Below are 57,671 nucleotides of genomic sequence, written 5' to 3'. Positions count from 1 at the left end.
CGATGTACGCCTCCCGGATGTTCCACTCCTGCGGCACCGTCCAGTCGAGCACCCGGGTGCCGGTCGGCACCTCGTGCGTCTGCAGCGGGAGGTGCTCGCCGACGATCTCCAGGGTGGCGCGCACGCCGTCGCCGGTGATGCTCCGGCAGAGCGGGTAGAGCCGCTCCACCAGGGCGTACATCTCGTCGCCGGCGGTCATCGGCGCCTCCGCAGGGTCTCGTCGACGGCTCCGGCCTCGGACGCGGCACGCAGCACCGCCAGCCGGGTGAAACGGTGCTCGAAGTCCTCCCGGGTCAGGCCGTGCTCCCGGTAGGCGTCGGCGAGTTCGAGCGCGCCCTGCTTCACCGTCCACGCGCACTCGAAGCCGGGCACCGCGGCGCGGAACCGGGAGAAGTCCACCCGGTAGGACCGCGGGTCGGCACCGGTCTCGCCGGTGATGACCACGCGCGAGCCGGGCACCGCGGCGGCGACCTCCTCGGCGATCTCGGCGACCGTGACGTTGTTGGTCTCGCTGCCGATGTTGAAGGCCCGGTCGTGCACCGCCTCCCGCGGTGCGGTCAGCGCAGCAGTGAAGGCCCGTGCGATGTCGGCGGCGTGCACGAGCGGGCGCCAGGGCGTGCCGTCGGAGAGCACCCGCACCTCGCCGGACAGCAGCGCGTGGCCCACCAGGTTGTTCAGCACGATGTCGGCGCGCAGCCGGGGCGAGTAGCCGAAGGCGGTGGCGTTGCGCATGTACACCGGGCTGAAGTCGCCGTCGGCCAGCGCGTGCAGGTCGTCCTCCACCCGCACCTTGGACTCGGCGTAGGGGGTCACCGGGCGCAGCGGGGCGTCCTCGGCCACCAGTTCGCCGCCGCCGGCCGCGCCGTAGACCGAGCAGGTCGAGGCGTACAGGAAGCGCCGCACCCCGGCCTCGCGGGCCAGCCGGGCCAGCCGCACCGAAGCGTGGTGGTTGATGTCGTAGGTCAGCTCCGGCGCCAGCGCGCCCAGCGGGTCGTTGGACAGTGCGGCCAGGTGGATGACCGCGTCGGCCCCGGCCACGTGTGCGGCCGTGATGTCGCGCAGGTCGACCTCTCCCCCGGCCCCCGGCGGGTCGTCGGGTGCCGGCCCCAGCACGCAGTCGGCGAACAGGGCGGCGTCGAGGCCGACGACTTCGTGCCCGGCGTCGGCGAGGACCGGGGCCATCACGGTGCCCAGGTAGCCCTGGTGTCCGGTCAGCAGCACGCGCATGGTTCAGTCCCCCAGGTCGAGAGTGAGTTTGGTGACGGCGAACGCCTCCGCGTAGCGCGTGTGGCATTCGACGCCGCGGATCCGCGCGAGGCCCAGGAAGACTTCGTGGTCGTACCAGGGCCGGTGCCGCTGCGATGGGTAGTGCTCCTGCAGCAGCCGCACCTTCTCTTCGGCGTGTTCCGGCGACAGCGGCTGGTAGGCCGCCGGACGGCCGAGGTCGCCGTCCCACTTGACGATCTCGTAGCCGAGCACGAGGTGGTCGCGGAACGCGGTGGTCATCAGCTTCGCCAGGCAGCGGTGGTCCTGGTGCGCGTCGTCGGTGCGGGGTGCCAGCACGAGGTCCGGGTCGGTCTCCGCACGCAGTTCCTCGACCGCGGCCTTGGCCTCGTCCCAGTGTGACGGCAGCCGGCCGTCGGGCAGCTTGAGCACCGTCAGCCGCAGTTCGGCGCCCGGGCAGAAGGCGGCGAGCGCGGCCCGTTCCTCCTGTTCCCGCTCGCCGCCACCGCCGGAGAGCACCAGTGCGTCGACGCGGAGGCCCGGCCGCGCCCGGCACATCGCCAGCAGCGTGCCGCCCGCTCCGATGGCGATGTCGTCGCAGTGCGCGCCCACCGCGGCGACCCGCTCCAGGCACCCGGCGCCGAGCCGGATCACGCGCCGACTCCGGCGCCGTACCCGCTGCCGGGCGCGGCTGCGGCCGCTCCGGCACCGTCCCGTTCCCACACGGCCCACGGGCGGTCGCCCCGGGCGTAGGCGGCGTCGAGCGCGGCCCGCTCCTTGACGGTGTCGGTCGGCTTCCAGAACCCGCGGTGCCGGTGCGCCACCAGCCGGCCCTGCTTGGCCAGTCGGGCGCATCCGTCGGCGACCAGGTCGCCGTTCTCCGGTATGTGGTCGAAGATCTCCCGGCGGAGCACGAAGTAGCCGCCGTTCTCCCACAACGGCAGGTCGCTCACCGCGGTGATGCCCCCGACCAGCCCGTCCTCGCCCAGGTCCACGCAGTGGAAGGAGGACTGCGGCGGCACCACCATCATCGACGCACCGGCGTCGCGCCGGCTGAAGCGCTCGATCATCTGCGGCAGCGGGGCGTCGGTGAGCACGTCGGCGTAGTTGGCCAGGAACATCTCGTCGCCGTCCAGGTGCTCGCGCACCCGGCGAAGCCGCTCCCCGATCGGCGATTCGATGCCGGTCTGCGCGAACGTGATCGTCCAGTCGGCGATGTCGGTGGACAGCAGCTCGGTCCGCCCGTTGCGCAGCACGAAGTCGTTGGAGGTGGTCTCCTCGTAGGTGAGGAAGAAGTTCTTGATGTGGTGCGCCCCGTATCCGAGGCACAGGATGAACTCCGTGTGCCCGTAGTGCGCGTAGTAGCGCATGACGTGCCAGATCAGCGGCCGCGGCCCGACCATCGCCATCGGTTTGGGGATGTCGTCGGAGGCTCCGCTGCGCATCCGCAGTCCGTAGCCGCCGCAGAACAGTACGACCTTCATGATGTGACCTCGACGATGCTCAGTTCCGGGATGGGAAAGACCAGTCGGCCGCCCCAGGCGTGCACGTAGGACAGCTGCTCGACCAGTTCGGTGCGCAGGTTCCAGGGGAGGACCAGCACGTAGTCCGGCCGGTCGGTGCCGATCTGCTCGGGCGGCAGGATGGGAATCCGGGTGCCCGGGGTGAACCTGCCGTGCTTGTAGGGGTTGCGGTCGACCGTGTACGGGAGCAGGTCGGGCCGGATGCCGCAGTGGTTGAGCAGGGTGTTGCCCTTGCCGGGGGCGCCGTAGCCGACGACCGTCTCACCACGCTCGGCCGCCTCGATCAGGAACCGCAGCAGGTCCCGGCGCACCTTCGCCACTCGCGCGGAGAATTCGGTGTAGCCGGTCAGCTCGTGCAGTCCGGCGGCCTTCTCCCGGTCCAGCACCTCGGCGACCCGCGGCGTCGGCTCCCCTGCTGCGCCGGTCGGCCGGGCCCACAGCCGGATGGAGCCACCGTGGGTGGGCAGCAGTTCGACGTCCACGAGCGCCAGTCCGCCGGTGGCCAGTGCCCGGGCCGCGGAAGCGACCGTGTAGTACTGGAAGTGCTCGTGGTAGATCGTGTCGTACTGGTTCTGCTCGATCAGGGTCAGCAGGTGCTGCACCTCGATCGAGACCCAGCCGTCGTCCGCGACCAAGGCGCGCAGCCCCCGCGTGAACCCGACCACGTCGGGGATGTGCGCGTACACGTTGTTCGCCACGACCAGGTCCGCCGCTCCGTGCTCGGCGCGGACGGCCGAACCGGTGGCCGCGTCCAGGAACTCCGTGCGGGTCGGGACGCCCGCGTCCCGTGCCGCGACGCCGACGTTCACCGACGGTTCGATGCCCAGGCAGCGGATCCCCCGGTCGACCAGGTGCCGCAGCAGATACCCGTCGTTGCTCGCGACCTCGACCACGAAGGCGTCCTTCTCCGCGGAGTCGAGGGCGAGCTTGCGCACGGCGTCGGCGACGAACGTGCGTGCGTGCTCCACCCAGGAAGTCGAGAAGGAGGAGAAGTACGCGTACTGCGTGAACGTGTCCTCCGGCGTGATCAGCGGCGGGATCTGCGCGAGCCGGCACTCGGTGCACACCCGCAGGTGCAGCGGGTAGGTCGGCTCCGGCTGGTCGAGTTGGTCCGCGGCCAGGAAGCTCTCGCACGGTGGCGTCGCACCGAGGTCGACCACACTCGCCAGCGCTTCCGCGCCGCAGAGCCGGCATCGTGTCATCTGCATCTGCTGTCCCCATCCCCCCTGCGCGCCGAGCCGTCCCCGGCGCGATCCGGTGCTGACCGACCCGCGATCGCGGTGCGGTACTCCTCCACCAGGCGCTCCAGCCCGACAGCCGGGCTGAAGTCCTGCTCGTATCGCTGCCGGGCCGCTCGGCCCAGCTCCCGGTTGCGGGCCGGCCGGTCCGCGATCCGGCGGATGCAGGAGGCGAGCGAGGCCGCGTCTCCCGGCCGGTGCAGCAGGCCGCTCACCCCGTCCTCGACGAGTTCGACGAAGGCGCCGTGCCCGGCGGCGACCGCCGGTACCCCCGCCGCCATGGCCTCCACGACCACCAGGCCGAACGCCTCCAGCCAGGTCGAGGGGGCCACCACTGCGACCGACCCCGCGACCACCTGCCGGCACTGCTCCGGGTCGTACAGGCCCACGTACCGCACGTCGTGGCGGCCCGCCGCCCAGGCGCTCACCTCGCCCTCCAGCGGTCCGGTTCCGGCGACCACCAGAGGCACGCCCACACCGCCCGCCGCGGCGATCCGGTCCCATGCGGCCATGAGCAGCCGGACACCCTTGGCCTCCGCGAGCCGGCCGAGATACAGCAGATGCTCGCCGGGGCCCGCTCGGCAGCCGCCCGGATCGGGCACGAAGTTGTGCTTCACCGCCAGCCGCCCGGGGGGCATGCCGGCCCGCACCAGGACATCGCGCTGCGCCGCGGAGATGCACAGGAACCGCTCGACGCCGGACCACCAGCGCCGCCGGTTGACCGTCAGACTGACCGCGAGGGGCACCGTCGCCAGCCGGGAGCCGCGATAGCAGCCGTGCCGGACGGCGGGCAGCGGTGCCGCGCCCACGCACTCGGTGCACGGCCGCCCGTCGCGCTGCAGCGTGCCGGGCGGGCAGACCTGGGTGTAGTTGTGCAGGGTGGCGACGGCGGGCACACCGGCGTCGGCGCAGGCGGCCAGCACCGCGGGCGACAGCAGCGGGAAGACGTTGTGGACGTGCACCACGTCCGGCCGCTCGGCGCGGAGCCGGGCGGTGAGCTCGGCGCGGACCCGCGGGTTCCACGGGACCAGCAGCGGCAGCGCGGCCTTGCCCGGCAGGGAGCGGGCGGCGATGTCGTCGCTGCGCCGCTCGAAGACCCCGACCCGGTGTCCGGCCGCGCGCAGCAGCCCGACCTCCTGGTCGACGACTTTGTTCTCCCCGCTCGGCTGCGCCGAGGCGTAGCGGTTGTGCACCACGAGTACGTGCATGCTCAGGTCACCTCCCGGTTCGGACTCAGGGCGTGCGGCCCACCGCGGCTTCCGGAGCCGCCGGGCGGCGAGAGGGCCGGGGCCTCGGCGGGTGCGGCCAGCAGCGAGGCGGCGACGGCCAGATGCAGCAGATAGGGCGAGGCGTCGCCCAGCCCGGCCTCGGTGTAGGAGGCGATGGCGCAGTAGCTGATCAGGAAGATCGCGCAGGCCCGGGAGAGCGACGGGGGCCGCAGCAGCGCGCCGCCGCCCAGCACCACGAAGAGCGCCGCCACGAGGGCGATACCGGTCAGGCCCTGCTCCTGGTAGACGGCCAGCCAGCTGTTGTCGATCGGCAGCCCGCCGAACGACTTGTCGCCCAGGCCGGCGCCGAACAACTGCTCGACGGCCGTGCGGGGTGCCGCCAGCAGGGCGTCCCAGACCTTGGCCCGGCCGGTGAGGCTGGTGAAGTTCTCCTGGCTCTGCCCGCGCAGGAACCATGCCCGCAGCGCGGGGCCGAATCCCACCGCGGCCAACGCGGCGCACAGCACGGTCCACACGAAGAACCTGCGCGCCGCGGCGCTGGTCAGGACGAGCGAGCCGATCGCCAGCGCCAGCCCGGCGAACAGGCCGAGGGTGGCCGTCCGGGTGTGGGTCAGCGCGAGGAGAACGGCTGACGGCACGATGACAGCCGCCGCGCTGCCCTTGTCGGTCCGGTGGCCCAGCAGGAGCAGCACGGTGAGCCCGATGAGCACGGCGGCGTACTGCCCGATCTGCGGCGGGGTCAGCGGCCACAGTGCGCCGACCAGCCGCCCGCCGTAGAGGTCGGGCAGGGCGGCGCCCGGCGAGAGGAGAGCACCTGCGGCCACCGACCCGAGCACCGCCAGATACATCCGGATGTGGTGTCTGACGAACGTCGAACTGCCGTCCCACCAGCGGCTGAGCAGCCACAGGGTGCTGACGAAGAGGGCCAGCCGGGTGCAGCGGAACAGCGCGCCGAGTCCGGATTCCGGATTCGCGCTGGAGATCACGCTCGGCACCAGCAGGAGGGTGAGCAGGAGCAGATAGCCGCCGGGCCGGATGCGCAGCCGGGGATTGAGCACGAGTGCCAGCGCGAACGCGGCCACCAGCGCGCCCATGGTGACCAGTTGGATGAGGGAGCGGGGCAGCGGGATGATGGTCTTCGCCCCGGCGGAGCCGAGCGTGTTGAGGATCAGCAGTCCCCAGACGACTCCGACGGTCCTCGGTGTGCGCTGTCCCATCTCACCCACCGCCCAGGGGCCGGAAGGTGCTGCCCGTGTCCTGCCGGTAGGGCGCGGCCTGCCACTGGCCCGGGTCGAGGACCCGGCTCGGGTCGTGGGCGACGAAGCTCCACGGTCCCAGGTAGACGTTGTCGTGCCAGCGGTTGTGCTGTTTGCGGGTGATCGCCTCGGCCACCCGGTCGCCCTGGTAGGGCGACCAGTCCGGATAGGTGCCGTAGTTGGCCAGCAGAGCCATGCGGTCGCACTTGACCGTGCACTCGACGACGGAGGTGTCCAGCACGAAGCGGTTGTGGTGGATGTCCACGCGCTGGGTCTTCCACCGGCAGTCGCTGTAGAGCGGCGGGCCGGCGATATCCGGACGCGTGCAGCGGTCGGTGTCCTTCACCAGCAGCGTGCAGGAGCCGGTGGAGGTGTTGGCCGGGCTGTTGCAGAACCGGTCGGCGTTCTCCCACAGGGTGATCCCGGACCAGTTGTTCTCCAGCACGTTGCGGTAGATCTCCATCCTGTCCGTGCGGGCCGGGATCCGCGGTTCGCCGCCGGCTTCGGACAGGTAGACGGTCGCGAACGGGAAGCTGTCCCCGCGGTCGGCGTATCTGCGGCCCTCGACCCAGTTGTTGCGCCGGATGGTGTTCTTGCGGATGACCGCGTTGTAGCTGGCCTCGTAGATCAGCGCGGCGCCGTCGTTGGCCTCCAGGACGTTGTCCTCGATGCGGAAGTCGTTGTTGTTGGTGTCCGCCCACAGTCCGGCTCCGCGGTTGTCGTGCACCCAGTTGCCGCGGACGTCGGCGCCGTCGACGGCCCAGAACTTGACACCGCCGGTGCAGCCGCAGCCGGGCCGCCGCCGCTCCCAGTCGTCCCGGTTGTTGTCCGCGATCTCGTTGTCCTCGACCACCAGGCCGCTGATACCGCCGGACGCCTTGTAGGCGTTCATCCCGTACTGCCCGTTGCCGCGCAGGCAACTGGCGCGGACCCGCTGGCGGGCACCGGCCATCAGTCCGGCGCCCGAGTTGTACTGGATCCTGGCGTGCTCGATCGCCCATCCGTCGGCCGAATCGTGGTTGACCACGCCCTCGTCGTGCGGCGCGACGAAGCCCTGCACGGTCAGGTGCCGGATGGTGACGTCGCGGGCGCTGCCGCCGAACGCGTACTGGTTGGTCTTCCGGCCGTCGAGCACCGCGCCCGGCGCACCGAGGTAGCTGTTCCCCTTCTTGGGGACGACCTGGGCGTGGCGGTCCCGCTCGAGTCGGTGCTCGCCCGGCCGGAGCCAGAAGACGGTGTTCGGTGGGTTGCTCCGGGTCTTCGCGGCCAGGTCGCCGACCACCGCGGGGTCGACCTGAACCGCGTCCGCGGGCGGCTTGGCCGGACCGTCCGCGGGCTCGGCGCACACCCTGGCCGCCGGCCGGGCCGCGGGCGGGGGCGGCGCGGCGCCGGGCTGTGCCGGGGCGCCGGGTGTGCCCACACAGCCGGTCGCCGCCACCAGGGCCAGTACCGGCACCGCCACCGGTAACGCCCGGTGCCGCCGTTCGATCCCCACGCGTCCCCCTAACCGCGGAACCTGAGTACGGTGACGAATCCCTCGGTGCTGTCGGTGAACCCGCTGCCGACCAGTGTCGTGGCGGGTTCCTTGCGCCCGAACCCGGCGGAGTACCAGCCCAGTGGCGGGTCGGTCTCGCCACGGTGGGCCCGCCAGGTCAGCCGCTCGGGCAGTTCGAGCACGGCGGAGCGGTCCTCGCCGTCCCGCAGCCAGCTGAGCACGGCCCGGTTCTCGACGAGTTCCGCGGTGATCGCCGGGCCGAGATGGAACGCCAGGCGCGCGGCCCGGCGTGGTCCGCGTACCTCGTCGACCATCCGCAGCTCCCGGTCCGCGGAGGTCAGCTCCACCCGGCGGCGGTGCACGGAGTGCCGGTAGCCGTCGTGCTCGGCGCACCAGCGGGCCGCGCCCTCCGCGGACGGGTCCGCGAACAGGACGCGGCTGCGGGCGTGCCGGGTCCACAGGAACGGCCCGCCGGAGGCGGACTGGTCGGTGCCGTCCAGTTGCAGGGTGTTGTGGCCCAGGGTGGATCGGAAGTACTGCCGCCACCCGGGCTGCCCGTGGTAGCAGTACGTTCCCGGGTCGGCGAGTATGTCCACCCCGTCGTGCCGGACCTCCACGGACAGCGCGTCCGCGTGGGCGTGCGCGGCGATGGACAGGAAGCCGTGCGGACCGCCGTCGCAGCGGCACCAGATCTCCCCCGGGCCGCGCAGGATGGTCATGCCCGCGTCGGCGAAGTGAGCCGGGCGGACGGCGGGCCGGGGCATGGCTGGTTCGGTGGGCCGGAGGAGCGCGGCCAGCAGCGGGGTGCGCACATCGGTCCCGGTAACCGCCGGCCACCAGGCGAGCCCGCCGAAGACGGCGTCCCCGGTGGCCAGCAGCGAGGCCCAGCGGTCGGTGCCCGCGCCGTCCAGGACCAGCCCGTGCCCGTCGTCCGCGTCCCCCTGGCGCGGCGGCCGCAGGCGGCTGTCCAGTACGGCCGCCAGCGCGTCGGTCATCCGCAGCAGCACCGGCCGGATCGAGGCGGGGGCGGGGACACCGGCGGCGTCCGCCTCGGCCAGCGCGGCCAGGCCGAGCTCCAGGACGAGTCCGTGGTACTCGGTGGCCGACTCACGGTTCAGGCCGGAGGCGAAGGTGTTGCTGCGCAACTGCCGCTCCAGTGTCCGCAGCGCCTCGGCCCGCCACCGTGCGGAGGAGGGGAACCACCCGAACGCGCAGGCCGCCGCGGACTGTCCGGCGGCCTCGGCGATGATGTGGTTGTTCGCCGACGATCCGCGGCTGGGGAAGGCGGCCAGCCAGCGCTGGTGGTGCCAGATCTGGGCCAGCGCCACCGGGTTGTCCTCGAACAGCTCCCCCGCGCCCGGCCAGCCCTCCAGCAGCCGACGGATCCACACCCAGGAGAGCAGCCGGATCCCCAGCTCGATGCCGCTGACCCAGTGCACACCGCACAGCGGCGGGTTGGCCCGCCACCACGACCACAGATGAGCGGCAGTCCGCTGGGCGTAGCGCTCGTCGCCGGTGAGCGCGTAGGCGGCGGCGAGCACGGTGAGGTACTGGTGCCGGGAGAGTTCCCAGATCTGCTTGATGTCCCCGACCGCGTCCTCGTCCCGGTAGGGCACGTCGAAGGCGTAGCCGCGCGGCGCACGGCGCCCGGTCTTCGGGTCGTACCACCAGTCCGGGTCGGCCAGGTCGGCGCGCTCCACGCCGAAGTGGGCGGCGTGCCCCTCCAGCAGCCGGTCCGCCTCGGCGACGAGCCGTTTCGCGGCTTCCGGGGGCACCGCGGCGAGTGCTCCGGCGGGCAGTACGGAGGTGAACCGGGCGCCGGTCACCCGCGGACAGTCCGGCCGCAGGGACCGCCAGCGCCGCCTGCGCACCGCGTCGCCCGCACGGCCGACAGCCTCCCCGGCACCCATGCGGGAGAGCCGCCGCAGGTACCAGCCCGCGCTCATCGTCATCGCGGCGCCGCCAGGGTCACCGGTGCGCCGCCGACCAGCGCGGTGCGCACGGCGAGGGTGGCCGCCGTGGTGGCGGCGAGCGACTCCAGCGGCACCGGCATCGGCCCGCCGGTGCGCACCGCGCTGAGGAAAGCGGCCAGCTCGGTGCGCTGCCCCTTGTCCCGGGTCCTGGACAGCCGCGGCGAGGCCCACCGCTCGGGGCCGTGTACCGAGGCCCGTACGAAGTCGTCGAGCCGCAGCACCTTGCCGTCCGCGACGAGGTCCAGCGTCTCCTTGGGGAAGCCGGGCGATCCGGAGGTGACGTAGCCGAGAGTGGCGGTCGACCCGTCCGGGTAGCGCAGCACGACCTGGAGGTCCTCGTTGTCGGGTGTGGCGACCGCGTACACCGCGACCGGATCGCCTCCGAGCAGCCAGCTCACCGTGTCGATGAAGTGCCCGCCCTCCCCGGTGAACCGGGAGCCCTCCGTTCCCTGCCGGAGGTACCAGCTGCCGTGCTCCAGCCGGCCGGCGTTGACCAGGTAGCGGACGCTCGCCGGACCGGTCCGGGCGCCGAACCGCTTCCTGGCCTGACGCAGCAGCGGCGCGAACCGGCGGTTGAAGCCCACCTGCAGCCGGTCGTTGCCGGACTCCTCCACCGCCGCCAGCACACCGGCCAGCTCGTCCTCGGTGAGGGCCAGCGGCTTCTCCACGAAGACCGCCTTCCCGGCCAGCAGCGCCTTGCGGGTCAGTTCGGCGTGCGAACTGTGCCGGGTGACCACGAACACCGCGTCGACGGCCGGATCGCCGAGCACGCCGTCGAGATCGGTGGTCGCCTCGGCGAAGCCGAACTTCCGCTTCGCGTTGGCGGCCGAGAGCGCCGTCGTGGTCACGACCGTCGACAGCGCGACACCGTCCCGCTGGGCCAGGTGCGGCAGCAGCATCGACGACGCGTAGTTGCCCGCACCGACGAACGCCAGCCGCACCGGTGCGGCGGCCGCCCGGGCGGGGACGGACGCCGCGGCGCCGCGGCGCCGCACCGCCGGTACGGCCACCTCGGGTGCCGCCGGGTCCGCCGGCCGTCCGGCGGGTCCCGGGTACCGGAACAGCACGGCCACGGCCTTCAGGTCGCCGTCCGCCAGGCGCCGGTAGGTCTCGACGGCGTCGTCGAAGTCGGCGACCTGGGAGACGAGGGGCTCCGCGTCGACGGCGCCGCGGGCCAGGAGGTCGAGGAAGCATGCCAGGTTGCGGCGTTCGGTCCAGCGCACGTAGCCGATCGGATAGTCCCGCCCGGCGAGCTCGTACTCCGGGTCGTAGCGCCCGGGACCGTAGCTGCGGGAGAACCGTACGTCGAGTTCCTTCTCGTAGTACGCGTTCCACGGCAGGTCCAGGCGGCACTTGCCGATGTCGACGACCCGGCCGCGGTCCCGGCTCAGCCGGGCGGCCAGCTCGACGGGTTCGTTGCTGCCGCCGCCGGCGGCAAGATACACCTGGTCCACGCCGTGCCCGCCGCTGAGTTCCGCGACGGCCGTCGCCACCGCGACGGACGCGGGATCGCCGCAGGCCACCGCGCCCAGCCGGGCGCCGAGTTCGCAGCGCGCCGGGTCCGGGTCCGCCCCGACGACACGGACTCCCGAGGCGGCCAGCAGCTGCACCACCAGCTGCCCGATCAGCCCGAGGCCGACGACCAGCGCCACGTCGCCCAGCTGCGGCTCGCCGCGGCGGACACCCTGCAGCGCGATCGCCCCCACTGTCCCGAACGCCGCGTGCCGCGGCGCGAGACCGTCCGGCACCCGGGCGTAGAGGTTCTTCGGCACCCAGTTCAGCTCGGCGTGCAGCGCGTGCTCATTGCCGGCGCAGGCCACGTGATCGCCCACCGCGACGTCGTCGATCCCCGTGCCGACCTGCTCGACCACCCCGCACAGCGAGTAGCCCAGCGGCGTCCAGGAGTCCAGCTTGCCCATCACCTTGCGGTAGGTGGCGGGCACCCCGTTGGTGGCCACGCTCTGCATGACCTTGGCCACCTGGTCCGGGCGGGAGCGGGCCTTGCCCAGCATCGACATCCCGGCCTCGGAGACCTTCATCAGCTCGGTCCCGGTGGATATCAGCGAGTAGGCGCTGCGGACCAGTACACCCCCGGGCTTGCACCCCGGTACCGGCACGTCGAGCACCGTCAGCTCGCCGCTCTTGTAGTTCTGCACAACCTGTTTCACCCGAAGTCCTCTTGTCTCTACACCGTCAGCTGAGGGTTGTGGCCGACCCCGGAGGTCGCGCCGCGGTACCAGTACTCGAGGGTCAGCACGTGCCACAGATGTTTGGCGTGGTCCCGCTGCCCGGCGGCGTCCTCGGCGACAAGCCGCTCCAGCGCGTCACGGCGCAGGAACCCGGACTCGACGAGCACACCGTCGTGCAGCACCTCGCGCACCAGCGGCGCCAGATCGCGGCTCATCCAGGCCCGCAGCGGAGCGCTGAAGAGGCCCTTGGGCCGGTGGACGATCTCCTCGGGCAGGATCGAGGCGGCCGCCTCCTTCAGGACGGCCTTGCCCTGCCGTCCGGTGATCTTGCGCTCGCCCGGCACGGCGAATGCCGCCCTGACCACCTCGACGTCCACGTAGGGCACCCGTACCTCGGTCGAGGCGGCCATGCTCGACCGGTCGGTATAGGTGAGGTTCAGGCCCGGCAGGAACATCCGGGCATCGGCCAGGCACATGCGGTTGACGAAGTCGTCGAGTTCGTTGTCCCGGTAGACGTCCGCATGCTCGGTCAACACGTCCTCGACCGTCCCGGCCAGGTCCGGATCGACCAGGGCGAGCAGTTCGTCCCGGTCGTACATGGTGTAGCTGCGCCGGAACGCGGTCTCCTCCGGCAGGTCCGCGAAGGAGAGGAACCGCTTGGCGAAACGCACCGACCGGTACCCGCGGCGGGCCGAGGCGACCGGCAGCCGGTCCACGGCCCTGGAGAGACCGCGCCGCAGCGGCCGCGGAACGCGCCGGTAGCGCACCGCGAGCAGGTTGGCCAGGTGCTTGCGGTATCCGGCGAACAGCTCGTCCGCGCCCATCCCCGAGAGCAGCACCTTCACCCCGGCCTCCCGGGCGGCCGAGCAGATCAGGAACGTGTTGATCGCGGCGGGGTCGCCGATCGGCTCGTCCAGGTGGTACGTCATCCGCGGCAGCAGATCGAGCACGTCCGGAGCGATCTCGATCTCCCGCAGGTCGACGCCGAACCGTTCGGCGACCCGCCGGGCGTGGCGCAGGTCGTCCGGCATCGCCTCGAATCTGGCGTCCTCGGCGCGGAATCCGATCGTGTAGGCGGAGATCCCGGGCAGGTCGCGGGCCGCCAGCGCGGTGAGATAGCTGGAGTCCAGACCGCCGGAGAGAAAGGTCGCCACAGGTACGTCGGACAGCAGATGGCGCCGGGTCGACTCCTCGACGACGGCGGCGAGATCCGGCTGCTCCCCGGCCCGGGCACGCTCCCGGCCCTCGGCCGCGACCTGGCGCAGGTCCCAGTACCGGCCGCTCTCCACCCGCCCGTCGGGCCGGCACCTCAGCCAGCTGCCCGGCGGCAGCTTCTCCGCCCCGCGAAGGGCACACCGTGAGTCCGGCACCCAGTAGTACAGCAGCGAGGCCACCATCGCCGCGGGGTCCACCTGCATCGACCCGCCGGTGACGGCCGCCAGGGCCTTCAGCTCGGAGGCGAACACCAGGCCCGTACCCCGCCGGAGCAGGAACAGCGGCTTGATGCCGAGCTGGTCGCGGGCGAGCACCAGCTCTCCGGTGCGCTCGTCGAAGACGGCGAAGGCGAACATGCCGCGCAGCCGGGGCAGGCAGTCCGTACCCCAGCGCCGCCAGGCCTCCAGCAGCACCTCGGTGTCGGAGGTACCGCGGAAGCGCACCCCGCGGGCCGCAAGTTCCGCACGCAGCTCGGGTGCGTTGTACAGCTCGCCGTTGTAGGTCAGGACGAGGCCGTCCGCGGCCATCGGCTGGGCGCCGGTCCCGGACAGGTCGACGACGGCCAGCCGGCGGTGCCCCAGGTGCACCTCCCCGTCGCCGAGAGGGTGACTGTAGCGTCCCGACCCGTCCGGGCCGCGATGGGCGAGGGTGTCGGTGAGCCGGTCGGTGACACCCTTCCCATCCGGCCATCGGTACGTTCCTGTGATGCCGCACATGTCCTATCTCGCCTCCTGGTCGCTGTCCGGGACCCGAGCAGCCGGCACGGGCAGCCGTTCCGACTGCGGGGCGGCCGTCCCGTTCCGCCGGGCCGCCGGGCGTTCGTCCCGGCCGCGTGGCGCGGTGTGCGCGCCGTCCCAGAGGGTGCCGTCGGTCCGGTCCCGCGGGTCGGGGTCGATCAGCACCACGCCGAGCACCGGGATGTGCTGGTCCGCCAGCTGCCGCGCCACCGTGTGCAGCCAGGCGGCGCTGCCGTGCCCGGCGCGCACGACCAGGACGGTCCGGCTTCCCAGGTGCCTCAGGTCGGTCCAGGCCGTACCGGGCGCGACCGAGCCGACGCCGAGCCGGCGTTCCGGGCGCTCGGCGTCCGCGGCCCGCTCACCGCCGGCCAGCACGACCGGGTCGTCCGGCGGCCGGCGGCGGTTGGCGTTGGCGAGGTGCGGGCCGGGCAGACCGTCGAGGACCGCCACCGGCCCGTCCGCCGCGAGGGTTTCGGCCAGGTCCAGGGCGAGCACGCTCGTGCGGCGCGCGCACCCCAGCTCCAGCAGCGACAGCGGTTCGGCGGAGCCTCGCACGGTGCGGGCCAGGGTCGCGGTGAGCCGTTCATGCGCCGCCCGCTTCCGCCTCGGCTGCCACAGCCTGCCCGTCCGGAGGGGCAGTTCCGCGAGGACCGAGGCACCCAGGTTCGCCGCGATCTCCCGCCGCAGCACGGGGCGGTCCGCCACCACAGCGCCGACCGCGGCCACCGCGAGCCCGAGGGCGAGCCCCAGGACGAGCCCGATCGCTGCGTCGGTGGCGGCGGCCGCGGGCAGCGAGTGGTGCACCGCGCGCGGGGCGTCGACGATCTGCGTTCCGGCGACGATGCGGGGTGTGCCGGTACGCGCCTCCGCTGCCCGCTGGTCGAAATCGGCGATCCGCGAGTTGAGTTCGGCCCGGCGGGCGAAGAGCGATTCGATCCGCGCCGACGCCTTCGGGTCGCTCTCCGGTGAACGCCCGCCGATCGACTTGTTGACCTGCGCGAGTTCGTCCCGCATCCGGTCACGCTGGTCGAGCAGGGCCCTGGTCTCGGCTTCGGCGGTCTCGCGCATCCGCCGCACATGGTCGGCGACGAACGCGTGGGCCAGCGCCTCGGCCCGGGCCACCGCCTGGGCTTCGTCCTCACCCGTCACATCGATCCGCAGCAGGTTGTTGGTCACGCCGGTGCCCCGGTAGTCCCGCAGGAAGTCCTCGGGGTCCGCGGAGGAGTGGAGGGACCGCAGGGCCCGGCCCGCGATCCGGGTGGTGCCCAGCAGCTCGACGTCGGTACGGATCAGGGTTCCGGTGTCGTTGGGCTGGTCCTCCTGGTGCGCGACCAGCACCGTGGTCACCGCGGTCGGCGGCGGGGGCAGCAGGACCGCCACGGCCGCACCGGCCAGCAGTCCCAGCAGTGCCATGGAAGACCAGAGGCGCCGGCGCCGGCGCACCGCCACGACCAGCGCCTGGAGATCCAGCAGCGGAGCGGCGCCCGACGCGTCCGCGGTCCGGCTCGTCGTCACGCCGGGCCTCCCCTCGCGGTGCCGCCGACCGCAACCGCCTGCTGCGGGGGCTGAGCGGACCGGTCGGCGGGCCGCTCCGGCCGGGCCCGGACCGGTTCGGCGACGACGACACCGACGACCTGGTGTCCCGCGTCCGCACACGCCGCGGCGATGCCGCCGAGCTCCTCCGCGGTCCAGTTGCCGGCACTGAGCACGACCAGGGCACCGGATTCGGTGTCGCGATCCGGCACCAGCGGCCGGGAGGCGGACACGTCCACCGCCGGCAGCAGCGGGTCGCTCCCGGTCTCGGCGGCGAGCTGCTCGGCGGCCCGGCGGCCGAGCACGTCACCCTCCGGTACCACGGCCAGTACCCGCCGCGGGGCCGCCGGCAGCTCCTCGCGGAGGCGGGCGCACACCCGGCGGCAGCGGATCCGCCTGTCGGCCTCGCCGCCGGACGTCCGCGGCGCGGGTCCGTGCCATCGGGTGTCCAGACCCAGCAGTCGGCGGATCCGGACCGGGCCGCGGCCCGCATGGCGGTGCGCGAGCTGTTCGCCGGGCACTTCGACGGTGCCCAGCAGCGCCGAGCCCAGTGCCGCGGCGATCTCCCCTCCGCTGTCCAGCCGGCGGCTCATCCGTGCGGCGGCGAGCTGCCCGACGACGCCGAGCAGGAAGAACAGCAGCGCCCCGGCGCCCATCCGTTGCAACGTCGTCGGCGGTGCCTCCCCGGTGGGCCGGGCCGCCGGCCCCATGACGACCAGACCGGTCCTGCTGCTCGCCGGGGCGGCGTCGTCCAGCTTCTTCATGGCCTCCTGCAGCGCGGTACGCAGCTTCTCCAGCTCGGTGCGGGCCTGCACGCTCTCCACGGTCCGCCCCGGATCGGCCGCCCCGGCCAGCTCGGTGATCCTGCGGTCGGTATCCCGCACCTTCTGGCGCAGTGCCTCGGTCCCCGCCGCCGCGTCGGCGTCGGTGCCCTCGCCCGCGATCCGCGCCGCGAAGGTGACGAACTGCTGGGCCATCCGGTCGGCGAGCTGCTGCGCGCGCTCCGGCGTCCCGGCCGTACCGGAGATGGTGATGATGTTCCCGTCCGCCGCCTCGGCACGTACCCGGTCCCGCAGCTCGGTACCACTGACACCCCGCCAGTCGAGCGCGGCGGCCGCGCGGTCGACCACGGCCGAGCTGGTCGCGATCTCCACCTGGGTCAGCAGCTCACGCTCCTCCCACTGCCCCGGCAGCAGTACCGACGCCGACGCCGTGTAGCGGGGCGGGAACAGCGCCGAGGTGCCGTAGCCGATGAGCGCGCCCAGCACGGCGAGGACGGCGAGCAGGCGCCGGCGTCGGCGGAGCAGCCGCCCGATCGTGAGCAGGCGTATCGTGTCGTCGCTCAACGGCGTCGCCTCTTGCCCGCCGGGGCCGGGGTACCCGTCGCGACCGGGTGGTCGCGACAGGCGGCGGCGTAGGCGGCGAGCAGCGACTGCTGGGAGTTCCGCCAGGAGAGCTTCCCGCTGATCCGTTCCCGGCCGATCCTGCCCATGCGGGCCCGCTTCGCAGGATCGTCCAGCAGCTCCGCGACGGCCTCGGCGAACGCGGCCTCGTCGTCGGCGGGCGCGTAGACGGCCGCCTCTCCGGCCGAGACCCGGGCCTCCCGCAGGTCGAAGGAGACGATCGGCCGGCCCATCACCATGTACTCCAGGACCTTGTTCATGGTCGACACGTCGTTGAGCGGATTGTGCGGGTCGGGAGAGAGGCACACGTCCGCGGTGGACAGGTAGCGCACCAGGTCGGCGTCCGGGATCCGCCCGGTGAACTTCACCTGCTCGGAGAGCCCGAGCTGCCGGGAGAGTTCCACCATCGCGTCGAAGGTGTCGCCGGCGCCGACGAACACCGCATGCCAGTCGGTCCGCCCCAGGTCGTCGCGCAGCTTCGCGAGGGCGCGCAGGGCGTAGTCGACGCCGTCCTGCGGGCCCATGACACCGAGGTAGCACAGCAGGTGCGGCTTGCCCCGCTTCAGCTCCGGCTCCGGCGGCACGGCGCGGAACCGGTCGGTGTCGGGCGCGCTGCGCACCACGAAGACGTCCGCCGCGCTCCGGCCGCCGCGGCGCAGCGCGACATCCCGGTAGCTCTCGTTCGTGGCGAGCACGATGTCCGCGGCACGGTAGGTCATCCGCTCCAACGCGCACACGGCACGGTGGAGCAGGTCCTGGCCGCGGCCGAACCGGGAGAGGTACAGCTCGGGTACCAGGTCGTGCTGGTCGAAGACGAACCGCGCGCCGCGCCGCTTCAGCCACAGTGCCGGGAGGAACAGCAGGTCGGGTGGATTGCAGGCGTGGACCACATCGACCGGGCCGACCCTGCGGGCCAGCCGGACCGTGTGCCACAGCGCCGCTCCGTACTCCCGCAGATACCCGGTCGGCCCTCCGGTGGCGGCGCGCAGCGGATAGCGGTGGATCCGTATCCCGTCGATCTCCGCCTCCGGCTCGGTGTCCCGTTTCCCTCCGCGGGGGCAGATGACGTGCACCTCCCAGCCGGCGTCGTGCAACGTCCTGCACTCCTGCCACACCCGTCGGTCGAAGGGGACCGACAGGTTCTCCACGAGGATCAGCGCGCGCCGGCCCGGCCGGCCGCCGGTGTTCGTGTCACCAGGCAAGGCCCAGGTACCCCTGTTCGGCCCGGCGCGCCTCGGCGTCGGGGAGGTGGACGAGGTCGATCAGCTCCGGTCCTTCGCCGGCGGGCGGCAGTGCCGAGAGGACGGCCGGGTCCCTGGTCCCGACCAGGCAGACCTCGGCGTGTTCGAGCACCTCGGAGACGGAGTCGGCGAGGAGCTGGGCGAGGTGGGGCAGCCGGGTCTCGATGTACTCGCGGTTGGCGCCCAGCAGCTGGGAGAGGCTCACGTTGGCGTCGTGGATCCGCAGGTCGTATCCCCTGCCGTAGAGCCGTTCCGCCAGTTCGACGAGCGGGCTCTCGCGCAGGTCGTCGGTGCCGGGTTTGAAGGACAGCCCGAGCAGTCCGGCGCGCCGCTTGCCGGTGCGCTCGACCAGGTCCACCGCACGCTGCAGATGGTCGGAGTTGGAGGGCAGCACGTGGGCGAGGATGGGTACCGAGACGTCGGCCCGCCGGGCCGCGTGGACGAGGCTGCGCAGGTCCTTGGGCAGGCAGGAGCCGCCGAAGGCGAAGCCGGGCCGCAGATAGGCCGGGCTGATGTTCAGCTTGCGGTCGGCCAGGAACACGTCCATCACCTGGTGCGAGTCCACTCCGAGGGCCTGGCACACCGCGCCCAGCTCGTTCGCGAAGCCGATCTTGAGGCCGTGGAAGGCGTTGTCGGCGTACTTGATCGCCTCGGCCGTCGGGACCGGCACCCGGAAGACCTCGCCGGGCAGACCGTCGTACAGCGCCGCCACCGCCTCGCCGCTCGCCGGGTCGAGCTCGCCGATGACGGTCTTGGGCGGGTCGAAGAAGTCCCGCACGCTCGTGCCCTCGCGCAGGAACTCCGGGTTGACCACGACCCCGAAGTCCACTCCGGCGGTGCCGCCGACGTACTTCTCCAGAATCGGGACCAGCAGGTTCAGGCAGGTACCGGGGAGCATGGTGCTGCGGTACACGACGGTCTGCCGCCCGCCGCGCCCGTCGCGCTCCGCCAGCGCGGCACCGATCTGCTCGGTGACCCGCTCCAGATACGCGGTGCACAGGCTGCCGTTGGGCTCGGAGGGCGTGCCCACGCAGACGAGCGTCACCTCGCTGTCCAGGACCGCCTCACGGACGTCGGCGGTGGCGCGTAACGCTCCGGTCCGCACGACCTCGGCGACGAGTTCGCCGATCCGCTCCTCGACCACCGGGGCCCTGCCCGCGTTGACCAGGTCGACCTTCGCCTGGTTCACGTCCACCCCGACGACCTGATGCCCCCGGCCGGCCAGGCACGCGGCCGATACACAGCCGACGTAGCCGAGCCCCAGAACACTGACCCTCATGACACGTTCCTCCCCCAGAGCAGGCCCCTGCGGCCTGCGTTCCGCACACCGGCCGGACGACGGCCGCCGCGCATCAGTAGGCCCCCTGCCCGTGGAGCACCACGCGCAGGGTCTTCCACAAGATCACCGTGTCCAGGGCCAGCGACCAGTCCTCCACATACCGCAGGTCGAGGCGGACCGCCTCCTCCCACGGCAGATCGCTGCGCCCGCTGATCTGCCACAGGCCGGTGAGCCCGGGTTTGACCAGCAGCCGCCGCCTGATGTCCGGGTCGTAGGCGGCGGACTCCTCCGGCAGCGGAGGCCGCGGACCGACGAGCGACATGGATCCGGCCAGTACGTTGAACAGCTGCGGGAGTTCATCGATCGAGTACCGGCGCAGCACCGCTCCCAGCCGGGTGACCCGTGGATCCCGGCGGAGTTTGAACAGCAGCCCGGCGCCCTCGTTCCGGTCGGCCAGCTCGGCGCGTGCCCGGTCGGCCCCGGCGACCATGGTGCGGAACTTCAGTATGGTGAACTCCCGGCCGTCCTTGCCGACCCTGCGCTGCCGGTAGAACGCGCCGCCTCGGCTTTCCGCCAGCACCAGGAGCCCGACGAGCACCATCAGCGGCGCGAACAGCACCAGCAGCAGCGTCGCACCCATCTTGTCGACGACCTCTTTGACGGCCCGGCGGCCCCCGGTGAAGGTCGGCATGCTGACCCGTAACAGCGGTATCCCGAGCACCGCGTCGACGTGCAGCCGCGGGCCCGCTACTTCCATCAGCACGGGGGCCACGACCATCTCGGCGTCGCTGCCCTCGAGGTTCCAGGCCAGCCGCTGCAACTGCTCGGGCGACCAGTGCGGGTCCGGGGTGACCGCGACCACGCGGTAGCCGTCCCGGCGGACGTGGCCCGCGAGGTCGGCCAGCCGGCCGACGACGGGCACTCCGTCCAGGTGGTCACCGTGCAGTCCGAGTCCGTCCGGCGTGCACACCGCCTCCACCCGCCAGCCGAGGTGCGGGAACTTGCGGACCCGGGATATCAGATCGCGCACGGTGTCCGGGCTCCCGGCGGCCAGCACCGGCCGCAGGCATCTGCCCGCCATCCGCTGCCGGTGCAGCGAGAGGCGCAGCAGATACCGCGCGATCATGGTGAGCAGCGCGATCGCGGGGATGGCGACGAAGATCCAGAGTTTGATGTTGCGCGAGGTCAGGGCTATCCCGCCGAGCGCCAGCACGACGACCGCCGTGAACAGCGAGCGTCCGAGCCGGCGGAATTCCTCGGCACCCTGGCCGAGCACGGCCGGAGCCCACGCCCGGCTCACCGCGAGGGCCCCCAGCACCAGCAGTTCGGTGCCGAGCGCGAGGATGCTCCACTTCTCATGCCAGTTGGCCGCGTCCCGGGCCCCGAAGAAGATGCCGATCGCCGCCGCCACAACGGCGGTCACCACGGTGTCGCTGGTGATCACGGTACGGCGGTACCGCTGCTCCCAGTCGCTCGCGGGCCGGCTGACTGCCCCCTCCGCCGGACGCCCGAGCGCCGACGGTAACGGGTCGACCAATTCCCCCTGCCGCACAGAATCCCCCAGCTCGCCAGTGGTTCGACCTGTTCGCCCATCACTGTTCCCCGGGAGACATCCGCCCCCGCGCCGCGCTGTTCCTTTCCCCGGGAACGCTCCCGCCCGGGCGCACGCACTCCCGCCGTCGCAGGCCGTACGTGAACACCACGCCGGGCGGTGGCGTATCCCCCTTCTCCCCACCCGGCTCCCTGGTGGCACAGGACCCCGCGGAACCGCCGGATGCTCCCCGCACCCGCGGTGCCGGCTCGGGATCCCGGAGCCGAGCGCCTCTGTGTCCGGCGCAGGGATACGACCAATGGCTGCCCGAAACATCGGACCGTTAGATCACCATTTGTCGCCCCGTGTCCAAACATCTGAAGCACGGTCAATGTAGACCATCAAGCGCCACCTGAAGAGGGGGTGTGTGCAATTTGTGCGCAAGCTTTGGAGTTTGAGTACCGGACGAAGGCGGCTCGCGCGAGCTTCGACAGCGAAAGCACACCGCGCGACCTGCGAGAACGCAATATCTCCGCGGCGCAGGGTCCGCGCCCCCGAGGTGCCCGGATATGCGATACACCGCGCTCGAGGACCACCGGAGATCCGTGAACCGGTTCGCATGTGCCAGTGGTCTGGTCCGGCGGAGGGGAAACGGAAGGTCCCCTGTGAAGCAGACCGGAGATCGCGACGCACGGTAGCCGGTGACGCACGGTTCGTGCTATGGCCTACGATCCTCTCCTGGCCGCTGTAGGCCCGTGCAGGAGCTCTCCACCCGCCGGCAGGGTTGACAGTACATTTCCGGCGGATTTCGGTCCCTGTCCTCCGGTCCGGCGGCCCGTGCAACTCTTGCGCAAGGGAACAGGCACACCAAGGACGGTGACCCATGGCCGGTACAGCCATGACTGCGACGTTTCTCGCGGTGCTCGCCGGGGCGTCGCTGCTCGCGGTCACCGCGCGCCGCCTGCGTCCCAACGACCGGCTTCCGTCCCTGGAGGGCTGGGCGCTGGCCGACCGGAGCCTCGGACCTTTGTGGACCTGGGTGCTGCTCGGCGGCACGATCTTCACGGCCTACACCTTCACCGCCGTACCAGGACTGGCGTACGGCAACGGCGCGCCCGCATTCTTCGCAGTGCCCTACACGGTACTCGTCTGCCCGCTCGTCTTCGTCCTGCTCGCCCGGCTGTGGACGGTAGCCCGCCGACACGGCTACATCACCGTCGCCGACTTCGTGCGCGGACGGTACGGATCCGCACCACTGGCCCTGGTGGTCGCGCTGACCGGGATCCTCGCGACGATGCCGTATCTGGCGCTGCAGCTACTGGGCATACGCGCGGTGCTGACAGCCGGCGGCATGTACCCGGCGGGCGCGACCGGCGATCTGGTGATGGTGGCCCTGTTCGCCGGGCTCGCGGTGGCGACCTACCGGCACGGACTGCGGGCGCCCACCGTCATCTCCGCGCTGAAAGCGCTAGCCGTTTTCGTCTCACTGACCGCTGTGACCTGGTTGGTCCTGGTGCGGCTCGGCGGTCCGGGTGCGGTCTTCGAGGGCGCCGCCCAGCGGCTGGGTTCTCCCGCGCTGCTCCTCAGCCCCGCTCATCAGCCCGCCTACGCCACCCTCGCCCTGGGCTCCGCGCTCGCCCTGCTGATGTACCCACATGTGCTCACGGCGGGCTTCGCCTCCGACGGTTCGCGCACCCTGCGCAAGACCGCCGTGGCGCTGCCCGCGTGGACCGGGCTGCTCGCGCTCTTCGGGTTCCTGGGGATCGCTGCGCTCGCGGTGGGGGTGCGGGCACCGGAGGGCGCGGCCGAGGCGGCCGTGCCGATGCTGGTGGACCGGCTGATGCCGGGACCGCTGGCCGGGCTGGTGTTCGGAGCGATCACCGTGGGGGCGCTTGTCCCGGCTGCGGTGATGTCGATCGCAGCCGCGACCAGCTTTGTCCGCAATGTCTATGTCGAGTACGTCCATCCGACGGCTACGCCCAAGCGACAGGTACGCATAGCCAAGTTGGTGTCGCTCACCGCGAAGGTGGGCGCGGTGGCGTTCGTGTTCGGGCTGCGCGATCAGGACGCCGTCAACCTCCAGTTGCTCGGCGGGGTCTGGATCCTGCAGATCTTCCCGGCCGTGGCTGTGGGGCTGTACACCCGATGGCTGCACCCCCGGGCCCTCCTTGCCGGGTGGGGCGTGGGCATGGTGGCCGGGACGTTCCTCGTGGTGCGGGAAGGGTTCTCGCCCATCGTGCCACTCGGCACGGATGCCGGACCGCTGGAGATATACGTCGGACTCGTCGCGCTGCTGCTCAATCTGACTGTCGCAGTGGCCGGGAGTATCGCTCTCGAACGTCTCCGCGTCCCGCGCGGCGCCGACCTCACCGACCTGCCCCCGCGTCTGACCGTCAGGCGGCGCCCCGAGACGGGAGCGAACAACCCATGAGACACAGATCCGGCCTCCCTGTGCCCGTGCCGCAGCCCGCCGTTCCGGCCGACGCACTCGCCCCGACGATCAACGACCCCGCCGACGCGGAGAGGGAGGCCGGTGTGGCTCGGCTGTTCGAACTGCACTACACCCCGATGCTGCGACTCGCCGTGCTGCTGGGAGCTGACGATCCGGAGAACGTGGTGGCCGAGGCCTACTACCAGATCTACCGCAGATGGCGACGGCTGCGGGACACTGCGGCGGCTGAGGCCTATCTGCGCTCCACGGTCTGCAACCTGACGCGGATGCGGATACGCCATCTGCAAATGGCACGCAAGCACGCGGTGAGATCGCCCGACGAGCTGGTCGCCTCGGCCGAGAGCACCGCGCTGCTGCGCGACGATCAGCGTGTGCTGATCGACACGCTGCGGCAGCTCCCGGCCCGGCAGCGTGAGGCGCTGGTGCTGCGGCACTGGCTCGGGCTGAAGGAGAGCGAGATCGCCGCTGCGATGGGAATCTCCTCCGGATCCGTCAAGACGCATACGGCGCGCGGTATCGGAGCGCTGACCCAGGCGATGGAGGCCCGGAAATGAACGACACCAGTCCCGACCGAACGGAGAGGGAGCTGGGCAAGGCCCTGGCCGCGCTCGCGGACGAGGTGCGGGGCGCCCCCGACGCCTACAGCACTGCGCGCGGCGACTGGCTGCGCCGCGAGCGTCGGCGCAGACTCCTCCTCGCGATGCTCATCGCGGTCGTCTTCACACTGGCCACGCTGATCGGCCTGTGGGTGCTGAATCGGACGCCCTCGGACCGGGGGGTCGTGTTTTCCGGTGCGGGGCCCACCAGCGGAACCCTCGCGTCCCTCCCGCGAACCCTTCCCGACTGCCTCGTGCCCTGCGCCTCAACCGTGTGACCGCTCGGCCGGTTCCGACGGCGGGGCGACTCCCCCATGAGGACGCCGCCCACGGCGCCGACCGCGCACCGTACGGACGCGGGGAATGCCTCGTTCGCCGAAGAGGTTCGCCGGGGCGGAACCGTCACTTCGATGTCCTGCTGTATTCGCGTAGTCGGCGAAGAATGGAGCCGCCGTATGCCGGGGAGGCCTCGAACGAGACCGGCGGTGATCACGCCGGCCCGGGTGGTGATCGCCCTGTGTCTCATCGCCCCGTTCGTGGCGATGCTGTGGGTCGGCTCCTACGCCAGAACCGACCCCGCCCTGATGGGCATCCCGTTCTTCTACTGGTACCAGTTGCTGTGGGTGCCGCTTTCCGCAGTGCTGACGATGATTGCCTACCAGCTGTGGCGGCGTGACCAGCGGGCACATCGGAGCGGGGGCGCCGCGGAGTGAAACGGGGGCAGTGGCGTCCGGTGTGTGCGTCGCGCTGCTTGTGACCAGGGCCGTCGAGGAGGTTCTCCGGCCCCGGCACAACGGTCGCCGGCCGGTACAGCGGGGCGTGTCCGTGACGACAGGACCCGCCACCTGAAACTCGAGGAAATCTCCTGTCAACCGAATCGGAACCCCCGACAACTCCTGAGCAGACCGCCGGGCGGCCGGCCCGCGGCATCCACGCAGGAAGTCAGGGGGCACCATTGGCCGACAGCGGGTACGGACTCACGCCGAGCCGGGCGCTGACCGAACAGGCGTGTGTCGTGACGGGAGAGCTCCGCCACCGCCGCGGCACAGTCGCCGCCCGGGCGCAGCACGCCGTGACCGGGTACACCGCCGAGCCAGGCAAAGCGGGCGAAGGTACCCGATGCCCCGTTCCGGTCGCCGGCATCGCTCGGTCGAGGAGGGCCACGCTCCACCGTCCACGCTGTCTCCCTGCCAGGTGCACATGCCGTGCAGGGCAACGGCTCAATCTCCCAGAACCCAGAGAGCGTCTCGCATGAACGCACTTCCGCTGCTGTTGATCGGCCTTGCGATATTCGCGGGCGGATACGTCTTCTACTCGAAATTCCTGGGCAACCGGGTCTACAAACTTGACGCGTCCTTCAAGACACCCGCGCACGAGCTGCAGGACGGCGTGGACTACGTCCCGACCAACAAGTTCGTGCTGTGGGGTCACCACTTCACCTCGGTCGCGGGAGCAGCGCCGATCGTCGGCCCCGCAGTCGCCGTGATCTGGGGCTGGGTGCCCGCGTTCCTGTGGGTCACCCTCGGCACGGTCTTCTTCGCGGGCATGCACGACCTGGGTGCGCTGTGGGCCTCGGCACGCAACAAGGGCCGCTCGATGGGCACGCTCTCCGGCCGCTACATCGGCGCCCGGGGCGCGAACCTCTTCCTCGTCGTGATCTTCCTGCTGCTCCTGATGGTGATCGCGGCCTTCGCGGTGGTCATCAAGGACCTGCTGATCTCCACTCCCTCGGCGGTGATCCCCGCCTGGGGCGCGGTCGCGGTGGCGCTGCTGGTCGGCCAGGCGGTGTACCGCTACAGGATGAGCCTCGGCCTGGTCACCGTGGTGGGCGTCGCGGCGCTCTACGGCCTGATCCTCCTCGGTGACGCCGTTCCTGTGGAACTGCCCGACCCGATCCTGGGCATGTCCCCGGCGACCTTCTGGATCGTCGCCCTCTTCGTCTACGCCGGCATAGCCTCCCTGTTGCCTGTGTGGGTGCTGCTCCAGCCGCGTGACTACATCAACGGCGTCCAGCTCTTCGTCGGGCTCGGCATCCTGTTCGTCGCAGTGCTGCTGAGCGCTCCGACGGTCGTCGCCCCGGCCTTCAACGACGCCGTGCCCGCGGGCACCCCGGACCTTCTGCCGCTGCTCTTCGTGACCATCGCGTGCGGCGCGATCTCCGGCTTCCACGGCATGGTCTCCTCGGGCACCACCTCGAAGCAGTTGGACAAGGAGACCGACGCCCGCTTCGTCGGCTACTTCGGCGCGGTCGGCGAGGGCATGCTCGCGCTCGGCGCGATCATCGCCGCCATCGCGGGCTACCGCACCATGGCCGACTGGAAGGCCGTCTACACCGCCTTCGGCGAGGGCGGCGTCGGGGCGTTCGTCACGGGCGGCGGCGAGATCGTCAACAGCGGCCTGGGCCTGTCGGCTTCGCTGAGCTCGACGGTCCTGGCCACCATGGCGATCCTGTTCGCCGCCACCACCATGGACACCGGCATGCGCCTGCTGCGCTTCGTCGTCCAGGAGGCCGGCGAGGTCGCAAAGTTGAAGATCAGCAATGGCGTCGGCACCCTCATCGCGCTCGCCGCCGGTATGGGACTCACCTTCAGCCAGGGCGCCGATGGCGCCGGCGGCCTCCGGATCTGGCCGCTGTTCGGCACCAGCAACCAGTTGCTGGCCTCCCTGACCCTGTCCATCGTCGCGGTCATGCTGATCCGCAAGCGTCGCAACCCGGCTCCTGCGCTCGTGCCGCTCGCAGTCGTGTTCGTGATGGCGTTCTGGGCCGCGCTCGCCCAGCTCGGCGACCTCTACGACGCCCGGGACTGGCTGCTGCTGACCATCGACGTCGTCATCATCGTCGCCGCCGTGTGGGTCGCCTTCGAGGCGATCGTCGCGATGCGGCGGGCATCCCAGGAACCGGCGGAGGCCCCCGACGCCGATACGGCGGAGAAAACCGAGGTGACGGGGTGACGTCCCGCTGGACCTCGTTCCGGGCCGGGCTGGAGGAGTTCTACGCCGGCCCCTACCGGCGCACTTTCGCCCGCGCCCGGCGCGAGGAGGACGACCTCTTCCGGATGGTCGTCCTCGCGGAGGCGCTGGGAGTGCCCGACCCGGCGGCGTACTACACCGTCGAGCTGATGCCCGCCCTCTATGAGGACTTCCACGCCTGGCACCGCCGGATGGGCATGGACCGCTCGCCCCTGGAGCATGTCGGGTGCTGCTAGATCTCATCACCCCGCGCAGGGTCGTCTTCGTCGGCGGCAAGGGCGGGGTGGGCAAGACGTCCATCGCCGCGGCGCTCGCCCTCGGCCGTGCCAGGGCGGGCGCCCGCGTGCTGCTGGTCTCCACCGATCCCGCCCACAACCTCGGCCACCTCTGGGACCGCCTCGTGGGCGACGAGCCCACGCGCCTCGCCGGCCCCGGGGACCTCGCCCCCGGGGCCGGGACGGCGGGTTACGTCGACGGGCTGGAGATCGACCCCGAACGCACGGTCGAGCAACACCTGTCCGCGGTCGCCGGGACGATGCGGCGGCTGCTGCCCGAGCGGATGCACGCACCGGCCGCCCGGCACCTCGAGCTGGCCCGGCTGGCACCCGGCACCCACGAGTCGGCGGTGCTGGAGCGGATCGCCGAGGCGGTGGAGCTCGGGGAGGAGGCGTACGACCTGGTCGTCTTCGACACCGCCCCGTCCGGCCACACGCTGCGGCTGCTCGCGCTGCCCGAACAGCTCACCTCCTGGACCGAGACCCTGTTGGCCAACCGTGACCGGTCCGAGCGGTTCGGCGCCGCGGTGCGCGGCCTCGGCGGCGGCGAGCAGTCGGACCGCGACGCCGACCTGCGCCGGATCCTGCTGCGCCGACGCAACCGGTTCTCCCGGCTGCGCGAGGTGGTGACGGACTCGGCGCAGTCAGGGTTCGTGGTCGTGCTGACCGCCGAGTTGCTCCCGATTGCCGAGACCATGGAGGTGTACGAGAAGCTCACCGGCCTCGGCGTCGAGGTGGCCGCACTCGTCGCCAACCGCCGTTCTCCCGCGGATGCCGGTGAGGTGCTCGCCCGGCGCCGGGAGCAGGAGGACCAGCACCTCGTCCGACTGCGGCAGCAGGTTGAAGTACCGCTGCTCGACGTACCGTTGCTGCCGGGGGATCTGGTGGGCACTCAGGCGCTCGCCGCGCTGGCCGACCTGGTCGGACCCTCCTCTTCCTGAGGTTCCGGATGATTCCGGACCGCTTGCCGGTCCATGGCGCGCGACGCCGGGCTCCTCCGGGGGGCCGACAGGTGCGGCGCCGGCGGCTTGCCAGTGGCGATGACAGGTGTCTTGAGGGCGGCCATGGCCTGCTCGACGAGCGCGCGGATCTTGGCATTGGAGCGGTCGAGCGCCTGGACAAAACGGTAGGCGGGGCGACTTCCGCCCGGCGGCCCGTCGCAAGGCCGTCCCGATCCGGCCGCAGAACGGGAGGAGGGTTCTCTCAGTCCCGGACGATGGACTGTATTTCCTTGACAGTGACGGCTTGTTCGTAGACGGAGTTGCCGTCGGGCAGGGCGGGCTCAGCTACCGGCTGACCGTCCGGGTCGGCGGAGTCGGTCCAGGTGACCTCCCACACAACAGAGGCGGAGAAGGTGTAGGTGCCGCCCTTGCCGGAGGAGCGCTTGTACGTGATGTTGCAGTCCGCGTCCGTGGAGTCGACCTGGTAGCCCCCATGGGCTTTGGACAGGTTGTATGTGCACGACTTCGGTTCGGCGTGGTCCGTACCCGCTTTCACGGTGAGGGCCTTGGGAGTGGCCACCGTGGTCGCCGCAATGTCGACACCGAGGTGATCGATTCCGGCGGTCACCCACACCCGGTTCAGTGGCTTCTTGAAGACAATCCGGGTCTCCAGATTCACCACCTGGCGGCCCGGGCCGGGGCTCAGCTTCACCGGGGGCGTGGGGAGCCTGGTGTTGTCGTACGCGATTCCGGCGAGCATCTGCGGATCGATGGCTGCCGGGTCTTCCGGGGGGTTCCCCTTGGGTACCCAGATTTCGCGTTCCTTGGCCAAGCATTCTGCGTCGTCCTTGCCTGTCTCATAGTGCAAGGACCACCACAGGCCCTTCTTGCCGATGTTGTAGTTCTGCTTCTCCCGCTTCTTCTGGTACGCCTGGTATTCCTACGCGTAGTCGCCCAGCACCTGCGGGGTGGGGCTCTCCGTCCGCAGTGCCTCTTTGTACGCCTTCGGCTTCCACATCGGTTCGTACCAGCACGCCGGAGGCTTCCAGTTCGCTGCGGTGGCGGGCGCCATCGGCGTGCCGGAGGCGGGAGCGTTGCCGTGCACGGCGATGTGCATGCCCACGGTGTCACTTCCGTCGCTCTCCGGGGTGGGCCTCTCCTCCACCACCGTGCCGCCCTGCCCGTCTCCCACGCCCGCATGTGCCGGGGACGCCACGGCCAGCAGAAGGACTGTGGTTCCCGCTGTCGCCATGCACGTGCGTCCTGTACGTCTGCTCACGGTTGGCATTCCGCGGCCCCCTTGGTCGCTTGCGTCTGCGATACCCGCCACTGCTCGCCGTCGCTCTTGACCAGCCCGGCCTTCCAGGCGACGAAGTCGTCCTTGCTGGGCTCCGTCTTGAGTGTCTTCCCCGACTTCTTGTCCTTGGCGAAGGCGTTGCGCTGCGACTCGCAGTACCGCACCCATGCGCCCTTCTTCGTCAGGTCGGTGACCTCGAAGTCGTAGTAGCGGAGAGAGCCGGTGAAAGTCCTGTTGTCCTCCGCGAACCTCGTGATGTCCTTGCCCCAGTACTGAAGCGCGGGATGCTTCCAGTACCTGACCATGTTCTTCGTCGCCGGATCCGCCTTGGTGTACGCCTCGACACGTGCCTTCGCGGCATACTCCGTGGCTTGCAGGACCTCGTCTTTGCCGGGGTCCTCTGACCGCACGTCCTCGAAGTCCAACTTGAGATCGTCGGGAAAGTTGAACTTCGGCGCCTGAGCGGCCGGCGAATCCTCAGCAGGGGAAGACTCCACCCCTTTCTCTCCCCCGTCCGCGCCCGCGATCTTCTCGTCCCCGCCCTTGTGCCCTCCGTCGCCGCCGCAACCGGTCACGAAGAGCGCACACGCGAACCCCAGAGCGGCCATCGATCTCGTGGCTCGGCGCGGAAGATGGCGACGACGATGCACGATGCGCTCCCTGGGAAGGTCTGGAGACAGGTACAACCCTCGATCGTAACAGTGTTAGTCACGTGAACATGACATCCGGCTGCTCACGGTGACGGGCTGTTTCATGTCTATCGAACGCTGGTCATGTTCTGGGGTCCTCGTTCTGTACCCATCGTCACAGGGATTCGCTGACAGCCGACAGTCGGCAGAAGCACGAGACGTCGACCGGGATGTCGGCCCTGGCTTGGGCGAGGCGCAACTGCTGTTCGATGAGGGCGGCCTCTCCCGTGCGCTCCTGCCGAGCCAGACACTCGTGGTAGCCACGCAGGCTCCAGACGTTTCCCGGGTGCTGTTGGGACCGTGGGATGGTGCCGTCCAGGCCCAAGTCGGCTCGGTACACCGCCTCGGCTTCCTCGACATGGCCCTGCTCCAGCAGCAGCGCCCCGTAGGCGTGCCGGGTCGGCTGCATCCACCCCCAGGGTTCGTCGTAGGGAAGGCCGTCATCGAGTTCGATCGACCGCCGCAGCGCGGCGAAGGCCTGGTCGGTGTTCCCCTTGCGGTACTCCACCTCGCCCTCCAGCATCGCGGCCGCCACCGCGAGGATGTCCTGACAGGTGTTGTTGAAGAGCATGCGCGACTCCGGGACACGCTCCACCCCCTCCCTGAAGAGCCCCCGCTGCGTCTCGGCCATCCCCACCTGGCCGACGGCGGCGTGGGCGACTGCCTTCGCATAGAGCATCATCGCCGTGGTCACGCAGTAGAGCTCGGACTCCCTCGGCAGTTCTGCGTCGATGATTTCCTGCCACATGCCGAAGCGGATCAGCACGTGCATGCGCAGGGGAAGGAGGCCCTCGAGCCAGTCCGCCATCGGTGGCGCCTCGACACGGAGGAGCTCCTCAGGAACTGCCGCTTCCAGTTCACTGCACGTCTGCAACGCGACGGCCCGCTGCCCGAGGAACATCGAGCCGTAGACCTTGAAGTGATAGTTGTGGCAGCGGTAGAGCGTGTAGAAGTTGATCGGGCCGGAACGCGTCACGAACTTCTCGTCCGCCTCGACAGCACGCGTGTTGGAGGAGACCACGCGCGAGTAGTCACCGCAAAGGACGTCCAGATGCGTGGGCATGTGCTGCAGATGACCGGCGTCGGGGACGAGGTCGCGCAATCGATCGGCCACTGGCAGGGCCTGCTCCGGCGCGGACGACATCTCCATCAGGTGGATGAACATGTGCAGCACGCCCGGGTGATCCGGGCCGCCCGGCAGTTCCAGCGCGTGCTCGAGCACGGAACGCGCCTCCAGGGCAAATGATCCCGGGGCCGGCTGACCGGTGCGCTGGTCCCACATCTGCCACGGGGTGAGGTTCATCAGCGCGTCGGCGAACAGCGTGCTCACGTCGAGGTCGTCGGTATGTTCCCCGTACACCGTGCGCATCGCCTCGGCGTAACGGTGATTCCATACCGAGGGGTCCGACACCGGTTCCGGCTGAGGACAGCGATGCCGGAGCGCGCCGATGAGCGCTCGCTCGACAGGCGTGGCCCCACCCGCGAGACGTTCCGCCCGGGCAGTCGCCTCGAACGCCCGGGAAACGCTCGTCTCGAGATCGGCCGGGTCGAAGCGTTCCCAGGGCTTGTTGTAGTTGGGCCCCACGGCGTAGGCGATGCCCCAGGAAGCCATGGCGCACTCCGGGTCGAGCTCGCGGGCCCGCTCGAAGCAGTCGATCGCCTCCTCGTGGTTGAAGGCATAGCTCCACAACAGGCCGCGGTCGAACCAGGTCTGCGCCTCTCTCGTCCCGGTCGAGACCGGCCGGGTGTAGCGGCCCAGATCGTAGTAGTCCGTCATCGGGAGTCCCTCCTCGGAACATCGCCCGGCGTCGCGTCACGTCGGACGTCATCGACGACCTCGGGCGCTGTCTGCACGGGCGCACCGCCGGCCGCGTCGAAGAGCTCGAGTGCGGCGCCCGTTGTGCACCCGAACCCCGGTGCACCGGCCGCGGCCAGGAGCGTCGCTTCAGCGATCCCCTCCTGCCCACGCCCGTCATCTTCGCAGGACGACGTGATCCTCGATGCAGTACACACGCCGGGGGACGGCGAACGGCCGTGCTGCCACCCGGGTGCATGCACGCACAACACGCGTCCGGCCCCACCTACGGCCACCCGTTCGCGAATCCCCGTGTCCGCTCGCCTCCTGGCACCTCCATGAGGCGGCTCCCGGGCGGTGACGGCGACGGCGTGGAGCTTGTCGGGGATGGTCGGGATCCGGCCTTCCGTGTCGAAGTCGAAGGGCAGCGTGGCGATCACACGCCCGGACGTCGCAGCCGGCGGTAGCTCCAGGCGAGGAGCACGAAGAGCACGATGCCGGAAGCGATCAGGCTTCCTCCGGTGCTCCAGCCAGCGAACGGCAGTTGCGGCACCAGACCCCAGGCGACGCCCGCGCCGATCAGCCCGAGGCCGGCCAGCGTCGAGCCGACGATCCGCCAGCTGGACGACACACTCTCCTCGGCGGCCCGCATGGCGCGGACCCGCACCGGTTCCAAGTGGCGGTGCAGGGCGGGGACGGCGCGGGCGAGCAGCACCATGCCGGCGAACACCAGCAGCAGTCCGGGGCCGGGAAGGACGAGCAGGACGAGACCCACGGCGACCAGCACACCGCCGGCGATGGCGGATACGGCCCGCAGCGCGGGATGCAGATTGTTGTCCGCCACGTCGTCTCCCGTTTCTGTCGCCGTGTGGCCTCTTCGGCCCTGGTCCGCGTCCCGGCCGGGCGCGGCAGGCTCGTGGTCCCGGTGGAGCCTCCGAACGCAGCGCCACCTTCTCTTCCCGCTGCGGTCGGCCTCGCACCGCGCCGCAGCCGAGGGCTCGCGGACCAGGTTTGGCCGCGGCACGGGCCGAGTACCGGTACCACGCCAACGGGTCACCCGCATGGCGGCAGGTGAACCGCCGCAGTGCTGACAGGTGCCGGTCCGCAGTCCCGGGCTCCACGAGCCGGCTCCCTGCGAGGCTGCGAGCTCGGGGGCGTGACCGAAGCGTCAGGGCCGGTGGTGAACCGAGACCGCGTACGCCCCACCGTCATAGGGCTCGCGGGACCATGTCGCATAGCGCCTTTCGAGAGTGAGGCCCGCCGCGGCACAGTGTGCGTCGTAAGCGTCCAGTGTGTACCCCCGGTCCAGGGAGAACCCTGCCACCAGCCGGCCTCCCGGGCGGACGTGTGCAGCCACTCCGGCGACCAGGGCCGGTTCCGTTCCGGGCGGCGTGAACAGGGGGACGTTGCCCGCCATCACCACCACGTCGAAGGGCCTCCCGAGATCCAGATCGGCCAGATCGCTCAGGTGCCAGGTGATCTCGGGAGCGAGCTGCCGGGCCGTGGCCAGCATCGAGGAATCGAGGTCCGCTCCCACCACGTCGATCCCGTGCCTCGCCAGTTCGATCGCCACCCTGCCCGTGCCGCATCCCGCGTCGAGGACACTGGACGGCTCCAGAGCACGCACCAACGCGGCTTCGCCGTGCACATCCCCGCCCTCGGCCGCGATCCTGTCGAACCGGGCCTGGTACTCCTCACCATTCCACGCCATACCGGCACCTTGGCACATCAGGTCTCCCCCATGGCACTCTCCCCCGACCCGCGCGTTCGATGACCGCGGGCGGACGTCGACGTGGATCACGCACCCATGACGTCGGCGATCAGCCCCGTCATCGCCTCAGGCGCGTCACGGACTGCGAATCGCTGTGACCGTCCGCACACCGGAGCATCACCGGGACGACACTTCGGACCGCCCGGCCGCAGGCCGCATGAGGGTCGGTGTCGATGCGGCCGAACGGTGAACTTCGCGGTCTGTGGCAGTAGAACCGTGAACGGCGGCGGGGCGGTCGAGGCGCTGCGAAGGAAATGGCCTTGTGCGCGGAGAAGACCGGACGGCTCCCGGGCGGCCCAGGCTCACCCCAGGAAGCTCAAGGACACCGCTCGGCGGACCATGATCGCGCCCTCCGTGACCGACGAGGCGTGGGCCGCCGAGGTGACCTCGGGTACGGACGGGCCCTACCTGTTCCTCGCCGAGGCCGTACTTCCCCACTTCGATGGGGCTGCCGTCCACCAGGTCGTCGATCTGCTCGCCGACCGCTTCCCCGGCCCCCTGCTCGCCCTCGACACCGCGGGCCCCGGCTTCTTCGACACCCAGGGCAGCACGACGCGCTCAGCCGGGTCGAGGCCCGCATGCGTTGGTACTGCCCAGACGTAGGGGCCCAACTGGCCCACTGGCGTCCCGGCACCGAGACGGCGGCTTCCCACACGCTCACCAGCCTGCCCGCGCCTCTGCTGGCGCAGTTGCCGCTCCCCTACCAGCAGATGGTGTTGCCGAAGCCGGGCTTGGCGCCGGTCAGTTGGCAGTGGGCGGACAAGGTGCTGCTCCCTCTCGCCGGACGGCCACTTTTTGATAATGGAAACCATTCCCATATAGTACCCCTCATGGCCCGCAACGAGGTACGCCCGATCATCAAGCTCCGCTCCACGGCCGGGACCGGCCACACGTACGTCACCCGCAAGAACCGCCGCAACGACCCGGACCGCCTGATCCTGCGCAAGTACGACCCCATCGCCCGGCAGCACGTCGACTTCCGCGAGGAACGCTGAGACGCCGCCGCTCCACCACTGCGACCCCAGACCCGAGGAAGCCCCCATGAAGCCCGGAATCCACCCCTCGTACGGCCCCGTCGTCTTCCGCGACCGCACTGCGAACCACGCGTTCCTCACCCGTTCCACCATGACCAGCGACAAGACCATCGACTGGGAGGACGGCAACACCTACCCGGTCGTCGACGTCGAGATCTCGAACGTCAGCCACCCCTTCTACACGGGTACCGCCCGCGTACTGGACACTGCCGGGCGGGTCGAGCGCTTCGAGCGCCGCTTCGGACGACGCGGAGCCAAGTGATGCAGGACGAGACCCGACTGCCCGTCGTCATAGTCGGCGGGCTGCACTCGGAGGCGCGCCGACAGGTCGTGGACCACCTTCTGTGCTCCGTCCCCGGCAGCGTCGCCCTGCACCACGACCTGTCCACGGCCGCAGAGCACGGCACGGTCCTGCGGCAAGTGCGCGACGCCTCCGGCGAGGTGTCCCGCGGCGAGGCCCCGTTGGCGAACGACTGCGCGTGCTGCGCGCTGCGCGAAGACCTGGTTCCCGAACTGGAACGGCTCGCCGACGCGGGTCTGACCCGCCTGGCCGTCGTCGAGTTGTGGGACTCCGTCGAGCCCAGGGGGATGGCCGAGGTCGTCGTCCACCACGGCGGCGACGCGATCCGGCTCACCAACGTGATCACGGCGGTGGACCCGGCGCTCGTTCTCCCCTGTCTCGGCAACGGCGACGACCTGGCCGAGGTGGGGCTCGCGGCCGCGGCCGGCGACCGGCGCACCGTCGGTGACACCTGGGCCAGGCAACTGGAGTACGCCCCGGTGCTCGCCATCGCGGAGAGCCCGGAAGCCGACGACGGGGATCGCGCCCTCCTCACCCAGCTCCACCCCACCGCACACCGGGTCCATGCGGACTCCCCGGAAGTCGCGGAGCTGGCCTTCGCACGTTTCGACGCCGAGGCGGCCGCGGCAGCCCAGCACCCGGCCTGCGCCCTCCTCCCTCAGGACGCAGAGGAAGCGGGCGTCACCACCTTCGTGTGGCGGCGCCACCGGCCGTTCCACCCCGAGCGTCTCTTCCAGGCGCTGGAGGATCTCTGCTGCGCCGCCGCCCGCAGCCGCGGACGGTTCTGGCTTGCCGACCGCCCCGACACCCTGCTGGCCTGGGACGCCGCCGGCGGGGCCCTGTGTGTCGAGAGCGCCGGACCGTGGCTCGCCTCTCTACCCGACGCCGCCTGGGAGATGGAGCCGCCCGTCCGCCGGGCAGCCGCAGCTCTCGACTGGCACCCCGAGCACGGTGACCGCTGCCAGCACCTCGTCTTCACCTCACCCGGACTCGACCACGACGGACTCGAGCGCGTCCTCGAGTCCTGCCTGCTCACCGACGCCGAGTACGCAGCGGGACGTGAGGCGTGGAAGCGCCTCCCGGCAGCGTTCGACGCCCTCCTCGACCCCGTCGCATGAAGCGGCCCGTCCACCCCGCACAGAAGGAGCCCACATGCCCTCTCGCCAAGGCCCCCGCAAGCCCCTGAAGCCCCGCCCCAACCCGCTCGACGCGGCCGGGATCACCTACATCGACTACAAGGACACCGACCTGCTGCGGAAGTTCATCTCCGACCGCGGCAAGATCCGCAGCCGGCGCGTCACCCGCGTCACGGCCCAGCAGCAGCGGCAGATCGCGACGGCAATCAAGAACGCCCGGGAGATGGCGCTGCTTCCGTATTCAAGCCGGTGAGCAGGTAAGCCGGTCCAGGAGAGCGCAGAAAGCAGAAATGCACCCCCGTTTCCGAGGGTGCATTTCTGTCATCGCACGGGTTCAGGCGCGCCGAAAGATCAGTGGTCGCCCCAGTGGCCGCTGTGCGCCGCGTGTCGGTGGCCGTCGTGGACGTAGTCCACGTGGTCACCGTGCGGGACCGCCACGTGCCCGCAGCCTCGCCGTGCGTGTGATCGTGTCCGGGGTGCGGCTGGTGCTGCACTGATGTTGCCATGCCACCATCTCCACGGATCAGACCGCCGGCCATCGAGGACGGCGGTTCCGAATTTATTTCCGTTTTCCATCCCGCGGGAAAAGACTGCCACGGAAGGACACGCGACGACAAACGGCCGCCTTGATGCCGTGAATTCGATAACGATTTCCACTGCCCGGCTCGGACAGCAATTCCCTGAATTCGACGCCCACAGGCGGTGACGTTAGCGGCAGGAAAGGAAGTTCGACTGCACCGGTCCGACGGAGGACGCGGTCGCGCCACACCCGTCAGTCCGTGGTGAACCGCAGGTGCGGGGCGACGCTGCGCAGTTTCTCGCAGGTCTCCTCGGTCTCCCGGTCCGGGCTGGAGTGGGCGGTGACTCCCGCGCCCGCACGCAGCCAGGTCTCGTCGCCGTCACCGACGAGGGTGCGCAGGACGAGGGCCGCGTCCAGGGCTCCGGCGGTGCTGCCCCGGAAGACCGCGCCGCCGTACAGGCCCCTGGGTACGTCCTCGTGGCGGGCCAGGGCGTGGAGGGCGTCGCGCTTGGAGACACCGGTGGCGGTGATCGCGGGGAAGAGGGAGGCGAAGGCGTCCCACGGCCCGGCGTCCTCGCGGAGCCGGCCCGCCAACCGTGACGCCAGGTGCTGCACCGACCCACGCGGCCGGACCGTCATGAACTCCTCGGCCACGACCGAGCCGGGCCGGCACACCGCCGCCATCTCCTCCCAGGCCAGGCGTACGGACACGACGTGCTCGTGTATCTCCTTGGGGTCGCTGAGCAGTTCCGCGCGGCGACGGTCGTTCTCCGCCGGGTCGAGGCCGTGCGCGCGGGTGCCGGCGAGGGGCTGGGTGCTGACCCGGCCGTTCTCCGCGACCTCCAGGACGGTTTCCGGGCTGAACCCGGCCGCCCGGTAGCCGCCGAGGTCCAGCAGGTAGGAGCGGGCCGGGGTGTTGGACCGGCGCCCCGCGAGATAGGTCGCGGCGAAGTCGACGGCCGGCGCGGCGGGCAGGGGGACCTTCCGGGAGACCACGGCCTTCTCCAGGAGCCCGGCACGGATGTCCTCGATCGTGCGGACGACCGCGCCGCCGTAGGCGGCGGTGCCCGCGGTGATGACGCGTTCGGCTGCCTCCGCTGTCATCGCGTCCGGTGTCGGCTGTTGGGCGGCCTCTTCGGCCAGCAGGTCCGCGACCTTGCGCAGCCATGCCTCGTCCACCGCTCGCACCACGGTCTCCGCCTCGGTGAAGGTCACCTCGACGGCCGGGACGAGGGCGTGCAGCAGCGGACGGTCCCCGGCGGCTTCGGCGTCGGCGTGCAGGAGGTGGGCGAGTTCGAAGGCCGCCCAGCCGTAGAAGTGACGTCCCCCGTCCGCCGCCCCGTGTGTCGCGGACAGGGCGCTGAGCGCGGCGGCGAACGCGGTCAGCGGTCGGCCGTCGGTGCGGGAGGTCCAGGTACGCCCGGCGGCCCGCGCGGTGACGGCGTTCGCGTGTGCGGTGAGACTGACGGCGGAACCGGCCGCGTAGCGCCAGACGCCGCCTGCCGCCTCGTACACCACGTACTGGTCGGCCAGGCGTGCCTGCGCGAGACGGGTGACGGCGGCCGCGGGGTCGGGGCTGGGTTCCAGGGTGCTCGCGCGCCCGAGAGGCGTCACGGAGCGCGCCCAGGAGTCCCAGATGTTCCGGGGGCCGGTGCTCATCCTGTCGTACCCTTCCTCTGCTGCCGGGTCCGCCGGATCCGGGTGAATCGGTGCTTCCGGGTGCGGGTTCATGTCCGTGCCCCCTCCAGCCGCCAGCCGTGGGCGCGGGCCCGACGCTGCCAGAAGGAGGCGTACGTGCCGCCCGCGGTGACCAGGTCCTCGTGCCTGCCGCGCTCGGTGATCCGGCCGTCCTCCAGGACCAGGATCTGATCGGCGTGGACGACGGTGCTGAGCCGGTGTGCGATGACGAGCAGCGTCTTGCGGTCGGCGAGGGTGCGCACGGCCTCGGCGAACAGCGCCTCGTTCTCCTGGTCGAGCGCGGCGGTGGCCTCGTCGAGGACGAGGATCGGCGCGTCCTTCAGCAGTGCGCGGGCGATGGACACGCGCTGGCGCTGTCCGCCGGACAGCCTCGCGCCGCCTTCTCCCACCTTGGTGTCCCAGCCGTCGGGCAGCTCCTCGATCACCCGGTCCAGGCCGGACAGGGCGGCGGCCTCGGCCAGTTCGGCGGCGCCCGCGTCCGGGGCGGCGATCCTGACGTTCTCCTCGATCGTGCCGTCGAAGAGGTAGACGTCCTGAAAGACGAGCGAGACGTGTGCGGCCAGGTCCTCGGCGGTGATGTCGCGGACATCGACGCCGCCGATGCGGACGGTGCCCTGTGTGGTGTCCCGGAAGCGGGCGAGCAGCGAGGCGACCGTGGTCTTGCCGGCGCCGGAGGGTCCCACCAGCGCCGTCATGCTGTGCTCGGGCAGGCGGAAGGTCACGTCGTCCAGGACGGCACGCCCGCCGGCCTCACCCCCGTCGTAGTGGAAGGTCACGCCGGTGAACTCCACGCTCGCGTCACGGGGCGTCCGCGGCTCGGCGGGCTGGGGGAAGGGCGGTTCGTCGAGGACCGCGCCCAGTCGTTCCAGGGTGTTGCGGGCGATGCGCATGCCGGCGCCGGCCTCGGCGGCGGACGACACGCTGTCGATCAGGCGGACCAGCAGCACCAGGAGAGCCAGCAGTGTGGGCACGGTGAGCGACCCGTCGAGCTGCCAGGACACGCCGAGGGCCAGCAGCAGGGCGAAGACGAGCCGGGTGGCGAAGGTGAAGGAGACCAGGCCGGGGAGGCCGCGCGCGATGAGCCGACGGTCGGCCCGTGCCTCGGCCACCAGGGCGTCGTCCAGCGCGCCGTAGCCCTCCGCGGTGCGTCCGAACGCCCGCAGGACCGGCTGGTTGCGGGTGTACTCCAGCACCCGGTCGGCGGACTCTCCGATCGCGGCGTCACGACCGAGGTCGAGGCGGCGCATCAGCGACGTGCTCCCCTGCTGGACGGCGTACAGCACGGGTGCGCAGACGAGGAGCACCAGGGCGGTGCGGACGTCGAAGAAGAAGGTGGCCACGATCAGGGTGACCGGGGTGAGCAAGGAGCTGATGAACGGTCGCAGCAGGTGGGCCGGCGTGCTCATCACCTGGATGACGTTCTGCCCGGCGAGTCGGCTGAACTCGGCGGTGCGGTCGGCGGTGAACCAGCCGAGCGGCAGGCGCAGCGCCTGGTCGGCCAGCCGCCGGTGCAGCACCCGGGAGAGCTGGGAGCCGACCGTGAACCCGCCGCTGAGAGCGGCGCCCTGGAGTACGGCGTACGCGACCACGCAGCCGGCGAACGCCGCCAGCCACGGCCAGACGTCGGCAGGATGGGACCCGAGCAGTGCCTTGAGGGCGGGCACCAGGAGCGCGAAGGCGACGCCCTGGAGTACGGCCGCCCCGGATTGGAGGAGCAGCAGCCGGTTCAGCGGCCGGGAGCCTTCCGGGCCCAGTACGCGGTGGAGCTGACGGATCATCGTGCGCTTCCCTCTCGGATGTCGGCCCTCGCGCGGACGGGCCGCTGGTCTGGTACGCCGTCGATGTCGTCCGGGCCCGTGCCGCTCTGGGCGTCCCACAGCGCGGCGTAGCGGCCACCGGCGGCCAGCAGGTCGTCGTGGCGGCCCTGTTCGGTGACGCGTCCGTCCTCCAGCACCACGATCCGGTCGGCGGAGCGGATGGTCGCCAGCCGGTGGGCGATGACGAGCAGGGTGCGGCCGGCCGCGAGCGCGGACAGGCCGTCCTGGATCAGGGCCTCGGAGTGCGGGTCGGCATAGGCGGTCGCCTCGTCGAGGACGAGGACGGGCGCGTCGGCGAGCAGGGCCCGTGCGATGGAGAGTCGTTGGGCCTCGCCGCCGGAGAAGGTGACGGCCGTGCCGAGTTCGGTCCCGTAGCGGTCGGGCAGCTCCGTGATCCGATCGTGGATGCGGGCGGCGCGGGCGCACCGTTCGACTTCCTCGTCAGTGGCTTCGGGGCGGCCCAGGCGGATGTTGTCGGCGACGCTCGCGCGCAGCAGCCGTACGTCCTGGAGGACGAAGCCCACCCGTCGGTACAGCTCGGTGGCGGGGATGTCCCGCAGGTCGGCGCCGCCGAGGGTCACGGTGCCGGCCGTGACGTCGTGGAAGCGGGGCAGCAGCGATGCCAAGGTGGACTTGCCCGATCCGGAGGGGCCGACGAGTGCGGTGACGGTGCCGGGGGCGAGGTCGAGGTCGACGCCGCTGAGGACGCTGGTGGTCCCGTCGTAGGAGAAGGACACCCCGCGCAGACGGACGTGGTGGCCGTCGGGGAGGGCGGGGGCCGTGGGCTCGGGGAGGGCGGGGGCGTCCAGGAGTTCGGTGACGCGTACGGCGGCGGCCTGGCCGGCCCGGATCTGCTGGATGCGGGGGCCGACGACGCCCATGGGGGCGGCGACCGCGGGGCCGAGCAGCAGGAAGGGTACGAGTTCGGCGCCGGTCATCCAGCCCTGGGTGACGAACACCGCGCCGGGTGCGGCCAGGAGCAGCAGGGCCACGGCCGGAGTGACCACCAGGATCGCGGCGGTGGAGGTGGCGAGGGTGGAGCGGACCCAGCCGGAGAAGAAGTCGGCGAAGCCCTCGGTGGCGCGGACGAAGCGCTCGTGGGCCTTGCTGCCGCGCCCGAAGCTCTTGAACACGGCGATGCCGGAGGCGAACTCCACGGCGGCGGCGGAGATCCGGCCCACCGCGGCGCCGAACTCGGCCATCTGCGCCGCCGCGCCCGCCATGGCCCGGCTGAACAGGAAGACACCGAGCAGCAGGGGGACCACGCTGATCAGGGCGAGGCGCCAGTCGACGGTGAAGAGGTAGGCGAGGGTGAGCAGCGGGGCGGTGAGGACGGAGACGACGTCGAGGAGGGTGTGGGCGAACAGGGTGTGCAGCGCGCTCACGTCGTCCTGCACGGCCTGCTTGACCTCGCCGGTGCCCCGGTCGGTGAGCCGGCCGAGGGGCAGCCGTCCGATGTGCCGGGCGAGCCGGCGGCGGAGGGTGAGCTGGAGGTCGTTGTCGGCGAGGTGGGCGAGGGCGCCTGCCGCGGTGCCGCACACCAGAGCGACAAAGCCGGCCGAGCAGGCCAGGGCCACCAGCGGCCAGAGGGTGTCGCCGTCGGCCGGAGTCCCCGCGGTGAGGTGCTCGGCGATGCGGGAGACGGCGATGAACGGGACCACTCCGGCGAGGGCGGCGACGGCCTGGAGGCTGACGGCGAGGGTCAGTCGGCCGCGGAGGGGCTCGGCGAGCCTGCGCAGCGGGGACGGAGTGGCGGCGGAGGTGCCCGCCCCGGCGGTGGCGTCCTCGGCTGCCGGGGCCGGGTCGGGCTCGGGCGGTTGTGACTTCACTTGACGAGTACTCCGATTTCGGGGATGGGCCTGCCGCCCGCCTCGGTGATGCGGCGGCTGGTCATGCCGGCCTCGCGGGCCAGCCGGGCGACGTCGAAGGTGTGCCATTCGTAGCTGTCGGCGACCTCGCGGACGATGCGGCCGTCGCGCAGGACCTTCCAGGTGGTGGTGAACCGCATGCCGTCGCCCTCGGTGGGTTCGCCGCCGATCCACCACTCGTAGGTCTGGCGGCCGATGGTCTCCCTCAGGGACATCACCGGGGGGATGACGCGGGGTGAGGAGACTCCCATCAGTTCGACGACGAGGGGCGCCCCGTCGGGCAGGCGGTCCGCGAGCCGCTTCCACAGCGTCACCCGTTCGGGGACGGTGAGGTGGCCGATGACGCCGAAGATGACGACCGCTGAGAGGCGTTCGGGCAGGACGAGGTCCTGGGCCGATCCGTCGACGACGGTCACACGCCGGCGCAGGTCCGGGTCGCGGGCGACCCGGGAGGTGAGCATGGCGCGCATGGTGGCCGACGGTTCGGCCGCCAGGATCTCGGCGTCCGGCAGGGCGGCGGCGATGACCTCGGTGACGCGGCCGGTACCGGCTCCGATTTCCAGGACGGGTCCGTGGGACACGTCCAGGCCGGTCAGGACTCCGGTGAGCGGAGGGCCACTGCTGGCGGTGTGCCGGGTGGCGACCAGTTCGTAGAACTCGGCCGAGGTCGAGTAGTAGTCGATCACGTTGGTCTCCGGGCGTGGGTGGCCGGGTGGGCGTGAGTGGCCTGGCGTGCCGGCGCGGCGGGTCCGCGGCTCACGGGGTGCTCGGCCAGGTGTGCGCGCCACCAGTGGTCAGCGAGGGGTCCAGCCTGCGCAGGACCGTGGCGACGACCTCGCGGCGGCGCGGGGTGAGGTAGAAGTGGTCGCCGGGGAAGACGCGTACCTCGGTGCGGGCGGTGGTGAGGTCCGCCCAGCCGCCCGCCCGTTCACGGGTGCGTTCCGCGCCGAGTTCCGGGTCCGCGCTCCCGGTCAGGACGTGCAGAGGGCAGGACAGCGGTGGCCGCTGCGGCGGCCGGTACGTCTCGATGATCCGGTAGTCGTGGCGCACGGCCGTCAGGACCAGGGAACGCAGTCCGGGATCGTCGAGGACCTCCCGGCTGGTGCCGCCCAGTCGGGCCAGCTCGGCGCCCAGGGTGTCGTCGTCCTGGCGGTGCAGCTGCCCGGTGACCGCGGTGCCGGGGGCGGCCCGGCCGGACGCGAACAGGCGGCGTGAGCCCGGGATGCGGCGCCTTTCCAGCTCGTGGGCGAGTTCCCAGGCCACGGCGGAGCCCATGCTGTGCCCGAAGAGGGCGTATGGCCGGTCGAGCAGCGGCGCGACGGCGTCGGCCACCGCACCCACCAGGTCGGCCATGTCGGCGGCCTCCGGGTCCTCGAATCGGTCCTCCCGGCCGGGGTACTGGATGGCGAGAAGTTCGACCTCGGGGGGTGTGAGCGCCGCCCAGGGCCGGTAGAAGCCCGCGCTGCCACCTGCGTGCGGCAGGCAGATCAGGGTGTACCGGGGTGCGGGCGCGCCGCTCCACCGCCGGATCCACGGGCTGTCGGCACGCGCGGCGCGCGCGGAGGGCTGTACGGGAGGCCGCGCCGAGTGCTGGAAGGACGCGTTGGGTGCGGAGGACGCGGTCACCAGATGACCCTCAGTTCTTCGAGGCCGAAGGTGGCCGAGTCGTGCTTGACGACGACGTCGTCCCGGTCCCCCGCGAGGCGGAGGGTGGGCACACGGCGTATCAGGGTCTCCAGGGCGACCTCCAGTTCCAGCCGGGCGAGGTGCTGTCCGATGCACTGGTGGACGCCGTAGCCGAAGGCGACGTGGTGGTTGTCGGTGCGGTGGAAGTCGACCCGCTCCGGGTCGTCGAACTGCTCGGGGTCGTGGTTGGCGCCGGCCAGGAGGGCGATGACGCCGTCGTCGGCGGGGATCGTCCGGCCGCCGGACAGGTCGATGTCCTCGGCGGCCACGCGCAGGGGGATGGAGTCGGCGACGGAGAGGACGCGCAGGAGTTCCTCGACGGCGGCGGGCATCAGGGAGGGGTCGCGGCGAAGTTCCTCCATCAGCTCCGGTCGGTCCAGGAGGAGCAGTGTGCTCAGGGCGATCATGCTGGTGGTGGTCTCACGGCCGGCGTTGATGGTGATGCCGAGCGTGGACAGGAGCTGGTCCATGGTCACGTGGCCGGGGACGAGGTGCTCGGTGACGAGCTTGGAGATCAGGTCGTCGCGGGCTTCCTCACGCCGCTTGCCGACCAGTTCGGCGAGCAGGCCGAAGAGGCCGCCGAGGGCTTCGGAAACCTGTTCGGCGGTGCTGCTGCGGGAGCCGGAGACGCGGGTGACGTCCCGGAAGAACTCCAGGTTCTCGCGGGGGATGCCGAGCAGTTCGCAGATCACCGACGTGGAGACCGCGTTGGCGTACACGGAGACGAAGTCCACGGGGCCGCCGCCGGCGAGCATGCCGTCCAGGATCTCGTCGACGCGGGCCTGCACGGCGGGCCGCATCGCCCGCACCCGGCGGACGGTGAACACCGGCAGGAGCATCCGCCGGTACTTGGTGTGCTCGGGAGCGTCGGTGCGGATGAAGGGACGGAACCTCGCCCCGGCCTCCTGTTCGCCCTCGCCGAGGGCGGGGAAGTCGGGGCGGCGGATGTCGGCGCTGACCCGGGAGTCGGAGAGCAGCTCGCGTACGTCGTCGTAGCGGGTGACCACCCATGCTTCCTTCTTCGTCGGCAGGGTGACGCGGGCGACCGGGTCGTGGGTGCGCAGTGCGTCGTACTCCGCGGGCGCGGTGAAAGGGCAGCCGCGCTGGACTGGGAAGTCCCGGGGCTGGGCCTCGGGGTTCGGTCCGGCGTCCGTGCGGAGCCGGTCGGGGGTGGAGGTCTCGGGGGTTCTCATGGTGGTCCTAGCCGTCGGTGGAGGAGACGAGCGGGGGGTCGGTGCGCGGGCGGCCCGGGGAGGCCCGTGTGGCGGAGGCGTCGGGGGCGTCGAGCGCGGTCCGCGCGTGCGGCAGGTGCGCTCCGGCGGCCTCGCCGGTCGTGTCCGGGGCCCGGGTGAGGACGGCCAGCGGGGGTGCTCCGGGGCGGGTGGGCAAGGTGCGTGCGGTCATGCCGGACTCGGCGACCACGTCCTTCAGTCCGAAGGGCTCCCAGCGATAGGAGTCGTGCACCTCGCGTTCCGCCCGCGGGGCGCCGTCCCGGTAGACCCGCCACGTGGACTGCAGACGCATCACGCCGTCCTCAGCCTCGTCGGGTGCGCCGCCGAACGACCACTCGTAGCGGTGGCGTCCGGCGGTGGTGGTGGCGAGCCGGGTCTCGGGAAGGGTCGTCGGTTCCTCGAACTGCATGAGTTCGACGACCACGAGCCCGCCGGGGGCCAGCCGCCGTGTCACGCGCCGCCACAGCCTGGCCCGCTCCTCGGCGTCGAGGTGGCCGAGGACTCCGCAGAGCAGCACGACGCTGAACCGGTCGGGAAGATCGAGGTCCGGGGCGGCGTCCGCGGTGACGGTCACCCGGGGCCTCAGGTCCTCGTCGCTGAACACCCGGCTGGTGAGCACGGCCCGCATGCCGACGGACGGTTCACAGGCGATGATCTCCGCGTCCGGCCGGGCCCGGGCGACGGCCTCGGTCACCAGACCGGTGCCGGCGCCGATGTCCACCACCGGTCCGGTGCCGAGGTCGGCGTCGGCGAGGAGTGCGGCGACGGCGGGGGCGCTCGCGGTCGCGGTGTGCTCGGCGGCGACCAAGTCGAAGAACTCGGCGGACGGGGAGTACGCGACGCTGTCCGCCGGGCCGGCCGACGCCGGTTCCGCGCGGCCGGACGGTGGGGCCGGGGCGGAGTTGGAGGCGCTGGTGTCGTACGGGAACCGCTCCGGCGCTGGGAAGACGTCACTCACCGCGAGGGGCCGGGGCGTGGCCGGCCTGACGATCTCGGGGGGTCCCAGCCGGGACGCGAGATCGCTCCAGAGACGGCACACGGCCAGGTCGTACTGGCCCGCGCGCAGGGCGTCGCCGCCCTGCGCGACCGCGTCGCGCAGCCCGTCGAGCGCGCTGCCGATCGCTTCCGGCCACAGGTCGGAGAAGACCGTGCGGAAGGACCCCGTGCCGCCGACCACCGCCGTGCTTCCGAGCCCCAGACGGCCGGTGCCCGGCCCGTCCAGGACGAAGCGCCGGTCGGCGTCCCGCCCGATGTGCAGGCGGGGGCTCCACAGGACGGGGCCGTGGGTATCGGCCAGGGTGAGCACTCCGCCCTCGGTGCCGAGGGAGATCCGGTGCCAGTGCAGGGCGTGGTTGTCCCGGTCGGACGGGTCGAGCTGGTGATGCACCCGCAGGGTGAGGGGCGCGCCGGCGAACACGCCGTGCAGGGAGCGGAAGGGCTGCGGCCCGATCTCGGCGGGCAGCGGCGCCGGGTCCGCGAAACGCCAGGGCCGCAGGGTGCCCATGGCCTGCCCGAGGATGTCCACCAAGGGGTGCATCAGGTGGACCGGGGTCGCGGCGTCCAGGAACAGGGGCTGTTGGCGTGCGACGAGCCGCCGGGCCGCCTCGACGAAGGAGCGCACCGGGGCCACGTGCGGGTAGTGGGTGTTGAGCCGGTACTGCACGCCGCGACTGCGGGCGTGTTTGAGGTTGCCCGTCAACTCGGACAGGTGGACGGGGTGTTCCTGGAGAACGTGGATGCCGCGGTCCATCAACGCACGCGCCAGGTCGGTGCCCTGGCCGCCCGAGATGGACGAACTCACCGCCACGCAGGCGGCGTCGATGTCGGCGGGCAGGTCGTCGGCGTCGGTGCAGAAGGGGACGCCCAGGCTCTCGGCGTACGTCCGGGAGGCCGATGACCCCCTGCTCAGGATGCCCGCGAGGGTGTACCCGGGGAGCCGACGTACCGCCTCGGCGTAGAAGCGGCCGAAGTTGGTGCCGCAGACCAGGACGCGCAGGGGTGTCGAAGTGCTCACAGGACGCCCTCCTCGACCTGCTCGGTCTCGGCGGCCGTTCCGGTGAGCCGGAGGTCGGCGACGCCGTGGGAGCGCAGGTGCCCGGTCACGGTGTCCGGGTCCAGCACGTCGCAGGCGAAGTGCACACCCGCGCCCACCGCGCCGCGCAGCACCGCGTCGACCGCCATAGCGCCCACGACAGCGGTGAGCCGGTAGCTGCTGGCCGCGCGCAGGGTCGCCCCGGCGGTCGCGGGCGTTCCCGATGCCGTGCCCGACAGTTCGAAGTCCATGACGTAGTACGGCCTGCGCCCGGCCAGGTCCAGGTCGGCGGCGAGGATCAGCCGCTCGGCCAGCCGGTCCGGGTCCTCCCCGGCCGCGAGTCGGCCCGGCAGGAGGTTGAGCAGCGCGCGTACGGCGGGGCCGGGGTGGACGTTGTACCAGTCGAGCCGGTCGAGGCCGAGGACGGTGGCGAGGCGTTCGCTCTCGCCGCTGAGGTAGGGCTGTACGGCGACCCGGCCGGGGAACGCCTCGTGCGCGGTGTCCTCGTCGGTGCGCAGGACGCGCGAGACGCGCCGGCCGCCTCTGACAGCGGCGAGAGCCTCCCCGTAGGCCGCGCCGTCCGCGCCTCCCGAGCTGAGGGACAGCATCAGGTCGTGGGCGACCGTCGGTGAACAGGTCTCCAGGCCGCCGCAGTGGGCGGTGAGCGTGGTGGCGGTGTCCAGGCCGCCCCGCGCCGCGAGCCAGCGGGGCAGGAGGCTGGACAGGCCGGGCAGGGCGCCCGCGGACAGGACGACGGTGCGGGCGTCGCGGACCGGGTCGCCGCCCTTGTCGAGGTCCTCGGCGGCCGGGTCGTCCCCGGCCACGTCGACGCAGTGCGCGCCGGCGTCGAGCGCCGCGAAGGCCACGGCGGCGCGGAGCCGGTAGGTGGGTCCGACGCAGTTGAGGACGATGTCGCAGCCCTCGGTGAAGGCCCGCAGACCGTCCGGTGTGGTGGCGTCGGCCCAGACCGTCTCGTCGTGGCCGGCGGGGTCCTCCTCGGCGACCGCGCACAGGGAGGACGGGGTCCGGCCGCCCAGGCGCAGTCCGGTGTAACCGAGGGCGCGCAGTTCGCGCACAGCGGCCCTGCCGACCGCTCCGGAGGCGCCCAGGACTCCGATCACGGGCTTGGTCATCGGGTGATCGCTCCCTGGGTCAGCTCGGCGAGGGTCTTGAGGATGCCGGGCGCGTGCTCGACGGAGAGGCAGCTGTAGTGGTCGCCGCCGATGTCGACGATGTCCAGGTCGCCGAGGGCGAGTTCCTCCCAGTAGGTGGTGACGGCGTCCTTGCTGCCCGGGAAGGGGTAGTCCCCGTCGTGGCGCAGGAAGGTGATGTCCCCGGCGTAGGGCTCGGCGTCGTAGCGGGTGATGGCGAAGACGCTCTGCCGGAAGGCGAGGAAGAGCCGTGTCATGTGGTCGGGTTCGTAGGTGCCGGCCGAGGCGGGCACCGCCTCGCACATCCGGGCGATGCGGGTGGCACGGGGGATGTCGGCCAGCTGTCGGAAGCGTCCCGCGACATCCGCGAACTCCTCGGACAGCGCGGCGAGTCCGCCGTCGGGCAGGACACCGGGGCTGGCCGCGAGGACCGCGTCGGCCGCGGCGGCGACCCGGTACTGGTCGTCAGGGAAGCCGAGGTCGGCGGGGTCTATGCCCATCATGACGGCGAAGGAGTACTCGGCGAGCAGTTCGTCGTCGAGCCGGAAGCGGGGGCTGTGGCTGCTGATGACGGTGAGGCTCTCCACCTCCGCGCCGGACTCGGCGAGGTTGCGGGCCACCTCGGTGGCGATCAGGCCGCCCAGGCAGTAGCCGACGACGTGGAAGCGGCTGCGGCCGTCGGCCGTCAGGGCGCGGGCGTAGTCGGCCGCCATCTGCTCGATGAGTCCCTGGGGCGGGGCGGCGAGGAAACCGCTCAGGTCCGGGACCTCCACGCCCACGACTTCGGCGAGGCCGGGCGAGCGGCGCCGGATCTCGGTGATCAGTGCCCGGTAGGGCATGATCGTCGCGGTGCCGGCGTGCACGAGCACGGTGGTGGGTTCGTCGTCGGACCGGGCGCCGTGCAGATGGATCACGGGGTCCGTGCGGACCGCGCCGGTGGCCGGCGCGTCCTCGGGGCCGGCCAGGGAGCGCAGGAACGCAGCGAGACCGGCGACCGTCGGGCGGCGCAGCATGTGGCGCAGCACGACCTCCCACTCCAGGTCCGCCGCCTGCGGCACACGTTCGCGCAGGCGGCCCACCATGCGGGCGACGAGGAGGGAGTCGCCGCCGAGGTCGAAGAAGTCGTCGTTGCGGCTGACGCCGCCGACCGCGAGGAGTTCGGACCAGAGGTCGGCGAGGCCGTGCTCCAGGTCGTCCTTGGGCTTCTCGTCCACGACGGACGGGGCGCTCTCGCGGGGCAGCCAGCTTTGCAGGCGGGCGCGGTCGGTCTTGCCGTTGGCCGTGCGGGGCAGGGTGTCGACGACCTGCCACACCGAGGGGAGCATGTACTCCGGGAGCCGGGTCGCCGCCGTGCGGGCCAGTTCGCCCACCGGGACGTGGTGCCGGTCGTCCTTCAGGGTGGCGAGAAAGACCTCTTGGCCGGTCCGGGCCAGCGCGTCCCGGGGGCCGGGCAGCGAGACGACCTCGGACGCGGCGTGCGCGTCGAGGAGTGCACGCCACTGGGTGTGGGTGAGGAAGGACTGGCCGGTGTGCTCGCGGACATCGGTCCACGTCCGGCCCGAGACCTCCAGGAACTCCATGGAGATCAGCAGCGGCAGGTTCTCGTCACGGGTGTTCTCCACGAACACCAGCTGTCCACCGGGCACGAGCAGTTCCCGCAGGCGGCCCACGGCCGCGTCCGCGTCGGCGGCGGCGTGCAGGGTGTTGGCGCAGATCACCACGTCGAAGGTGTTGGGCTGCAGGTGCTGGGCGCGCGGGTCCTCGTCGACGTCGAAGCGCTGGTAGCGGACCCACGCGTGGTCGGCGAAGCGCTCGCGGGCCTCGTGCAGGAAGAACGAGGAGGCGTCCGTGAACAGGTAGTCGACGCCGTACTCGGCGAGGACGGGCACCAGTTCGCCGGTGGTGCCGCCGACTCCGCCGCCCACCTCCAGGACACGCAGCCGCTCTTCGCCGGTGTGGCCGGCGGCGATCTCGCGCAGCGCGGCGACCACCGCGCGGTTGAGGTGCCGGATGGCGAGGTTGTCGCGGTAGGCGGCGTCGGCGGCCTCGGTCGCCGCGCCGGGGAAGAGCAGTTCCCGGATGCCGGTAACACCGGAGACGAGCTGGGGCAGCCGCTCGGCACAGGTGCGCATGGCGGTGAGCAGTTCCGTGCTCCAGCCGATCTCGTGCTCCAGTTCCGCGGCGCGCTGCCAGCCGTGCTCCGCGTCGGGAGCGGAGACGGGGACGAGCCCGCTGTACGTGTCGTCGGACTCCCGGTGCGCAAGCCGGTCGCGCGCCGCCAGCGCGCGCAGCCAGCGCCGCACGATGTGCCGGTGGCGGGGGGTGGCACGGAGCGCCGCGCCCACCTCCTCCGCGGTGCGCGACGCACCGTCGGCGAACACTCCGGAGCCCTCCAGGACGCGGGTCATCTCCACGAGGGCCACCTCGTCGAGGGCGGCCAGGAATTCGGTCAGCCGGGCGGCGTCGACGGCCGCGGAGGCTTCCCGTACGGCGCCGGCGGCAGCGGCGCGCGCCTGGGCCCGGGGCGTCGGTGTACCGGCGCCGGCGGCGTCCGGGTCGGGCGCGCCGTCCTTGCGGGCCGTCTCCACGAACGCGGCCAGGCGCCGGCCTCCGGCCGCCGAGTCGTCCACGATGACGGCGCCCGCCGCGATCTCCGGGTGGGCCTGTGCGGCGGCTTCCACCTCGGCGAGTTCGACCCGGTAGCCGCGGATCTTGATCTGGGCGTCCTCGCGGCCCAGGAATTCGATGGTGCCGTCGGGGAGGTACCGCCCGAGGTCACCGGTGCGGTAGAGCCGCTGTCCGGTCGCGGGGTCGGTGAGGAACCGCTCCGCCGTGCGCGCCTCGTCACCGAAGTAGCCCAGGGCGACACCGGCGCCGCCGATGAACAGCTCCCCCGGCACCCATTCGGGCCGGGCCCGCAGGTGCCGGTCGAGTACGGCGAAGGTCTGGTTGGTCAGGGGCCTGCCGTAGGGGATGCTCGGCCGGGCCGTGTCCACGGCGTCGATGGCGTGGGCGATGGACCAGACGGAGCCTTCGGTGGCACCACCGAGGGAGATGATCTCAAGGCCGGGAAGCAGCTCGCGGGCCTGGTCGGGCAGGGCGACGGGTATCCAGTCGCCGGATATCAGCGCGAGCCGGAGTGAGGCGTCGTCGGCGGGGGGTTCGGAGCGCAGCCAGTCGCACAGCATGTGGAGCTGTCCGGGGACCGAGTTCCACACGGTGACTCCGAAGTCGCGGACGAGTTCGGCCCAGTGGGAGGGGTCGCCGCGCCGGTCGGCGGCGGGCAGGACGAGACAGGCGCCCACGGCGAGCGGCCCGAACAGGTCGTAGACGGACAGGTCGAAGCCGAGTCCCGCGATGCCGAGGACACGGTCGCGTTCGGTGACGCCGAAGCGGCGGTTGACGTCCTCGACGGTGTTGAGGGCGGCCCGGTGACTGATCATCACGCCCTTGGGCGTACCGGTGGAGCCCGAGGTGTAGATGATGTAGGCGAGGTCGTCCGGGTCGCGCGGAGTTGCGCTCGCATCGGGCGTTGCCCGCGAATCCTGGGGCAGGAGATCGACGGCGACCGCCGTGACACCTTCCGGGAGGTCGTCGATCTCGGCGAGCCAGGACTGGGTGAGGACCGTGCGGACCCCCGCGTCCGCGATGATCGTGTCCCGGCGGGCCGGCGGCTGGGACGTGTCCACGGGGAGATAGGCACCCCCCGCCATCAGCGTGCCGAAGACTGCGACGACCTGCTCCCAGCCCTTGTCCGCCCAGATGGCCACGGGCTCCCCCGCCCGCAGACCCGACGCCGTCAGTGTTTCGGCAACGCCGTTGGCACGGTCGATGAGCTCCTGGTAGGTGAGGGTCAGTTCCGGAGTGCGGACCGCGATCGCGTCCGGTGTGATCCGGGCCCGGGCGAGAACCGGTTCGTGGAGCAGAGAGTCCGGCAGCGGCCCGGCGGTCGCGTCGACGGCGTTCCGCCGCGCGGCCTGGTCCTCGGGCAGTGTGATGCCGGCCGGGGCGTCCCAGGCGGCGTCGCCGGCTTCCCCCTCGGCCGACAGGGTCCGCACGAGGCCCGTGTACGCCTCGAACATCGCATCGGCCACACCGTGGGCGAGGGCGCCCTCGCGGATGTCCCAGGACAGGCTCAGCGTGTCGCCGCGGTGCATGACCTGGCAGTCGAGCCAGACCTGCGGCGTCCGGGTCGCGGCGTACGTCACCTCGGGGGGTACGCCCTCGGAGGTGGCGCCGGATCCCAGGGCGCTGGTGAAGACGACCGGCATCAGTACCGGGGCCCCGGCCCTTCGGGACAGCTCGGCGAGCACCTCCGAGCCCGTGAACAGGGGGTGCGCGAGGTCTTCCAGGAGCTGCTCCCCGAGGCGCCGCGTCCGTTCGGCGAAGGCCGCCGGGGCGTCCAGGTCCACGGCGAGCAGTTCGAGCGAGGTGAAGTCGCCCACGAGGCGGCCGATGTCCTCGTGCAGGTCGGGCCGGTCCACCGTCGGCACGTTGAGCGTGAACCGGCTGGTGCGCGACCAGCGGCCGACCGTCTCGGCATACGCGGTGAGCAGCGCCGTGGACAGGGTGAGACCTCGGTGCGCGGCCCGCTCGGTGAGGCGGTCCCGTTCGGCTGCGGTCAGCAGGACCTCCAGCCGGCGGAAGGTCCCCGACTCGGCCGGAGCAGCGGGGTGAGCCGCCTCCCGCGGGTCTCTGACGCCCGCCTCCCAGGCTTCGGCGAGGGGCAGCTCGGGCGCGGGCGGCAGGGTGTCGAGCCGCTCGGTCCAGTAGGCGCGGTCGCGGGTGTGCGCGTCCGTGTCGGTGAGGGCGCGGCGGGCCAGGACATAGTCACGGAAGGTGATCCGCGGTGCCTCGGTGAGGGGCTCACCGGCGTGGCCGCGCTGGAACTCGGCGAGCAGGACGCGCAGGCTGGCGTGGTCGACGACCAGCATGTCGAAGGCGAGGTGGAGGACCGCCCGCTCGGCGGTGCGGCTCACGTGGACCTCGAAGAGCGGCCACTGGTCGGTGGGCGTCTCGCGGGCGGACAGCCGTGCGCGGGTGCGTTCCACCTCCGCCTCGGCTTCGGCCGGCGGGAGGCCGGTCAGGTCGTCGGCCTTGATGTCGAGTTCGGGTACGTCGGTCAGGACCTGCTGGTAGCCGTCGTGGTGGATGACGGCGCGGAGCATGTCGTGCCGCTGGACCAGGTCCCGCCACACGGCGGTGACGTGGTCCGCGTCCAGGTCGGGGTATTCCAGTTCGACGTAGGCGTGGCAGCCGACACCGCCGTATGCGTAGGCGTCGGTGCGTCCGATGAGGTAGGCGGCCTGGATGTCCGTCAGCGGAAACGGCTCGTGGCGGCGCTTCGGGTCGGCGCGCACTGCCGGTTCCTGCGCCTCCAGGTGGCGCAGGATGGCTTCCTTGTGGGTGCGCAGTTCGGCCCGGTGGGTGCCGGTGAGCCGGCCCTGGGGGGCGCGGAAGCGCAGTTGTCCGTCCTGGGCCCACAGCACCACGCCGTCGTCGGCGTAACGGGCCAGCAGTTCAGCGATGTTCACAGCTCTCCGGTCTCATAGGCGGTCCCGTGGGCCGCGAGCGTTCGGGTGATGTCCGCGGCGAGCGCGGCTACGGTCGGTGCGGCGAAAAAGCGCCGGACGGGCACGGCGGCCCCGAGGCGGCGCTCGATCGCGGTGAGCAGGCGCAGCGCGGTGAGGCTGTCGCCGCCCGCCGCGAAGAAGTTGGCGGTGCGGTCCGGGGTCCAGCGCGGCAGGTACTCGCTCCAGAGACCGGCGACGGCCGTCTCGGTCTCCCCGAGTGGCGGTTCGGCCTCGGCCGGTGTGGTGTCGGGTCCCACCATGGCGGCGAGGGCGCCCCGGTCGACCTTGCCGTTCGCGGTGAGCGGCAGGGCGGGCAGCAGCTGGATGCGGGAGGGGATCGCGTAGACGGGCACTCGCTCGGCCAGATGGGCGAAGAGGCTCTCGGTGAGGTCCGCGTCCCACGCGGCCGCCTCCACCACCAGCCCGGCGCGCTCCGCGTGCGGTGTCGGCTCGTTCGGTACGGCGAAGGCGGCCAGGCGCTTGGCAGTGCGCTCCCCCACGGCCACGACGGCGGCGCGGGCGACGCCGGGGTGGGACTCCAGCGCGGCCTCGATCTCGCCGGCCTCGATGCGGTGGCCGGCGATCTTCAGCTGGCTGTCGAAGCGGCCGAGGAACTCGATCAGCCCGTCTCCCCGGAACCGGCCCAGGTCACCGGTCCGGTACCAGCGCCGCCCCTCATGCTCGACGAACTTCTCGGCGGTGCGGTCCGGGTCGGCGAGGTAGCCGACGGCCAGTCCCTCGCCGCCGATCCACAGTTCGCCGGGTGTCCAGTCGGGGCAGTCCCGCCCGTACCGGTCGACGACGCGGTAGCGCTGCCCGGTCAGCGGGCGGCCGTAGGGGATGGAGACCCACCGGGGATCCGGCTCGTCGACGGTGAGCGTGTTGGACCAGATGGCGGCCTCGGTCGCGCCGCCCATGGCGACGAAGGCACAGCGTCCCAGGGTGCGTTCGCGCAGCCGACCGGGCAGGTCGAGCCCGATCCAGTCGCCGGAGACCAACGCCGTCCGCAGCCCCACGAGGCGGGCGCGCTCCGGCACCTCGGGCGCCTCCTGCTCGTCGGCGTCGAGGAGCAGGTCGAGCAGGGCGGGCACGGAGTTCCAGACGGTCACTCCGAACCGGTCGAGCAGGCTCGGCCAGCGGGCCGGTTCACGGCACTGGTCCTCGCTGGGCAGCAGGAGGGATCCGCCGGCGCCGAGCAGCCCGAAGACGTCGTACACGGAAAGGTCGAAGTCCAGTGCGGACAGCGCGAACACGCGGTCGTCCGCGGCGATGCCGTGCCGGGTGTTGATGTCGGCGATCGTGTTCCAGGCGGCCGCGTGGGTGATCTGGACCCCCTTGGGCTCGCCGGTGGAGCCGCTGGTGAAGATGGTGTAGGCGAGTGCTTCGGGTAGCACCTTCGCCGGGGCGGGCAGGGGCTCGTGGTCCCGCGTGTCCGTGACGGACAGGACGCGGGGAGCCGCCCTTCCCGCGGGGGGCCAGTCGCCCACCACGGCGCGGAACCCGGCGGTGGCGTGTATCCGCTCCACCCGTGCGACGGGCTGTTCGAGGCTCAGCGGTACGTAGGCGGCACCGGCCGCGAGGACGCCGAGGACCGCGGCGATCTGCTCCGGCCCCTTGGGCACGGTGACGGCGACGAGTTCGCCCGGAACGACGCCCGCGTCCCCGAGTGCGGCGGCCGTGCGCAGCGCCTGGTCGGCGAGGGTCCCGTAGGTCACCTTCTCCCCGGCCGTCGTGACGAGAGCGGTGCGGTTGGGAGTGGCCTCGGCGTGGAGGAAGAACGCCTCGTGCAGCGGACGCGGCACCACCGGCTCCAGGGCGGCCTCACCCGCGGCGGCGGCCCTCCGTTCGTGGTGGGACGCGGGCAGCAGGTCCGGCAGCGGCGCGTCCCAGTCACCGGCGACGGCGTACCGCAGCAGCCCTGCGTAGGCGTCGAACATCGCGTCCAGCACACCCTCGGGGAACAGGTCCTCTACGGCGTCCCAGGTGACGACCAGGCTCCCGGACTCCTCGGTGACCTGGTTGTCCAGGCACACCTGCGGGGACTGCGAAATGCCCCAGACCTTGGCGGGCAGGCCCGTGCCCGTTCCGGCCAGCGTCGCGTCGCCGACGCCGATGGCACTGGTGAACACCACGGGCGCGGCCGCGTCGACGGTGCCCGTACGGCGGCCGAACTCGCGCAGCAGCCAGTCGATCGGGACGTTCAGGTGGTCCAGGTCCTCCGCCTGGCGGCGTTGCAGTGCTCCGGCCGCCGCCAGCCAGGTCGCGCCGTCGCGTCGGTACCCGGCCAGGGAGAGCGAGGTGAAGTCGCCCAGTACGCGGTGGATGTGGGGGTGGACGTCCCGGCGGTTGAAGAGGGTGAGCGTGACGGTCAGCGCGTCGGTGCCGCTCCAGACGGCCAGGACCTCCGCGTACAGGGCCAGCAGGACGGTGGACGGGGTGAGTCCGTGCCGGGCCGCGTCCCGCTTGACGGCCTGCCAGTCCTCGGCGGGCAGGCTCAGCCGGCGCCGTGTGAAGACGGGCGCGTCGAGGGTCGCGGGGTCACGGTCGAGGGGCAGCGGGGGCGGGGGCGGCAGTCCGGACAGCCGCGCCTGCCAGTGGGCCCGGGCCCGCTCGGCCGAGTCCGGATCGGCGGGCAGGCCGGTCAGGTAGTCACGGAAGGTGACGTCGACGGGCGGGAGTGTGTGCCCGGGATCGGCGTAGAGCGCGTTGAGTTCGGCGTAGAGCGTGGTGATGGAGAGGGCGTCCAGGACCAGGTAGTCCAGTCCGACGCCGATGCGGGTGCGAGGAGTTCCAGTTCCGCCGTCCTGGTAGCGCACCGCCTCGACCGCGAAGAGGGGCCACCGGGCGGGGTCACGCACCTGCTGGGACAGGCGGGCGCGCAGGTCTGCCAGCGCCTCGGTGGCATCGCCGGCCGGGAGGTCCGCCACCGCTATGCGCAGGGGCGGTACGTCGGGCAGGACGCGCTGGTGTCCTTCCGCCACGACCGCGCGGAGCATGCCGTGCCGGCGGACGAGGGTGTTCCAGGCGCGCTCCAGCCGGTCCAGGTCGACGTCCGTGCCGTCGAACTCCGTGTAGTGCCAGGTGCCGACGCCGCCGAGGGTGAAGCGGGGGTCGCGGCCCGTGTGATAGGCGGCCTGGACGTCCGTGAGCGGGAAGGGCTCGTGGGCGTGGTCCGGGTCGGTGGCCACGACGGGGGCGGGTTCCGTCTCGGCGCTCTTCCCCGCCTCGGGGCGCAGCGTCTCGCAGAAGTGCTGCAGCACGGGGTGGGCGAAGAGGTCGGCGACGCGGGCGTCGGGGAACCCGGCGGCACGCAGTCGGCCGATCATCCGGGTCGCGACGAGGGAGTCGCCACCGAGCAGGAAGAAGCTGCTTTCCCGGCCCACTTCGGCGACGTCGAGCAGGTCGGCCCACTCGGTCGCCACCGCGGTCTCCACCGGTCCGACCGGTGCCGAGGTCCGGGGGCCGTCGTCACCCGCCGCCTCGGTGAGCGCCCGGCGGACGGCGGCCCGGTCGAGCTTGCCGTTGGCGGTCAGCGGCAGGTCGCGCAGGACGAGCAGGCGCTCGGGGACCATGTGGGCGGGGAGCCGCTGTCCCGCCCTGAGCAGCACCTGATCCGGATCCGGTGCGTCCCCGGGCGCGGAGACCGCCGCGGCGAGGTGCCGTGCGGGGGTGTCCAGGACGCAGGCGACCGCGTGCAGCACGGCGGGGTCGTCCTCCAAGGCGGACTCGACCTCGCCGAGTTCGATGCGGTGACCGCCGATCTTCACCTGG

Annotated in this window: 44 protein-coding genes (2 of these 44 only partly in view); 12 read left to right on the top strand and 32 right to left on the bottom strand. The window is 71.9% G+C overall.

Annotated elements, in window-relative coordinates:
• The 16 genes from ACFYMO_RS22515 to ACFYMO_RS22440 all read right to left on the bottom strand — a co-directional run.
• On the bottom strand, positions 1-199 hold the 5' portion of the coding sequence (locus ACFYMO_RS22515; protein ID WP_366771566.1) for a DUF4910 domain-containing protein. 1,112 nt of this gene lie to the left of the window's left edge; 199 of the gene's 1,311 nt are visible here — the first part of the coding sequence; the start codon lies at positions 197-199; the stop codon falls past the left edge of the window.
• Positions 196-1,227 carry an SDR family oxidoreductase gene (locus ACFYMO_RS22510; RefSeq protein WP_366771565.1) on the bottom strand — a complete coding sequence of 344 codons (1,032 nt, stop codon included), beginning with the start codon at positions 1,225-1,227 and terminating at the stop codon, positions 196-198. Before ACFYMO_RS22510 ends, ACFYMO_RS22515 begins: the two co-directional genes overlap by 4 nt.
• A gap of 3 nt (positions 1,228-1,230) precedes the next feature.
• Complete coding sequence (locus tag ACFYMO_RS22505) at positions 1,231-1,878, bottom strand: PIG-L deacetylase family protein (RefSeq protein ID WP_388548423.1); 648 nt, start codon at positions 1,876-1,878, stop codon at positions 1,231-1,233.
• Complete coding sequence (locus ACFYMO_RS22500) at positions 1,875-2,708, bottom strand: glucose-1-phosphate cytidylyltransferase (RefSeq protein ID WP_366771563.1); 834 nt, start codon at positions 2,706-2,708, stop codon at positions 1,875-1,877. Before ACFYMO_RS22500 ends, ACFYMO_RS22505 begins: the two co-directional genes overlap by 4 nt.
• Positions 2,705-3,949: a class I SAM-dependent methyltransferase gene (locus ACFYMO_RS22495; protein ID WP_366771656.1), complete on the bottom strand. Its 1,245-nt coding sequence runs from the start codon at positions 3,947-3,949 to the stop codon at positions 2,705-2,707. The genes ACFYMO_RS22500 and ACFYMO_RS22495 overlap by 4 nt, the downstream gene beginning before the upstream one ends.
• Complete coding sequence (locus ACFYMO_RS22490; protein WP_388548420.1) at positions 3,946-5,193, bottom strand: glycosyltransferase; 1,248 nt, start codon at positions 5,191-5,193, stop codon at positions 3,946-3,948. The genes ACFYMO_RS22495 and ACFYMO_RS22490 overlap by 4 nt, the downstream gene beginning before the upstream one ends.
• 2 nt (positions 5,194-5,195) lie before the next feature.
• On the bottom strand, positions 5,196-6,431 hold the full coding sequence (locus tag ACFYMO_RS22485) for an O-antigen ligase domain-containing protein (protein ID WP_388548418.1): 1,236 nt from the start codon (positions 6,429-6,431) through the stop codon (positions 5,196-5,198).
• Between the two features lies 1 nt (position 6,432).
• Positions 6,433-7,965 carry a right-handed parallel beta-helix repeat-containing protein gene (locus ACFYMO_RS22480; protein WP_366771560.1) on the bottom strand — a complete coding sequence of 511 codons (1,533 nt, stop codon included), beginning with the start codon at positions 7,963-7,965 and terminating at the stop codon, positions 6,433-6,435.
• Positions 7,966-7,973: 8 nt separating this feature from the next.
• Entirely contained in the window at positions 7,974-9,917 is a 1,944-nt protein-coding gene (locus ACFYMO_RS22475) for an alginate lyase family protein (RefSeq protein WP_366771559.1), read from the bottom strand.
• Positions 9,914-12,106, bottom strand: coding sequence for a bi-domain-containing oxidoreductase (locus ACFYMO_RS22470; RefSeq protein WP_388548415.1), 2,193 nt, complete (start codon positions 12,104-12,106; stop codon positions 9,914-9,916). The genes ACFYMO_RS22475 and ACFYMO_RS22470 overlap by 4 nt, the downstream gene beginning before the upstream one ends.
• A 17-nt stretch (positions 12,107-12,123) precedes the next feature.
• On the bottom strand, positions 12,124-14,058 hold the full coding sequence (gene asnB / locus ACFYMO_RS22465) for an asparagine synthase (glutamine-hydrolyzing) (protein WP_388548412.1): 1,935 nt from the start codon (positions 14,056-14,058) through the stop codon (positions 12,124-12,126).
• A 3-nt stretch (positions 14,059-14,061) separates the two neighbouring features.
• Complete coding sequence (locus ACFYMO_RS22460; protein WP_366771555.1) at positions 14,062-15,594, bottom strand: Wzz/FepE/Etk N-terminal domain-containing protein; 1,533 nt, start codon at positions 15,592-15,594, stop codon at positions 14,062-14,064.
• Complete coding sequence (locus tag ACFYMO_RS22455) at positions 15,591-16,958, bottom strand: Wzz/FepE/Etk N-terminal domain-containing protein (RefSeq protein ID WP_366771554.1); 1,368 nt, start codon at positions 16,956-16,958, stop codon at positions 15,591-15,593. The genes ACFYMO_RS22460 and ACFYMO_RS22455 overlap by 4 nt, the downstream gene beginning before the upstream one ends.
• Entirely contained in the window at positions 16,955-18,217 is a 1,263-nt protein-coding gene (locus tag ACFYMO_RS22450) for a glycosyltransferase family 4 protein (protein WP_388548408.1), read from the bottom strand. Before ACFYMO_RS22450 ends, ACFYMO_RS22455 begins: the two co-directional genes overlap by 4 nt.
• Complete coding sequence (locus ACFYMO_RS22445) at positions 18,207-19,535, bottom strand: nucleotide sugar dehydrogenase (RefSeq protein ID WP_366771552.1); 1,329 nt, start codon at positions 19,533-19,535, stop codon at positions 18,207-18,209. The genes ACFYMO_RS22450 and ACFYMO_RS22445 overlap by 11 nt, the downstream gene beginning before the upstream one ends.
• Positions 19,536-19,608: 73 nt before the next feature.
• Positions 19,609-21,087: a sugar transferase gene (locus ACFYMO_RS22440; RefSeq protein WP_366771550.1), complete on the bottom strand. Its 1,479-nt coding sequence runs from the start codon at positions 21,085-21,087 to the stop codon at positions 19,609-19,611.
• Between the two features lie 862 nt (positions 21,088-21,949).
• On the opposite strand from ACFYMO_RS22440, the gene ACFYMO_RS22435 reads away from it, so the two are divergent.
• The 7 genes from ACFYMO_RS22435 to ACFYMO_RS22405 all read left to right on the top strand — a co-directional run bounded on the left by ACFYMO_RS22435 (position 21,950) and on the right by ACFYMO_RS22405 (position 28,300).
• Positions 21,950-23,497, top strand: coding sequence for a sodium:solute symporter (locus ACFYMO_RS22435; RefSeq protein WP_366771549.1), 1,548 nt, complete (start codon positions 21,950-21,952; stop codon positions 23,495-23,497).
• Positions 23,494-24,072 carry a sigma-70 family RNA polymerase sigma factor gene (locus ACFYMO_RS22430; RefSeq protein WP_366771548.1) on the top strand — a complete coding sequence of 193 codons (579 nt, stop codon included), beginning with the start codon at positions 23,494-23,496 and terminating at the stop codon, positions 24,070-24,072. The genes ACFYMO_RS22435 and ACFYMO_RS22430 overlap by 4 nt, the downstream gene beginning before the upstream one ends.
• Positions 24,069-24,392, top strand: coding sequence for a hypothetical protein (locus tag ACFYMO_RS22425; protein ID WP_366771547.1), 324 nt, complete (start codon positions 24,069-24,071; stop codon positions 24,390-24,392). The genes ACFYMO_RS22430 and ACFYMO_RS22425 overlap by 4 nt, the downstream gene beginning before the upstream one ends.
• 177 nt (positions 24,393-24,569) lie before the next feature.
• Complete coding sequence (locus tag ACFYMO_RS22420; protein ID WP_366771546.1) at positions 24,570-24,827, top strand: DUF3311 domain-containing protein; 258 nt, start codon at positions 24,570-24,572, stop codon at positions 24,825-24,827.
• A gap of 538 nt (positions 24,828-25,365) precedes the next feature.
• Complete coding sequence (locus tag ACFYMO_RS22415; RefSeq protein ID WP_366771545.1) at positions 25,366-27,066, top strand: carbon starvation protein A; 1,701 nt, start codon at positions 25,366-25,368, stop codon at positions 27,064-27,066.
• A complete protein-coding gene (locus ACFYMO_RS22410; RefSeq protein WP_366771544.1) occupies positions 27,063-27,320 on the top strand; it encodes a cory-CC-star protein in 258 nt (85 codons plus the stop codon). Before ACFYMO_RS22415 ends, ACFYMO_RS22410 begins: the two co-directional genes overlap by 4 nt.
• Complete coding sequence (locus ACFYMO_RS22405; protein WP_366771543.1) at positions 27,311-28,300, top strand: TRC40/GET3/ArsA family transport-energizing ATPase; 990 nt, start codon at positions 27,311-27,313, stop codon at positions 28,298-28,300. The genes ACFYMO_RS22410 and ACFYMO_RS22405 overlap by 10 nt, the downstream gene beginning before the upstream one ends.
• A 262-nt stretch (positions 28,301-28,562) precedes the next feature.
• On the opposite strand, the gene ACFYMO_RS22400 is transcribed toward ACFYMO_RS22405, so the two are convergent.
• From ACFYMO_RS22400 to ACFYMO_RS22375, 6 genes are all read right to left on the bottom strand, one after another.
• The gene (locus tag ACFYMO_RS22400; protein ID WP_366771542.1) at positions 28,563-29,132 is read right to left on the bottom strand and encodes a hypothetical protein; all 570 of its coding nucleotides are present in this window, start codon (positions 29,130-29,132) and stop codon (positions 28,563-28,565) included.
• A 108-nt stretch (positions 29,133-29,240) separates the two neighbouring features.
• Positions 29,241-29,552, bottom strand: a complete 312-nt coding sequence (locus ACFYMO_RS22395) for a hypothetical protein (RefSeq protein ID WP_366771541.1) — start codon at positions 29,550-29,552, stop codon at positions 29,241-29,243.
• Positions 29,553-29,575: 23 nt separating this feature from the next.
• Positions 29,576-30,022, bottom strand: coding sequence for a hypothetical protein (locus ACFYMO_RS22390; RefSeq protein WP_366771540.1), 447 nt, complete (start codon positions 30,020-30,022; stop codon positions 29,576-29,578).
• A gap of 379 nt (positions 30,023-30,401) precedes the next feature.
• A complete protein-coding gene (locus tag ACFYMO_RS22385) occupies positions 30,402-32,063 on the bottom strand; it encodes a tetratricopeptide repeat protein (protein WP_388548400.1) in 1,662 nt (553 codons plus the stop codon).
• A 454-nt stretch (positions 32,064-32,517) separates the two neighbouring features.
• Positions 32,518-32,910, bottom strand: coding sequence for a PGPGW domain-containing protein (locus ACFYMO_RS22380; protein WP_388548523.1), 393 nt, complete (start codon positions 32,908-32,910; stop codon positions 32,518-32,520).
• A gap of 339 nt (positions 32,911-33,249) precedes the next feature.
• Complete coding sequence (locus ACFYMO_RS22375; protein ID WP_366771537.1) at positions 33,250-33,792, bottom strand: class I SAM-dependent methyltransferase; 543 nt, start codon at positions 33,790-33,792, stop codon at positions 33,250-33,252.
• Between the two features lie 399 nt (positions 33,793-34,191).
• Here ACFYMO_RS22375 and ACFYMO_RS22370 point away from each other — a divergent pair, with 399 nt between their 5' ends.
• The 5 genes from ACFYMO_RS22370 (at position 34,192) to rpsR (ending at position 36,576) form a co-directional block, all read left to right on the top strand.
• Entirely contained in the window at positions 34,192-34,455 is a 264-nt protein-coding gene (locus ACFYMO_RS22370; RefSeq protein WP_388548397.1) for a hypothetical protein, read from the top strand.
• A gap of 227 nt (positions 34,456-34,682) precedes the next feature.
• Entirely contained in the window at positions 34,683-34,847 is a 165-nt protein-coding gene (gene rpmG / locus ACFYMO_RS22365; protein ID WP_366771535.1) for a 50S ribosomal protein L33, read from the top strand.
• A 46-nt stretch (positions 34,848-34,893) separates the two neighbouring features.
• Complete coding sequence (locus ACFYMO_RS22360; protein ID WP_366771534.1) at positions 34,894-35,148, top strand: type B 50S ribosomal protein L31; 255 nt, start codon at positions 34,894-34,896, stop codon at positions 35,146-35,148.
• Positions 35,148-36,305, top strand: coding sequence for a GTP-binding protein (locus ACFYMO_RS22355; protein ID WP_366771532.1), 1,158 nt, complete (start codon positions 35,148-35,150; stop codon positions 36,303-36,305). Before ACFYMO_RS22360 ends, ACFYMO_RS22355 begins: the two co-directional genes overlap by 1 nt.
• Before the next feature lie 34 nt (positions 36,306-36,339).
• On the top strand, positions 36,340-36,576 hold the full coding sequence (rpsR, locus tag ACFYMO_RS22350; RefSeq protein ID WP_366771531.1) for a 30S ribosomal protein S18: 237 nt from the start codon (positions 36,340-36,342) through the stop codon (positions 36,574-36,576).
• 519 nt (positions 36,577-37,095) lie between these two features.
• Here rpsR and ACFYMO_RS22345 read toward each other — a convergent pair.
• From ACFYMO_RS22345 to ACFYMO_RS22300, 10 genes are all read right to left on the bottom strand, one after another.
• Entirely contained in the window at positions 37,096-38,502 is a 1,407-nt protein-coding gene (locus tag ACFYMO_RS22345) for a salicylate synthase (RefSeq protein ID WP_388548391.1), read from the bottom strand.
• A 68-nt stretch (positions 38,503-38,570) separates the two neighbouring features.
• Positions 38,571-40,319 carry an ABC transporter ATP-binding protein gene (locus tag ACFYMO_RS22340; protein WP_388548388.1) on the bottom strand — a complete coding sequence of 583 codons (1,749 nt, stop codon included), beginning with the start codon at positions 40,317-40,319 and terminating at the stop codon, positions 38,571-38,573.
• Entirely contained in the window at positions 40,316-42,187 is a 1,872-nt protein-coding gene (locus tag ACFYMO_RS22335) for an ABC transporter ATP-binding protein (protein ID WP_366771528.1), read from the bottom strand. The genes ACFYMO_RS22340 and ACFYMO_RS22335 overlap by 4 nt, the downstream gene beginning before the upstream one ends.
• Positions 42,184-42,912 carry a class I SAM-dependent methyltransferase gene (locus ACFYMO_RS22330; RefSeq protein WP_366771527.1) on the bottom strand — a complete coding sequence of 243 codons (729 nt, stop codon included), beginning with the start codon at positions 42,910-42,912 and terminating at the stop codon, positions 42,184-42,186. The genes ACFYMO_RS22335 and ACFYMO_RS22330 overlap by 4 nt, the downstream gene beginning before the upstream one ends.
• A gap of 70 nt (positions 42,913-42,982) precedes the next feature.
• On the bottom strand, positions 42,983-43,852 hold the full coding sequence (locus ACFYMO_RS22325; protein WP_366771526.1) for an alpha/beta fold hydrolase: 870 nt from the start codon (positions 43,850-43,852) through the stop codon (positions 42,983-42,985).
• The gene (locus tag ACFYMO_RS22320; RefSeq protein ID WP_388548383.1) at positions 43,849-45,105 is read right to left on the bottom strand and encodes a cytochrome P450; all 1,257 of its coding nucleotides are present in this window, start codon (positions 45,103-45,105) and stop codon (positions 43,849-43,851) included. Before ACFYMO_RS22320 ends, ACFYMO_RS22325 begins: the two co-directional genes overlap by 4 nt.
• 7 nt (positions 45,106-45,112) lie before the next feature.
• Positions 45,113-47,158 (bottom strand): Gfo/Idh/MocA family oxidoreductase, encoded by a 2,046-nt coding sequence (locus ACFYMO_RS22315; RefSeq protein ID WP_388548379.1) that lies wholly within the window; start codon positions 47,156-47,158, stop codon positions 45,113-45,115.
• Positions 47,155-48,309, bottom strand: coding sequence for a saccharopine dehydrogenase NADP-binding domain-containing protein (locus ACFYMO_RS22310; RefSeq protein ID WP_366771523.1), 1,155 nt, complete (start codon positions 48,307-48,309; stop codon positions 47,155-47,157). The genes ACFYMO_RS22315 and ACFYMO_RS22310 overlap by 4 nt, the downstream gene beginning before the upstream one ends.
• Positions 48,306-53,861 (bottom strand): amino acid adenylation domain-containing protein, encoded by a 5,556-nt coding sequence (locus ACFYMO_RS22305; protein ID WP_366771522.1) that lies wholly within the window; start codon positions 53,859-53,861, stop codon positions 48,306-48,308. The genes ACFYMO_RS22310 and ACFYMO_RS22305 overlap by 4 nt, the downstream gene beginning before the upstream one ends.
• Positions 53,858-57,671, bottom strand: the 3' portion of a protein-coding gene (locus tag ACFYMO_RS22300) for an amino acid adenylation domain-containing protein (RefSeq protein WP_388548375.1). 2,912 nt of this gene lie beyond the right edge of the window; the window shows 3,814 of its 6,726 coding nt (coding positions 2,913-6,726); the start codon falls outside the window, past its right edge; the stop codon is at positions 53,858-53,860. Before ACFYMO_RS22300 ends, ACFYMO_RS22305 begins: the two co-directional genes overlap by 4 nt.

The organism is Streptomyces sp. NPDC007025, from assembly GCF_042869455.1.
Taxonomy (GTDB): domain Bacteria; phylum Actinomycetota; class Actinomycetes; order Streptomycetales; family Streptomycetaceae; genus Streptomyces.
This window is presented reverse-complemented; position numbering and strand designations above follow the sequence as displayed.

Coding starts and splice junctions, on each gene's coding strand:
- ACFYMO_RS22510 (WP_366771565.1), bottom strand. CDS start 1,227: ATGCGCGTGCTGCTGACCGGACACCAGGGCTACCTGGGCACCGTGATG.
- ACFYMO_RS22500 (WP_366771563.1), bottom strand. CDS start 2,708: ATGAAGGTCGTACTGTTCTGCGGCGGCTACGGACTGCGGATGCGCAGC.
- ACFYMO_RS22495 (WP_366771656.1), bottom strand. CDS start 3,949: ATGACACGATGCCGGCTCTGCGGCGCGGAAGCGCTGGCGAGTGTGGTC.
- ACFYMO_RS22490 (WP_388548420.1), bottom strand. CDS start 5,193: ATGCACGTACTCGTGGTGCACAACCGCTACGCCTCGGCGCAGCCGAGC.
- ACFYMO_RS22485 (WP_388548418.1), bottom strand. CDS start 6,431: ATGGGACAGCGCACACCGAGGACCGTCGGAGTCGTCTGGGGACTGCTG.
- ACFYMO_RS22475 (WP_366771559.1), bottom strand. CDS start 9,917: ATGACGATGAGCGCGGGCTGGTACCTGCGGCGGCTCTCCCGCATGGGT.
- asnB (WP_388548412.1), bottom strand. CDS start 14,058: ATGTGCGGCATCACAGGAACGTACCGATGGCCGGATGGGAAGGGTGTC.
- ACFYMO_RS22445 (WP_366771552.1), bottom strand. CDS start 19,535: ATGAGGGTCAGTGTTCTGGGGCTCGGCTACGTCGGCTGTGTATCGGCC.
- ACFYMO_RS22435 (WP_366771549.1), top strand. CDS start 21,950: ATGGCCGGTACAGCCATGACTGCGACGTTTCTCGCGGTGCTCGCCGGG.
- ACFYMO_RS22430 (WP_366771548.1), top strand. CDS start 23,494: ATGAGACACAGATCCGGCCTCCCTGTGCCCGTGCCGCAGCCCGCCGTT.
- ACFYMO_RS22425 (WP_366771547.1), top strand. CDS start 24,069: ATGAACGACACCAGTCCCGACCGAACGGAGAGGGAGCTGGGCAAGGCC.
- ACFYMO_RS22420 (WP_366771546.1), top strand. CDS start 24,570: ATGCCGGGGAGGCCTCGAACGAGACCGGCGGTGATCACGCCGGCCCGG.
- ACFYMO_RS22415 (WP_366771545.1), top strand. CDS start 25,366: ATGAACGCACTTCCGCTGCTGTTGATCGGCCTTGCGATATTCGCGGGC.
- ACFYMO_RS22395 (WP_366771541.1), bottom strand. CDS start 29,552: ATGGCGACAGCGGGAACCACAGTCCTTCTGCTGGCCGTGGCGTCCCCG.
- ACFYMO_RS22385 (WP_388548400.1), bottom strand. CDS start 32,063: ATGACGGACTACTACGATCTGGGCCGCTACACCCGGCCGGTCTCGACC.
- ACFYMO_RS22375 (WP_366771537.1), bottom strand. CDS start 33,792: ATGGCGTGGAATGGTGAGGAGTACCAGGCCCGGTTCGACAGGATCGCG.
- ACFYMO_RS22370 (WP_388548397.1), top strand. CDS start 34,192: ATGATCGCGCCCTCCGTGACCGACGAGGCGTGGGCCGCCGAGGTGACC.
- rpmG (WP_366771535.1), top strand. CDS start 34,683: ATGGCCCGCAACGAGGTACGCCCGATCATCAAGCTCCGCTCCACGGCC.
- ACFYMO_RS22360 (WP_366771534.1), top strand. CDS start 34,894: ATGAAGCCCGGAATCCACCCCTCGTACGGCCCCGTCGTCTTCCGCGAC.
- ACFYMO_RS22355 (WP_366771532.1), top strand. CDS start 35,148: ATGCAGGACGAGACCCGACTGCCCGTCGTCATAGTCGGCGGGCTGCAC.
- rpsR (WP_366771531.1), top strand. CDS start 36,340: ATGCCCTCTCGCCAAGGCCCCCGCAAGCCCCTGAAGCCCCGCCCCAAC.
- ACFYMO_RS22345 (WP_388548391.1), bottom strand. CDS start 38,502: ATGAGCACCGGCCCCCGGAACATCTGGGACTCCTGGGCGCGCTCCGTG.
- ACFYMO_RS22340 (WP_388548388.1), bottom strand. CDS start 40,319: ATGATCCGTCAGCTCCACCGCGTACTGGGCCCGGAAGGCTCCCGGCCG.
- ACFYMO_RS22320 (WP_388548383.1), bottom strand. CDS start 45,105: ATGAGAACCCCCGAGACCTCCACCCCCGACCGGCTCCGCACGGACGCC.
- ACFYMO_RS22310 (WP_366771523.1), bottom strand. CDS start 48,309: ATGACCAAGCCCGTGATCGGAGTCCTGGGCGCCTCCGGAGCGGTCGGC.